This is a genomic window from Ascidiaceihabitans donghaensis (assembly GCF_900302465.1).
Taxonomy (GTDB): Bacteria; Pseudomonadota; Alphaproteobacteria; order Rhodobacterales; family Rhodobacteraceae; genus Ascidiaceihabitans; species Ascidiaceihabitans donghaensis.
This window is the reverse complement of sequence record NZ_OMOR01000001.1, coordinates 342,367-400,037: the sequence shown is the minus strand read 5'-3', so window position 1 is coordinate 400,037 and position 57,671 is coordinate 342,367. Positions and strand designations below refer to the sequence as shown.

Annotated in this window: 51 protein-coding genes (2 of these 51 only partly in view); 21 read left to right on the top strand and 30 right to left on the bottom strand. The window is 55.4% G+C overall.

Annotated elements, in window-relative coordinates; genetic code table 11:
- On the top strand, positions 1 to 1,430 hold the 3' portion of the coding sequence (locus ASD8599_RS01995; RefSeq protein ID WP_108826986.1) for a hypothetical protein. The gene continues 613 nt to the left of window position 1, outside the view; the window shows 1,430 of its 2,043 coding nt (coding positions 614-2,043); the start codon falls outside the window, past its left edge; it ends in the stop codon at positions 1,428 to 1,430.
- 75 nt (positions 1,431 to 1,505) lie between these two features.
- On the opposite strand, the gene pbpC is transcribed toward ASD8599_RS01995, so the two are convergent.
- Complete coding sequence (pbpC, locus tag ASD8599_RS01990; RefSeq protein WP_108826985.1) at positions 1,506 to 3,506, bottom strand: penicillin-binding protein 1C; 2,001 nt, start codon at positions 3,504 to 3,506, stop codon at positions 1,506 to 1,508.
- Positions 3,507 to 3,509: 3 nt separating this feature from the next.
- Positions 3,510 to 8,897 carry an alpha-2-macroglobulin family protein gene (locus ASD8599_RS01985; RefSeq protein WP_108826984.1) on the bottom strand — a complete coding sequence of 1,796 codons (5,388 nt, stop codon included), beginning with the start codon at positions 8,895 to 8,897 and terminating at the stop codon, positions 3,510 to 3,512.
- 140 nt (positions 8,898 to 9,037) lie between these two features.
- On the opposite strand from ASD8599_RS01985, the gene ASD8599_RS01980 reads away from it, so the two are divergent.
- Positions 9,038 to 11,269, top strand: a complete 2,232-nt coding sequence (locus ASD8599_RS01980) for a response regulator (protein WP_108826983.1) — start codon at positions 9,038 to 9,040, stop codon at positions 11,267 to 11,269.
- 3 nt (positions 11,270 to 11,272) lie between these two features.
- Here the strand turns inward: ASD8599_RS01980 and yaaA are convergent, their stop codons facing one another.
- From yaaA to ASD8599_RS01965, 3 genes are all read right to left on the bottom strand, one after another.
- The gene (gene yaaA / locus ASD8599_RS01975) at positions 11,273 to 12,043 is read right to left on the bottom strand and encodes a peroxide stress protein YaaA (RefSeq protein WP_108826982.1); all 771 of its coding nucleotides are present in this window, start codon (positions 12,041 to 12,043) and stop codon (positions 11,273 to 11,275) included.
- A gap of 32 nt (positions 12,044 to 12,075) precedes the next feature.
- The gene (gene recQ, locus ASD8599_RS01970) at positions 12,076 to 14,121 is read right to left on the bottom strand and encodes a DNA helicase RecQ (protein WP_108826981.1); all 2,046 of its coding nucleotides are present in this window, start codon (positions 14,119 to 14,121) and stop codon (positions 12,076 to 12,078) included.
- Between the two features lie 89 nt (positions 14,122 to 14,210).
- Positions 14,211 to 14,498: a YggT family protein gene (locus tag ASD8599_RS01965; protein WP_108829956.1), complete on the bottom strand. Its 288-nt coding sequence runs from the start codon at positions 14,496 to 14,498 to the stop codon at positions 14,211 to 14,213.
- Positions 14,499 to 14,619: 121 nt separating this feature from the next.
- On the opposite strand from ASD8599_RS01965, the gene ASD8599_RS01960 reads away from it, so the two are divergent.
- From ASD8599_RS01960 to ASD8599_RS01930, 7 genes are all read left to right on the top strand, one after another.
- Positions 14,620 to 15,174 carry a thioesterase family protein gene (locus tag ASD8599_RS01960; protein WP_108826980.1) on the top strand — a complete coding sequence of 185 codons (555 nt, stop codon included), beginning with the start codon at positions 14,620 to 14,622 and terminating at the stop codon, positions 15,172 to 15,174.
- A gap of 71 nt (positions 15,175 to 15,245) precedes the next feature.
- Positions 15,246 to 16,613: an MFS transporter gene (locus tag ASD8599_RS01955; RefSeq protein ID WP_108826979.1), complete on the top strand. Its 1,368-nt coding sequence runs from the start codon at positions 15,246 to 15,248 to the stop codon at positions 16,611 to 16,613.
- Positions 16,613 to 17,542, top strand: coding sequence for a penicillin-insensitive murein endopeptidase (gene mepA / locus ASD8599_RS01950; protein WP_108826978.1), 930 nt, complete (start codon positions 16,613 to 16,615; stop codon positions 17,540 to 17,542). Before ASD8599_RS01955 ends, mepA begins: the two co-directional genes overlap by 1 nt.
- A complete protein-coding gene (locus tag ASD8599_RS01945; RefSeq protein WP_108826977.1) occupies positions 17,515 to 18,333 on the top strand; it encodes an esterase-like activity of phytase family protein in 819 nt (272 codons plus the stop codon). The genes mepA and ASD8599_RS01945 overlap by 28 nt, the downstream gene beginning before the upstream one ends.
- Before the next feature lie 91 nt (positions 18,334 to 18,424).
- On the top strand, positions 18,425 to 19,060 hold the full coding sequence (locus tag ASD8599_RS01940; RefSeq protein WP_181364386.1) for a queuosine precursor transporter: 636 nt from the start codon (positions 18,425 to 18,427) through the stop codon (positions 19,058 to 19,060).
- A 311-nt stretch (positions 19,061 to 19,371) separates the two neighbouring features.
- A complete protein-coding gene (gene arfB / locus ASD8599_RS01935; RefSeq protein WP_108826975.1) occupies positions 19,372 to 19,794 on the top strand; it encodes an alternative ribosome rescue aminoacyl-tRNA hydrolase ArfB in 423 nt (140 codons plus the stop codon).
- 68 nt (positions 19,795 to 19,862) lie between these two features.
- Complete coding sequence (locus ASD8599_RS01930) at positions 19,863 to 20,750, top strand: DMT family transporter (protein WP_108826974.1); 888 nt, start codon at positions 19,863 to 19,865, stop codon at positions 20,748 to 20,750.
- Here ASD8599_RS01930 and pncB read toward each other — a convergent pair.
- Together pncB and ASD8599_RS01920 are read right to left on the bottom strand one after the other, a co-directional pair.
- Positions 20,747 to 22,039 carry a nicotinate phosphoribosyltransferase gene (gene pncB, locus ASD8599_RS01925; RefSeq protein WP_108826973.1) on the bottom strand — a complete coding sequence of 431 codons (1,293 nt, stop codon included), beginning with the start codon at positions 22,037 to 22,039 and terminating at the stop codon, positions 20,747 to 20,749. The genes ASD8599_RS01930 and pncB overlap by 4 nt on opposite strands.
- A gap of 31 nt (positions 22,040 to 22,070) precedes the next feature.
- Positions 22,071 to 22,529 (bottom strand): RrF2 family transcriptional regulator, encoded by a 459-nt coding sequence (locus tag ASD8599_RS01920; protein WP_108826972.1) that lies wholly within the window; start codon positions 22,527 to 22,529, stop codon positions 22,071 to 22,073.
- 80 nt (positions 22,530 to 22,609) lie between these two features.
- On the opposite strand from ASD8599_RS01920, the gene ASD8599_RS20210 reads away from it, so the two are divergent.
- Together ASD8599_RS20210 and ASD8599_RS01915 are read left to right on the top strand one after the other, a co-directional pair.
- Positions 22,610 to 22,771, top strand: a complete 162-nt coding sequence (locus ASD8599_RS20210; RefSeq protein ID WP_181364385.1) for a hypothetical protein — start codon at positions 22,610 to 22,612, stop codon at positions 22,769 to 22,771.
- Positions 22,771 to 23,166, top strand: coding sequence for a group III truncated hemoglobin (locus ASD8599_RS01915; protein WP_108826971.1), 396 nt, complete (start codon positions 22,771 to 22,773; stop codon positions 23,164 to 23,166). The genes ASD8599_RS20210 and ASD8599_RS01915 overlap by 1 nt, the downstream gene beginning before the upstream one ends.
- Here ASD8599_RS01915 and pncA read toward each other — a convergent pair.
- The gene (gene pncA / locus ASD8599_RS01910; protein WP_108826970.1) at positions 23,152 to 23,754 is read right to left on the bottom strand and encodes a bifunctional nicotinamidase/pyrazinamidase; all 603 of its coding nucleotides are present in this window, start codon (positions 23,752 to 23,754) and stop codon (positions 23,152 to 23,154) included. The genes ASD8599_RS01915 and pncA overlap by 15 nt on opposite strands.
- A 22-nt stretch (positions 23,755 to 23,776) precedes the next feature.
- Entirely contained in the window at positions 23,777 to 24,655 is an 879-nt protein-coding gene (locus ASD8599_RS01905) for an alpha/beta fold hydrolase (RefSeq protein WP_108826969.1), read from the bottom strand.
- Positions 24,656 to 24,705: 50 nt separating this feature from the next.
- Between ASD8599_RS01905 and trhO the strand changes: the two genes are divergently transcribed.
- Complete coding sequence (gene trhO / locus ASD8599_RS01900; protein WP_108826968.1) at positions 24,706 to 25,605, top strand: oxygen-dependent tRNA uridine(34) hydroxylase TrhO; 900 nt, start codon at positions 24,706 to 24,708, stop codon at positions 25,603 to 25,605.
- 56 nt (positions 25,606 to 25,661) lie between these two features.
- Here the strand turns inward: trhO and ASD8599_RS01895 are convergent, their stop codons facing one another.
- Positions 25,662 to 26,072 (bottom strand): hypothetical protein, encoded by a 411-nt coding sequence (locus ASD8599_RS01895; RefSeq protein WP_108826967.1) that lies wholly within the window; start codon positions 26,070 to 26,072, stop codon positions 25,662 to 25,664.
- Positions 26,069 to 26,416, bottom strand: coding sequence for a PadR family transcriptional regulator (locus ASD8599_RS01890; RefSeq protein WP_108826966.1), 348 nt, complete (start codon positions 26,414 to 26,416; stop codon positions 26,069 to 26,071). The genes ASD8599_RS01895 and ASD8599_RS01890 overlap by 4 nt, the downstream gene beginning before the upstream one ends.
- Before the next feature lie 236 nt (positions 26,417 to 26,652).
- Here ASD8599_RS01890 and ASD8599_RS01885 point away from each other — a divergent pair, with 236 nt between their 5' ends.
- From ASD8599_RS01885 to ASD8599_RS01865, 5 genes are all read left to right on the top strand, one after another.
- Positions 26,653 to 27,498, top strand: coding sequence for a flagellar motor protein MotB (locus ASD8599_RS01885; protein WP_108826965.1), 846 nt, complete (start codon positions 26,653 to 26,655; stop codon positions 27,496 to 27,498).
- 123 nt (positions 27,499 to 27,621) lie between these two features.
- Positions 27,622 to 28,932, top strand: a complete 1,311-nt coding sequence (locus tag ASD8599_RS01880; protein ID WP_108829955.1) for a flagellar hook protein FlgE — start codon at positions 27,622 to 27,624, stop codon at positions 28,930 to 28,932.
- A gap of 70 nt (positions 28,933 to 29,002) precedes the next feature.
- Positions 29,003 to 30,457: a flagellar hook-associated protein FlgK gene (gene flgK, locus ASD8599_RS01875; RefSeq protein WP_108826964.1), complete on the top strand. Its 1,455-nt coding sequence runs from the start codon at positions 29,003 to 29,005 to the stop codon at positions 30,455 to 30,457.
- 2 nt (positions 30,458 to 30,459) lie between these two features.
- On the top strand, positions 30,460 to 31,464 hold the full coding sequence (locus ASD8599_RS01870) for a flagellin (protein WP_108826963.1): 1,005 nt from the start codon (positions 30,460 to 30,462) through the stop codon (positions 31,462 to 31,464).
- Positions 31,461 to 32,564 carry a flagellar basal body P-ring protein FlgI gene (locus tag ASD8599_RS01865; RefSeq protein WP_108826962.1) on the top strand — a complete coding sequence of 368 codons (1,104 nt, stop codon included), beginning with the start codon at positions 31,461 to 31,463 and terminating at the stop codon, positions 32,562 to 32,564. Before ASD8599_RS01870 ends, ASD8599_RS01865 begins: the two co-directional genes overlap by 4 nt.
- Positions 32,565 to 32,797: 233 nt before the next feature.
- On the opposite strand, the gene ASD8599_RS01860 is transcribed toward ASD8599_RS01865, so the two are convergent.
- Positions 32,798 to 33,007 carry a hypothetical protein gene (locus tag ASD8599_RS01860; RefSeq protein ID WP_108826961.1) on the bottom strand — a complete coding sequence of 70 codons (210 nt, stop codon included), beginning with the start codon at positions 33,005 to 33,007 and terminating at the stop codon, positions 32,798 to 32,800.
- A gap of 303 nt (positions 33,008 to 33,310) precedes the next feature.
- On the opposite strand from ASD8599_RS01860, the gene ASD8599_RS01855 reads away from it, so the two are divergent.
- The 3 genes from ASD8599_RS01855 to ASD8599_RS01845 all read left to right on the top strand — a co-directional run bounded on the left by ASD8599_RS01855 (position 33,311) and on the right by ASD8599_RS01845 (position 37,683).
- On the top strand, positions 33,311 to 35,374 hold the full coding sequence (locus ASD8599_RS01855; RefSeq protein ID WP_108826960.1) for a phosphatase PAP2 family protein: 2,064 nt from the start codon (positions 33,311 to 33,313) through the stop codon (positions 35,372 to 35,374).
- 74 nt (positions 35,375 to 35,448) lie between these two features.
- The gene (locus tag ASD8599_RS01850) at positions 35,449 to 36,387 is read left to right on the top strand and encodes a hypothetical protein (RefSeq protein WP_108826959.1); all 939 of its coding nucleotides are present in this window, start codon (positions 35,449 to 35,451) and stop codon (positions 36,385 to 36,387) included.
- 138 nt (positions 36,388 to 36,525) lie between these two features.
- A complete protein-coding gene (locus ASD8599_RS01845) occupies positions 36,526 to 37,683 on the top strand; it encodes an alpha-D-ribose 1-methylphosphonate 5-triphosphate diphosphatase (RefSeq protein WP_108826958.1) in 1,158 nt (385 codons plus the stop codon).
- Here ASD8599_RS01845 and ASD8599_RS01840 read toward each other — a convergent pair.
- From ASD8599_RS01840 to glpD, 9 genes are all read right to left on the bottom strand, one after another.
- Positions 37,680 to 38,822 (bottom strand): iron-containing alcohol dehydrogenase, encoded by a 1,143-nt coding sequence (locus ASD8599_RS01840; RefSeq protein ID WP_181364384.1) that lies wholly within the window; start codon positions 38,820 to 38,822, stop codon positions 37,680 to 37,682. The two genes, ASD8599_RS01845 and ASD8599_RS01840, sit on opposite strands and share 4 nt — an antisense overlap.
- A 6-nt stretch (positions 38,823 to 38,828) precedes the next feature.
- Entirely contained in the window at positions 38,829 to 40,316 is a 1,488-nt protein-coding gene (glpK, locus tag ASD8599_RS01835; RefSeq protein ID WP_108826956.1) for a glycerol kinase GlpK, read from the bottom strand.
- Positions 40,317 to 40,463: 147 nt separating this feature from the next.
- On the bottom strand, positions 40,464 to 42,185 hold the full coding sequence (locus ASD8599_RS01830) for an ABC transporter substrate-binding protein (RefSeq protein WP_108826955.1): 1,722 nt from the start codon (positions 42,183 to 42,185) through the stop codon (positions 40,464 to 40,466).
- Between the two features lie 40 nt (positions 42,186 to 42,225).
- On the bottom strand, positions 42,226 to 42,498 hold the full coding sequence (locus ASD8599_RS01825; RefSeq protein ID WP_108826954.1) for a DUF2160 domain-containing protein: 273 nt from the start codon (positions 42,496 to 42,498) through the stop codon (positions 42,226 to 42,228).
- 15 nt (positions 42,499 to 42,513) lie between these two features.
- On the bottom strand, positions 42,514 to 43,377 hold the full coding sequence (locus tag ASD8599_RS01820; protein WP_245926113.1) for a carbohydrate ABC transporter permease: 864 nt from the start codon (positions 43,375 to 43,377) through the stop codon (positions 42,514 to 42,516).
- A 12-nt stretch (positions 43,378 to 43,389) separates the two neighbouring features.
- Positions 43,390 to 44,259 (bottom strand): carbohydrate ABC transporter permease, encoded by an 870-nt coding sequence (locus ASD8599_RS01815; RefSeq protein WP_108826953.1) that lies wholly within the window; start codon positions 44,257 to 44,259, stop codon positions 43,390 to 43,392.
- Positions 44,259 to 45,335: an ABC transporter ATP-binding protein gene (locus ASD8599_RS01810; protein ID WP_108826952.1), complete on the bottom strand. Its 1,077-nt coding sequence runs from the start codon at positions 45,333 to 45,335 to the stop codon at positions 44,259 to 44,261. The genes ASD8599_RS01815 and ASD8599_RS01810 overlap by 1 nt, the downstream gene beginning before the upstream one ends.
- Before the next feature lie 13 nt (positions 45,336 to 45,348).
- Positions 45,349 to 46,437, bottom strand: coding sequence for an ABC transporter ATP-binding protein (locus tag ASD8599_RS01805; RefSeq protein ID WP_108826951.1), 1,089 nt, complete (start codon positions 46,435 to 46,437; stop codon positions 45,349 to 45,351).
- A gap of 9 nt (positions 46,438 to 46,446) precedes the next feature.
- Complete coding sequence (glpD, locus tag ASD8599_RS01800; RefSeq protein WP_108826950.1) at positions 46,447 to 48,033, bottom strand: glycerol-3-phosphate dehydrogenase; 1,587 nt, start codon at positions 48,031 to 48,033, stop codon at positions 46,447 to 46,449.
- Positions 48,034 to 48,277: 244 nt separating this feature from the next.
- Between glpD and ASD8599_RS01795 the strand changes: the two genes are divergently transcribed.
- Positions 48,278 to 49,036, top strand: a complete 759-nt coding sequence (locus ASD8599_RS01795; RefSeq protein ID WP_108829953.1) for a DeoR/GlpR family DNA-binding transcription regulator — start codon at positions 48,278 to 48,280, stop codon at positions 49,034 to 49,036.
- A 20-nt stretch (positions 49,037 to 49,056) separates the two neighbouring features.
- Here ASD8599_RS01795 and ASD8599_RS01790 read toward each other — a convergent pair whose 3' ends face one another.
- The 9 genes from ASD8599_RS01790 to ASD8599_RS01750 all read right to left on the bottom strand — a co-directional run.
- Entirely contained in the window at positions 49,057 to 50,154 is a 1,098-nt protein-coding gene (locus ASD8599_RS01790) for a DUF1513 domain-containing protein (protein ID WP_108826949.1), read from the bottom strand.
- On the bottom strand, positions 50,154 to 51,170 hold the full coding sequence (locus tag ASD8599_RS01785) for an imelysin family protein (protein WP_108826948.1): 1,017 nt from the start codon (positions 51,168 to 51,170) through the stop codon (positions 50,154 to 50,156). The genes ASD8599_RS01790 and ASD8599_RS01785 overlap by 1 nt, the downstream gene beginning before the upstream one ends.
- The gene (locus ASD8599_RS01780; RefSeq protein ID WP_108826947.1) at positions 51,167 to 52,750 is read right to left on the bottom strand and encodes a di-heme oxidoreductase family protein; all 1,584 of its coding nucleotides are present in this window, start codon (positions 52,748 to 52,750) and stop codon (positions 51,167 to 51,169) included. Before ASD8599_RS01780 ends, ASD8599_RS01785 begins: the two co-directional genes overlap by 4 nt.
- A 33-nt stretch (positions 52,751 to 52,783) precedes the next feature.
- Complete coding sequence (locus tag ASD8599_RS01775) at positions 52,784 to 54,046, bottom strand: imelysin family protein (RefSeq protein ID WP_108826946.1); 1,263 nt, start codon at positions 54,044 to 54,046, stop codon at positions 52,784 to 52,786.
- Between the two features lie 197 nt (positions 54,047 to 54,243).
- Complete coding sequence (locus ASD8599_RS01770; protein WP_108826945.1) at positions 54,244 to 54,660, bottom strand: amidase family protein; 417 nt, start codon at positions 54,658 to 54,660, stop codon at positions 54,244 to 54,246.
- Complete coding sequence (locus tag ASD8599_RS01765) at positions 54,647 to 55,687, bottom strand: histone deacetylase family protein (RefSeq protein ID WP_108826944.1); 1,041 nt, start codon at positions 55,685 to 55,687, stop codon at positions 54,647 to 54,649. Before ASD8599_RS01765 ends, ASD8599_RS01770 begins: the two co-directional genes overlap by 14 nt.
- 69 nt (positions 55,688 to 55,756) lie before the next feature.
- Positions 55,757 to 56,785 (bottom strand): extracellular solute-binding protein, encoded by a 1,029-nt coding sequence (locus tag ASD8599_RS01760; protein WP_108826943.1) that lies wholly within the window; start codon positions 56,783 to 56,785, stop codon positions 55,757 to 55,759.
- A 19-nt stretch (positions 56,786 to 56,804) separates the two neighbouring features.
- Positions 56,805 to 57,611, bottom strand: coding sequence for an ABC transporter permease (locus ASD8599_RS01755; protein ID WP_108826942.1), 807 nt, complete (start codon positions 57,609 to 57,611; stop codon positions 56,805 to 56,807).
- Positions 57,608 to 57,671, bottom strand: partial view of an ABC transporter permease gene (locus ASD8599_RS01750; protein ID WP_108826941.1) — the final stretch only. Its footprint extends 863 nt past the window's final position; 64 of the gene's 927 nt are visible here — the last part of the coding sequence; the start codon falls outside the window, past its right edge — the gene reads right to left on this strand; its stop codon occupies positions 57,608 to 57,610. The genes ASD8599_RS01755 and ASD8599_RS01750 overlap by 4 nt, the downstream gene beginning before the upstream one ends.

The following is a 57,671-nucleotide window of genomic DNA, read 5'->3' as shown; positions in this document are numbered from 1 at the left end:
CACCTGGCGGCCAAACCAACGCACCGCTGAACATTTCAGTTGATGGTGCTCCACCCCAACGGTTCACCGTGCCCATCGGCGAAGACATCGACATTCCGCTAACTTTACCGCATGGCGGGCGCAACGTCATCCAATTCGTATCGCCTGCCGTGGACGGGGAACTGACCGACCGCAACAACACGGCCCTTATTCAAATGAACGGCGTGCGCGACAGGTTGCGCGTTCTGCTGGTCTCAGGCGAACCACATAACGGCGGGCGCACATGGCGCAATTTGTTGAAGTCAGACAGCTCTGTCGATCTGGTGCATTTCACCATTCTACGCCCCCCCAACAAACAAGACGGGGTGCCTGTGGATGAACTTAGCCTGATTGCCTTTCCCACACGCGAACTGTTTTTGGAAAAGATCGATGACTTTGATCTGATCATCTTCGACCGCTACAAACGGCGCGGCATTCTGCCCGCGATCTATTTGGAAAATGTCGTGAATTATGTGGAAAAGGGTGGTGCCGTTCTGGTTGCGGCCGGACCGGATTTTGCAAGCGCCCAAAGCATTTACCGGTCCCCTCTTAAGCGGATCATTCCAGCCGAACCCACTGCACGGGTGCTTGAGGAAAGCTACAGGCCGCTGGTGAATGATCTGGGCGAACGCCATCCTGTCACTGCAGATTTACCGGACGGCGGCGATTGGGGGCGTTGGCTGCGCCAGATTGATGTGAAACGCACCTCGGGATCGGTGGTGATGGAAGGGATCGACGAACGCCCGCTGTTGGTGTTGGACCGCGTGGGCGAAGGACGCGTGGCTTTGCTGGCATCTGATCACGCTTGGTTGTGGAACCGTGGCTACGAAGGGGGTGGACCACAGCTTGAACTGCTGCGCCGGCTTGCACATTGGATGATGAAAGAACCCGAACTGGAAGAAGAGGCCTTGACCGCAACGGCCACAGGACAAGCGATGCGGATCGAGCGGCGCACATTGGACGAAACGGTACCAGACGTGACCATTACAGCGCCAGATGGCACACAAACCAATCTGCCCCTGAACCAGACCGCACCCGGCAAGTTCGAGACAACCTTCGTCGGGCCAGACATCGGCCTTTACAGATTGATGAACGGCGAGGCATTCAGCGTTATTGGTCTTGGCCCTGCCGCCCCTCGCGAGTTTGAACAAACAATCGCAACCACAACTGTAATGGAACCGGTGACATCTGCCACAAATGGCGGCATCCTGCGCCTCGAAAACGGATTGCCATCCATACGTAACGTGCGCGAGGGCCGCCCTGCCGCAGGGCGCAACTGGATCGGCCTGACCCCGCGCAATGCCTTTGAAGTACGCGATGTGCGTCTTACACCGCTTATGCCGGGTTGGCTTGTTCTATTGCTGAGCTCCGTGTTGATTGTGGGTGCTTGGCTGCGTGAAGGGCGGCGTTGAACCATTCTTCTTTTCGCCAAAAATATCCCGGGGGAGTCCGCAGGACGGGGGCAGCGCCCCCCAACAAACCTTGCGCTAATCCAATCGTACTTCGACAGCCTGCGACGCGCCCGAAGCATCAACCACTGAAATGCGGCTGAAACCAGCACCAGGGTCGGGCAAAACAAAGTGACGCTGGCGCAGTCCCGTCATCGCGGGGTGATCATTCAAAAGAACAGTAAACGGCGCGTGACCGCCACGCAGTTTCAACGGAATACCGGCCCCTTTCGCCAACAGCGCACCATCAGGTGGAAAGGTCAAAGTCAAAGCATCACGCGCAACCTGATCATGACGCCGGCCAAAATATTGCAAAGGCTGTGGCAGGCGTGCCGTGGGCAAAATCAAAGCATCAGGCGGGGGCGGCGGCAAAGGGTCGAAACCGGCTTTCAAACGCCCAAAGGCTTCGAACATCACTGGGGCCGCAAGTGCACCACCAAATGCCCCCGGCACAGGCGTACCATCTGGCCGCCCCATCCACACACCCACAACATGTTGGCCATCATACCCGATGGCCCAGGCGTCCCGATGACCATAAGAGGTGCCTGTTTTATAGGCCAACCTACCTTTAGAGGCCCCCGGCGGTGGTGCCAACCCACCCAGAGTATTGCTGACATACCAAGCAGATCGCGGCGACATGATACGGCCTTCGGGGCGTTTTTCGCCCTCCTGATCTATCAAGCTGCGCGCCACGCCGCCCTGTGCGATACCTGCATAAAGCTGGACAAGGTCGCGCAAAGACAACCCCACGCCGCCCAGTGCAACAGCCAATCCCGGCGCCGCGTTTGCGGGCAATTGCGGCTCAGCTCCGCTGGCCCGCAAACCTGCCATCAATCTGCGGGGACCCATCGCTTGGGTCAGCATAACAGGCGCAATATTAAGCGACAGTTGCAGGGCGCGTCGCGCGGTAATTTCACCACGGAACACACCATCAAAATTCTGTGGCGCATAGCGACCAAAGGCGATCGGGGCATCATTGAAAATTGTTTCGGGATGCGCCAAACCTTGATCAAAAGCCAGCCCATAGATCAACGGTTTCAATGTCGACCCCGGTGACCGTTTTGCCCGCGTCATGTCCACAAATCCCAACGCCCCGCCCGCGTTTGAATATCGCGGTGCACCGGACGTCGCTAAAATTTCGCCCGTGTGGTGATCCGCAACAATGATCGCCACGGATACGCCAGCCGCCTGATCTCGCACAGCTGTGCGCGACAGCGCTTCGATCTTGCGCTGCAGGTCTGCATCCACCGTCACGTCATGGCGCAACGCCAACGGATCACGCCCGCGCAAATGATCCGCCAAATGGGGGGCCAAGCGAACAAAATCACGCTGGTGGCGCGGCAAATCCTGATCTTCGGCAGCAATCCCCATCCGCTCCAAAACGCGGTCGCGTGCGTACAGTGCCGCCTTTAAATGGCGGTCAGGTCGCCGCGCCTCTGGTGCCTGCGGCAGCGCCACCAGCAAAGCGGCTTCCGCTTGCGTCAGTCGCGCAGGTTCTTTTCCAAACCACGCCAAAGCCCCTGCGCGCACCCCTTCGACGGCGCCCCCGTAGGGCGCGTGCAGCAGGTACAATTCTAGTATCTGGTCCTTGGTCAGTCTTCGCTCCAAGGCCCAAGCAACACGCATCTGCCGCAGTTTGCCCGACCAACGCCCTGTGCCGGAATTTTCCAGCAAACGCGCCACTTGCATCGTAAGCGTCGATCCACCCGACACCACGCCACCGTTCCAAATGGCCTGTCCGGCGGCCCGCGCAACCGCCAAACCGTCGACACCGCTGTGATGCAAAAACCGTTTGTCCTCATAGGTCAAAAGCATCGCAATAAATGCAGGATCAACCCCAGAAACCGACACAGGCAGACGGTAACGTCCGTTTTCGACCGTAAACACACGCAGCAAAGCCCCGTCACGATCACGCACCTCAACCGACGTTTCAGCCAGCGTATCCGGCAACACTGTTCTATGAACCCATGTGTCCCAGCTGTCTCGCCCCAAGGCGACACAAAAGGCGACAATCGCCAGGAACCACAGCGTCTTTGCCATGGCTTACTTCACCACGCTTATGCGACCTGTTTGCGTCACCGCGCGGTATTCTGGCCGGTACATATCTTGCACCAAAGCCGCCGGATGGTGGTAGGTTCCCGGACTAACGGCGCGCACGATATAGGCCAGAACAAAAGGATCGCTACCTTGCTGATCCACTGCTGCCAAAAAGCGGTCACTGCGGAATTCAGCATGCTGGGTGCGGGCCGGTTTCAACCACTCCATCGTGCCAATATCCCCCGCACGGATCAAGTTCGGATTGTCGATTTCCAAACCCGCTGGCAGCGGATCATCCACAATCAACCGAGCCCCAACAGCTTCAAACGGCGATATCCGCAAGACAACCACACGGCGTTCGCCTGCCTTCATGTCACCCGACACAGGCACACCGTCCAAAGTGAAGTATTCTCGGCTGATCGCATATCCATATCCACCGGCAGACGGGGCGACATCCGGAACACCGAAAGTCGTCATGGTCACATCAATAGGCCGCCCGGACACATTGCGGATCACCCGCGCTGTGAGGTCGCTATCGGACATTTCCTCGACCACAGTGCCCCGTGCGGGCACGTCATCCACAGTCAAGGCGGGCACCGCAACACCGCGACTGAGCGCTTGTGCCGCCATAACCACTTGTGCGGCTTCCTGCGTGGACAACGTGCGGTTTGCGCTGCTGACACTTTGCGACAAGGCAACTTGGTTTACGGCTGTGCTGCCCACTTCGGCCGCCAGACGCAAAACACCAGCCGTGTCGCGAAGGTTGGTGCCAAAATCATCGCGCCATACCGGCTTGGATGCACGGGCTTTCAACAACAATGCACCAGCACGGCCAAACATCGCATCACTGCGTGTCTGATCCCCGTATTGCGCCAAAGCCGCGCCCAACTGTGCCGCAGCAAGTGGCGTGCCAAAAGCTGTTGCCTTGGCGTCCGCGTAGTAGCGCAAATCGCCCATGGCAGCTGCACCTTCGCGGGCCAACACGAACAATGCATAGGCAACGTCTTCGCCGCCTTCGTCAAAATCTGGTGCATAGTTCACACGGTTGCGCAAATTGTCCAAAGCCAGATCAAACGCCAGTTTCGGCACAACATATCCGGCCGCTTTTGCACGGCTGAGGAAATCGGTGACATACGCGTCCAACCAGAAGTAACCGGACCCCGCGCGCCACATTCCAAATGCGCCATTGCTGGATTGTCGTGTTAGAATTTGGGCTATCGCACCATCCACGCGGTCCTGCACATCATCCCGGCCCAATGGTCCGGCCAAATCTCCAGCCGCCAACAAGGGCAGCGCTCCGGACGTCAATTGTTCAGTGCACCCATAAGGGTAGCGGTCCAGCTGTCGCATCAGCCCGGGCACGTCAAACCGCGCCAAAGGACCCGCCGCCAAAGTCGCCCTTGCCGTGCCGGGCATCAACCCTGCAAACACATTGCCATCAAAGGTAAATGCTTCACCCACGCCCAGTGAAAAGCGGCGCGTCGTTGAGACTTCGGGGTCATTGGCCCGCACACCCAGTGTCAGCGTTTTGGTCAGCTGCACCCCATCTGGCGTTATCAACGTCAGGTCGATTGCATAATCGCCAATCAAAGTCGCTGTGACAGGCACCTCTAGTTCAACTGCGCTTTTGTCGGCCACGCGCAATTCGGCAGGCACCGCGCCAAGCAACAAACCATCACTGCTTACGTTCAACGCGACTTGGCCCGCAGCACCTTCTGCATGCACCACTTGCAACAACAGGCGACTGACATCACCGGGCGCCATGAACCGTGGCACGGAAGCCGTCATAACCATCGGATCGCGTGCCACAACGTCCTGTGTCGCAGCCCCCACACCCGTATCAGACCACGCCACAGCCATCATGCGGATCGTGCCGTTAAAGTCGGGACGCGGGACTGTGAATGTCGCAAAACCATCGCTGTCCACAGCAACAGGCCCGCTGAAGGCCGCCATAAGGTCTTCTGTCGGTGGCGGGCTTTCGCGTCGCATCCCGCCAACAGCGTCCCCGCCAGAGCGGACTTGCCCCATGGCCCCGTTCAAGCCATCGATCAGGCGGCCGTACACGTCGCGCATTTCCACGCCGAGACGCCGCTGGCCAAAGTAGTGGCCGTCTGGGTCCGGCGCATCAAAACCGGTCAGATTCAGAATGCCCAAATCGACCGAAGCCAGTGTCACATAAGCCGTTTCGCCCTGCGTGATCCCATCGACTTTAACGCGCACCTCGGATGTGCCGGCTTGGCCACTTAGGCCCTGACCTGCATCCACCGAAACGCTAAGCGCTTTTGCCCCCGGCGCGACCTTCGCATAGGCGACGCCCAAAGCACGCGCAGGGTTTTGACCCACTGCCACATCCATGGGCCGGATGACTGTAGCAGTCACGTAAGCACCAGCGCCCCAGCCTGCCGAAACTGTCAACGGCACCGTATTTTCACCCGCTTTGACATCGACCACACGACGTTCAATCACGCCCCCCGACATAACTGCAACCAATGCCGAGCCGTCATAACGTGGCACCAAGCGCAATGTGGCAGTGTCCCCCAGTTCGTAGCTTTCTGCATCCAGCGACATGTCCAAGCGGTCTGGTGTCGAAGCAGCGTCGCCCCCGCCGTACCATCCCGCGTAAAAATCGACGGAAGATGCCGTGTACGCCCCGCCTGACGTTTCCACGACAAGCTCGTATTCGCCCCATTCGGTAGGGGCTGCAACTGTCACCGGATCAGTGCCCAGCGTCACAGACCCAGAGGCAACCTCGGTGCGTTGTACAATCGGCTCCCAGTTCCAATCGCCGTAAAGCTGGTACCACTGGTACCGCGTGCGCACGCGGTTCATTGTCCATTTCGCGTCAACCGCCCCGCCAACAGATACAAGTTCAAACAAAGCGTCCGCGCCTTCGTTCAACACGTCCTCGAACAGCGGCTTTATGCCAATCACAGCACCTTGCACATCCAATGCGCGGACCATGCGCCGTTCAATCGGACGACCTGAGCCTTCGGTGACACGCACAGCCACCTGCGCTTCGTAAAGCGCATGTTCCGGATTGCCGTCAGGCAAGCGCAATTCCATCACCGCGCGGCCCAGATCATCCGTTCGGGAAGGCTCTAAGTAGCGTGTTTGGGTCGAAAGCTGCAAATCATGACGGCCAAACTGATAGCCGGGCCAAGCATCCAATCTGCGTAAGGCACGCAGGCGCACATCGCCTTCCACCGCCAGATTGCCGCCCGGTGCGCCAAACAAATACCGTGCATCTACAGTTAAAGGGGGGCGATCCCCAAGACGAATAGGGGCGTCGGGCAAAGACAGGCTTGCATCAATGCGTTCGGGCAGGAAATCTTCAACCAACACCGTTTGGCTGGCCAGAGCCGCAGCATCCAGATCAGATTTTAAAGACAATCGCCATGTTCCGCGTGGGGCTGTGCCCCCCACTGGCATCTCGAAGACATGCCCCCCCGCCATCGCATCTGCGCTAAGATGACGACTGTATTCCACACCGTCAGGGCGGGTCAGGATCGCAGTAAGCGGCATGCCAGCAATCGCTTTGACCTCGGCATCACGCAACAATGCAGTGGCAAAAATCGTGTCGCCGGGACGGTAGGCACCGCGATCCGTCGTCAAAAACACGTCCACCGGTGGGGCGGGCGGGCGCCCCGCCACACCGCGATCCGACAGATCAAATGCGGGATCCGTCAACGGTAAAAACCCGATGTCGTCGTCGCCCATTTGCGCAACAATCAATGCAGGAGCGGACGCGCCCGATCCACGGCTAAGACCTGGCGCAAAAGTCGCAAAGCCATCCGCGTCAGTGACCGCCTTGGCCAGCACTGCGTTTGCTTTGGAAATCAACGAAACCTCAACGCCTGCACGCGCTTGTGCATCGCTTAGCCCGCGCACCGATACCGTCAGACCGGTGTTGCCCTGCCAAGTTGTCAGCCCCAGATCAGACAGCACAAACCACTGCGTGGCCCCTGCCGCGTCGTTTTCATTTTGCCCAGGAACACGGGCTGTGAGGGTGTAGATGCCGGGGGGCATACTGCCCAACACATCGCCCATCGGCAAACGTGTGGTCATGTCGGCGTTCAGCGTATTCTGAACATCAGCTGTTCCGCTCCAGACGTCCTGTGCGATGCCTTCGCTAAAATTGCGTTCTTGCCAACTGGACAGCGGTTTGCCGAAGTATTTTTCCTGAATAGAGCGCAGCAGATTGCGATCACTGACGCGTCGCAATTGCAAGGTAACTTCGTTCAGGTTGACCGTCTCTACCGGCAAAGCCGCGTCAGCACCGCGTGGCAAAACATAGCTACGTCCCGGAAACCGGACTTGCGGGTCGCGGTCGCGCACGTAAAGCGCCAAATCCACATCGCGCACCAGTTTTTCGCCTTTTGCATCAGGCAAACCAGCACGGAACGTCACCTGATACCGCGATCCGAATTGCACGCCTTCGACACACAACCGGCGACCTTTGGCAGTAACGCCAACGTCCCCATCAATGCGGACATAATCACCATATGTGACACCCGATTTCGCCAATTCTTCGGAAAAGACCGCGCAAATCTGTGGCTCTGGACCGCGGTTTTCCACCGTGTGTTCGATGATGCGGAAACCGTATTTGTTGATTGCCTCGTCCAACGCGTTTGAAACTTCTTCGCGTGGCTGGATGTCGTACGCCAAGCGCAACGGCGCAATCATATCTTTGCCGCGGTTGTTGGCTTCATAGGCAAAGGCCAATTGTTGAAGCGCATTCACCTGCGCCCCGGCGCTTGCTGCACGCAAATAGGCGTTAACGGCCGCAGGGATCGCATCACGACGCCCCTGACGTTTTGTTTGGTTGGACCCATCGTTTAAACGTCGGCCAACATATGCGAATTGCGCCCACAAATCAGACGCATCTGTGAAAGCAACTGCTGCGCCGACCCTGCGATACGCCGATACCCGATCTGATCCGAAAACCGAACGTGCGGCAGACACCACCGCTTCGAGGCTTTGGCCATTTGTCGGAAAACGATCCCCCATGGACCGCGCAAGTGCTTCCGCCATTTTCAAATCCGACGGCCGAACAAACGATAGGTCCGTCAGACGGGCTGCGGCCAGACCTTTGGCTTGCGCTGTTGTTTTGATTTTTTCGGCTGACATCGCCCCGTCATAGGGCTGGCGGTCGGATACGTCGGATTTCGGAAAGCATGCGTTTGACCGGCTGTTGAACGTATAAGCGACACAGGCGCTGTCTGCCGAACACGCGCGGGCACATGCCTGTTGGGTCGTATCAAACAATGATGCACGGTCAGATCCGTAAAAATCTACATTCGGGGTCACAATGTAGCGTTCGTCGGGTAAAATATCTTGTGAAGAGGCCCCCGTTGCAAAGCTGAAAATCAAAATGATAGCCGACAAAAAACGCATAGCACCCTCCGGTAAATACTTGTGTGAAGGGTCGCACAGAGGAAACAGGATTTGCAACGATTCCTGCCTGCTGGTTAAGTCAATCTTCACCTCAACCAGCGAATGTACGCGCAAAGTATTGCGACAAAACGGAGCACCAGATGACTCTGGCCAACAAACTGGCAGAAGAACGACGCGGGCGATTGGCTGCGGAACGTTTGCTGGAATTGAAACAGGCCGAACTTTTTGCTGCAAACCGCAAATTGGGCAAACACGCGCAGGCGCTTAGCAATGAAATAGTAGAAACACGGGCCGAAGTCGCAACTGTTCGTGATGAAAACGAACGCGTTAAATCAGACCTGACCGTGGCCAATCAAAAGATCATGATCGCAGAACGGCGGTTATGGCATTCGGTTGAAACGATCACGGACGGTTTTGCCTTTTTCAACGCGGAAAATCTGATGGTCGCCGCCAACAAATCCTATTTGTCGATCTTTGACGGGTTGGAAAACATCAAGCCTGGCGTCAACTATATTACTATTCTACAAGCACTTACAGACGAAGGCATTGTCGATACCGGCGATCTGTCCGTCGATGCCTGGCGCGAAATGATGACCAATCGCTGGCACGACCCGGATCCAGAACCTGTCACCATCCGGTTGTGGAACGATCAATACATCAAACTGGTCGATAGACGTGGGCAAGGCGGCGACATTGTTTCTCTTGGGCTGAACATCACAGCCGCTGTTCTGAACGAAAATGACTTACATGAAGCGCGCGAAGTGGCAGAAGCCGCAAACCGTGCCAAATCAGCCTTCTTGGCCAACATGAGCCATGAAATCCGCACCCCCATGAATGGTGTCGTCGGCATGTCTGACCTTTTGGTCGAGACCGATTTAACCGAGGAACAGCAGCTGTACGTCGAAACCATCAAAAATTCAGGCGAGGCACTGCTGGTCATCATCAACGACGTTCTCGACTATTCGAAGATCGAAGCAGAACGTCTGGAACTGCACCCAGAGCCCTTTGATTTAGAACGCAGCATCCACGAAATCATCATGTTGCTTCAGCCTTTGGCGCGGGACAAAGGGCTGAACTTGCTTCTTGATTACGACTTGTTCTTACCGACCAGCTTCGTCGGTGATCCGGGACGCATTCGACAGGTTTTGACCAACTTGATGGGCAATGCGGTCAAATTCACGGCCTCCGGACATGTTTTGGTACGCGTCATTGGCGTTCCGAATCCTGAAACAGGCAACGCAGACGTCACGATCACCATTGAAGACACAGGTATCGGCATTGCAAATGATATGGTCGGGCATATTTTTGGTGAATTCAATCAGGTCGAAAACGAACGCAACCGGAAGTTCGACGGAACCGGGTTAGGGTTGGCGATTTCACAGCGTTTGATCAAGCTGATGGGCGGCGACATCTGGGTGACCAGCGAAGAAAACGTAGGGTCGTGTTTCGGGGTGCGTCTTACGATGGACACCACGGACGACCAGACGCAAATGGCGCCTTTGATCCCCAACGGGCTGCATCATGTGATGGTGGTTGATGACATCGCCGCAAACCGTACGATTTTGGAAAAACAACTAGAACTGTTGGGCCTTACCGTCACAAGCTGCACGAATGGCAAAAATGCATTGTCCCAGCTGGACAGCACAGTGGATTTGATCCTGACCGACCACAACATGCCTGAAATGGACGGTATGGAGTTGGCTGAAGCCATTCGCTCACGCGGCGACGACACCCCGATTATCTTACTCAGCTCGGACCCCGGGTTTGCCGAAAAGGAACCCGCCCGCAAGCATTTGCACGCTTTGATGCAAAAGCCGGTGCCACGTAAGCAACTGTTCGCAAAGCTGGAATCGCTTGGTGCAGATCACAGCATAGAGGTCATACCCCCTGTAGCGGAACAAACGGCGGATGCCACACCTATCGGTTGGTCAGAGGAACTGGCCACGCCCCATGACACCCGAAAAATGCGCATTTTGGCCGCGGAAGACAACAAGACCAACAGGTTGGTGTTTCAAAAGATGGTCAAAGAACTGGACATCGAGTTGATGTTCGCAAGCGACGGGCTTCAGGCCGTTAAAATGTTTGAAAGCTTCGAGCCGGACCTGATCTTCATGGACATCTCGATGCCAAAAATGGACGGCAAAGAAGCAACCGGCGCCATCCGAAAACTTGAACAAACCACGGGCGGTCACGTGCCGATCGTTGCGCTAACCGCGCACGCCATGGACGGCGACGACCAAGGAATACTGCAAGCCGGTTTGGATCACTATCTGACCAAACCATTGCGCAAGCCGGAAATCATGGAACGGATTGAAGCCTGCGCACCCGCGCATGTCACGCCACCCATGCAACATCAGGCTCAGGCAAGCTAAGGCCTAGGTTGGGTAAGGGCGGACAAAAACCGGTTTATCTTCTGTGGAAAGATCAGGTTGATAGGCATAGCCACCCGTTTCAAATCCCAAAATATCGTCGGGATGCGTCAGACGGTTCTGCACAACAAAGCGCGCCATTGCCCCGCGTGCCTTTTTGGCAAAGAAGCTCACAATCTTGGGACCTTGGCCTTTGTCTTCCATGAAGGCCGGTGTAATCACCCGCAGTTTCAGGGACTTCATCGCAACAGCTCCGAAATACTCTTGGCTTGCGCAATTGATCAAGGTTTCTGTCCCAACAGACGCACCTTGCATGTTCAAAGCCTTTGACAGATCGTCACCCCAATATTCATACAGATTAGTACCACGGCGTGTTTTTAGACGGCTGCCCATTTCCAGACGATAGGGCTGAATGGCATCCAGTGGCCGCAATACGCCGTAGAGCCCCGACAAAATACGCAGATGCTCTTGGGCCCATGCCATTTCGTCAGAATCCAACGTCTGCGCTTCAAGCCCTTGGTACGTATCACCAGCAAAAGCCAAGGCGGCCGGACGGGTCACATCCACGCTTGGTGCATCTTCAAACGCCTTAAACCGGTCGCGGTTCAATTTCGCCAAATCATCGCTGAGATGCATCAAGTCCTTCAACTTGCCCAACGTCAAATTACGTGCAGTTTTGGTCAGTCTGATCGCGTCATCCTGAAAATCAGGTGCCGTCATGGCCACATCACGTTCTTCCCAATCCAGCCTTTTGGCCGGAGAAATGACTACCAACATGTACGTGTCCTTTTGTTTGCTTGTTGCATGATCTAGCCCGCGTCCCGCAATACGTCCAGAAATGCCGGCCCAAATCTTTGTGAGCGTTTGTCGCCCAACAACCGCTCTAACCCTTGAACATCACCTGGCCGCATTTGCGCGACTTTGGCCAATTGCGACGCAGAACAGCTCAGGGGTTTATCGATCCCATCAGCACCGCGGGCCAATTGCGACTGCACCTCCAGCAATCTGTCATACACATCGCCCGCATCGCGGCCCGCCAGTTTACGCCGGGTGGGATGCATCATTTCCGCTTCACCGTTGATCACTTCCAGAAATGCGGCACCGTAGCTTTCAAGTTTCTTGGCACCGACACCGCCGATCCGCGCCATATCATCCAGAGTTTTGGGGCGTGTCTCGGCCATCTCTATCAGGGTACGATCGTTGAAAATAATGTAGGCGGGCACTTTGTTGGTTTCTGCAAAACCACGACGCTTGGCTTTTAGCGCACTCAGCAGCGGCGCATCTTCTTCAGACACCATTTCCTTGGCCGCCGGACGACGGTTCTTGCCTGCGGATTTGATGGTATCCCGGCGTAACGAAATTTTTGCCTCGTCTCGTAAAATTGGCAACGCTGCATCCGTCATGCGAAGCGCACCGTGTCGTTCAGGATCAGGGCGCACCAAATCATGACCCATCATCTGGCGAAACACAGCCTGCCACTGGCGCTTGTCATATTCTTTGCCCACACCATAGGTCGGCAAGCTACTATGCCCACGCTGGCGGATTTTATCCGTTTCGTTGCCCAGCAAAATGTCGATCAGATGCCCCGCACCAAACCATTCATCGGTGCGTAACATCGCCGACAAGGCCTTGCGTACTGCCGTTGTCCCATCGAAGACATCCACAGGTGCATCACATAAATCACACGAGCCGCAGGTGACGTCCGTTTCATCAAAATACTTCAACAGCGTTTTGCGGCGACATTCCAACGCTTCGGCCAGCCCCAGCAGTGCATTCAAACGCGCATGATCCGCGGCGCGGCGTTCAGGTGGTGCAAGCCCTTCATCGATCTGGGTGCGGCGCAATCGAATATCTTCGGGGCCAAACAAAGTCAGCGTTTCTGCCGGCGCCCCATCGCGTCCGGCGCGACCGATTTCCTGATAATACGCTTCGATTGATTTCGGCAAATCCGCATGTGCAACCCAGCGGATATCCGGCTTGTCGACGCCCATTCCAAAAGCGACAGTAGCCACAACAATCAAGCCGTCTTCTTGCTGAAACCGCCGCTCTGCGATCCGTCGGTCATCGGCTTCCATACCACCGTGATAATGCATCGCTGCATGCCCGGCGTCGCGCAGCGCCCCTGCGATACCTTCGGTTTTCGCACGGGTGCCACAATAAACGATGCCAGATTGCCCTTTTCGCGCCGCGGCAAAATCCAAAATCTGACGACGCGGGCTGTCTTTTGAAGCGAACGCCAAGTGGATATTGGGCCGATCAAATCCACGCAAGAACGCACGCGGTGCCGTTCCATCGAACAGCTTTTGCACGATTTCGACTTGGGTTTCGGCGTCTGCCGTCGCTGTGAATGCCGCCAAGGGAACGTCCAAAGCACGCCGCAATTCGCCAATGCGCAGGTAATCAGGGCGAAAATCATGCCCCCATTGGCTCACGCAATGCGCCTCATCCACCGCGATCAAGGACACCCCCACCCGCCGCAACATGTCGCGGGTCCCAGACGAGGCAAGCCTTTCTGGCGCCATGTACAACAACTTCAGGTCGCCACGTTCCAAACCGTCCCAGACCGCATCAGTTTCTTCTTCGGTGTTGCCAGAGGTCAAAGCCCCCGCGCAAACGCCCGCTTCCTGCAACGCCCGCACCTGATCGCGCATCAAAGCGATCAGCGGCGAAATCACCACAGTCACCCCAGACCGCATCAAAGCAGGTAATTGAAAACAAAGGGATTTACCACCACCCGTCGGCATGATGGCCAACACGTTTTCGCCGTCCGTTACGGCCTCAACAATCTCTTGTTGGCCAGCGCGGAAGGCATCAAAGCCAAAAACGTCAGAAAGCAGCGTGGCAGCGCTGGTCATCGGGCGGATCCTGTTGGGTTGTCTGCTCTTTTAATGCAGACTCCCACACTACGATTTGGTGAACAAGGCCTAACGTAGGCCCGCGCGACCTAACGCAGCCCGAACAAAACCGGCAGCACAGACGAACGCAACAAAATCACCGCAAGCAAAGCCACAAGCGGGGCCAGATCAAGCCCACCTGTTGCCGGTAGGAAGCTGCGAATACGCGCATACATCGGTTCAAGCAGGCGCGAAATGCCATACCAGATTTGCGAAACGATTGGCTGATGCAGGTTCAGCACCTGAAAGTTGATCAACCAGCTCATGATCACATGCGCGATGATGATAAAATAGGCGACACCCAAAACCAATTGCAGTGCATCGTAAATAATGATCATCCATGATCCTCCGATTTCCACCAAACAGTTAGGCGTCCCTACATAAAACGGCAACCCTGCCGCAAGGTTAATGCTTGACCTGCGCGCCAACGCCTCCATTTCAAACGACAAAGGAGCCCGCATGTTTCCCTTCATCCGCTTTTTCAAAGACATCCTGATGGCGCGCCGCCTGCCGCCTTTGGAAAATTTCAATGACACGCATGTCTCGCACCACATTTGCTGGCCATGGGACTTGGACATGTTTGCAGAAATGAACAATGGTCGAGTGCTAACGATCTCGGATCTGGGACGCTTCGCGCTGGCGCAACGTGGCGGGTTGATTGCATTGCTGTTCAAGAAAAAATGGGCGCTGGCCATGGCCGGGGCAACTGTGCGTTACCGCAAACGCATCACTATTTTTCAAAAGTTCACCACCCACAGCCGCGCAGTGTGCTGGGATGACCGTTTCATTTACCTTGAACACGCGATGTTTTTCCCCGATGGAACGTGCGCCAACCACATCCTGTACCGCGCTGCCGTTTTGGAAAACCGCAAGGCCATTGACCCTGCCCGCGTCGCCGAAGGCTTGGGGCGCGATCCCGTTAGCCCACCCTTTCCCGACTGGATCAAAGCCTGGGTAGATGCCGACGCCCAGCGCCCCTGGCCCCCAATGCAAGACCCCGCGCAAGACAGTTAATTCTTGCGCCAAAGCCCCGCGCCTGTTCTTAATCCGTTAACAAAAAACGACGGACAGATCGGGGACAGGGCATGGCAGAGATTTCACAACGCAAGCGCATTTGGGGTTGGTACTTCTTCGACTGGGCCAGCCAGCCCTATAACACATTGATTTTGACGTTCATCTTCGGGCCCTATTTCGCCCAAGTGGCCAGCCAGAACCTTGTTGGCACGGGCCTTGAAAAAGACGCGGCAGACGCGCTGGCCCAAGCGTACTGGGGATACGGGCTAACAGCCACGGGCATCATGATCGCCATTCTTGCGCCTGTTCTTGGATCGGTTTCTGACAATTCCGGCCGGAAAATGCCGTGGATCTGGCTGTTTTCCGTCATGTACTTTGTTGGCGCAATGGGATTGTGGCTCGCCGCGCCCGACAATTTCTCGGTGGTGACCACTCTGATTTTCTTCGGAATCGGACTGATCGGTATGGAGTTCACGACAATTTTCACAAACTCCTACCTACCCACCCTTGGGGACAAAGACGACCTTGGGCGCATTTCCGGATCGGGATGGGCCTTTGGCTACGTTGGCGGGGTTGTCTCGTTACTGGTCATGCTGGGACTGTTTCAAGCCACCGACACCGGCAACACCATGTTGGGATTGAAACCCTTGTTCGGGCTGGACCCTGCAACAAAAGCGGACACCCGCATCGTTGGCCCCATGACGGCCATCTGGTTTGCGGTCTTTATGATCCCGTTCTTCATGTACATGCGCGACGAACCCGTGGTTGGCAAAGCGGCCTATTCGATCAAAGACAGCTTGGCAGAGCTGTTTACCACTATCAAATCATTGCCCTCACGCCCGTCTTTGTTCGCATATCTGGGGTCATCCATGTTCTATCGCGACGCATTGAACGGGCTATACACTTTTGGCGGCATTTACGCTTTGGGCGTTTTGGACTGGTCGATCACCCAAGTCGGGGTCTTTGGCATTCTGGGCGCAGTCAGCGGGGCGGTATTTTGCTGGGTTGCAGGTTACATTGACAAATCCATGGGTCCAAAACCTGTGATTGTGGGCAGCGTTTTGGTGCTGATGGCGGCAGCGATGCTTATCATTTCTTTGACCCCGACGTCTGTTCTTTGGCTGAATGTCGGTGAAGGGTCGCCCCTGCCCAACATCGCGTTTTATGTGGCTGGTGCGATGATCGGTGCAGGTGGCGGCGTTGTTCAATCCGCATCCCGCAACATGCTGACACGTCAGGCCAAACCAGAGCGCATCACAGAAGCCTTTGGCCTTTACGCGCTCTCGGGCAAAGCCACGTCTTTCATGGCGCCTTTCCTGATTGCGGTGACCAGCCAAATCACGGGCTCCCAAAGGTTGGGCGTGACACCGCTGGTTGTGCTTTTCATCATTGGCCTGATCCTGTTACTCTGGGTGAAACCGGACGGAGAACATGAGTAATGATTAAGATCCGCAGTACCTTTGCCATGGTGGCAGCCTTTGTTCTTGTCGCCTGCGCTGGCAGTTCCGACACCAACATCGACGGCACCCCTGTGAAAGAACCAACCGCCGCCGAATTGCGCGGCTTGGCAAAGTCTGCCTTTGGCGCGAAACGCAGCGCTTCGGCACAGCGTCCAGCCGCTTTTGGCAGCTACGCAAAGGGCTGTGCGGCAGGGTCCGTACAACTGGCGGAAACCGGCCCCACATGGCAGGCGATGCGCCTGTCACGCAACCGCAACTGGGGGCACCCCGAACTTGTGGACATGGTGCAAAAGCTGTCGCGCAAAGCGGCGGCGCAACCCGGATGGAACGGGCTTTATGTGGGTGATCTGAGCCAGCCGCGCGGGGGGCCGATGTTAACAGGCCACCGCAGCCACCAGATTGGATTGGACGCGGACATCTGGATGCTGCCCGCCAAAAACCTGAACCTAAGCACAACGGATCGCGAAAATATCTCAAGCATTTCCACGCGTCGCGCCAAAGGGGCCTATACCAATTCCAATTGGTCGCCCGCGCATCACGAAATCATCAAAGCCGCCGCCAAAGACAAACGCACCGCCCGCATTTTTGTCTTCCCCGGCGCAAAGGTGAAAATGTGCAACGACGAAAAAGGCGACCGGTCGTGGCTGAATAAAGTGCGCCCGTGGTACGGTCACCACTACCATTTCCATGTGCGCCTGAAATGCCCCAAAGGTGCACGCGGCTGCGTCGATCAAGCAGCCCCACCCAAAGGGGACGGCTGCGCGGATGCACGCCAATGGGTCAAAGACATCTTGAACCCGCCCCCCCCAAAACCACGAGATCCAAACGCAAAGCCGCCCAAACCGCGTCGTGAATTGCGCGTGGCAGACCTTCCGGGCTCATGTTCCGCAGTCTTGGCGTCGGATTAGCGCTGTTTGCGTCCTCTTTGGGGGCGCAAACGCTGGACTTTATGTCTGCGACGTCCATCGATGGAACCGCCAAAACGTTAGGCGGGCTATCGGCGATTGAAACCGGCGATGGGGTTCATGCCTTAGCTGTTTCCGATCGTGGTTTCTTCTTTGATCTGCATCTGATGCGCGATGCCGCTGGTGTGATTGTAGAAGTTCAGGCAAGCCCCGCCAACATCGCCCCGACGCAGCAGGACACCGAAGGGCTGGCGATGACACCGTCCGAAACCTACGTGTCTTTTGAAGGGCCTGCACGCATCCGCACATTGGACGGGATGTCCCTGCGCAGGCATTCGGATTTTCGCAAAATGCCATCCAATCGCGCCCTTGAGGCCTTGGCCATCGATGCGGATGGGCGCCTTTACACGCTACAAGAACGCACCGGTACAAGTGACGCGCCTTTCCCGCTGTATGTGTTTGATCAAGGCCGATGGACCAAGACCGATGTTATTCCGAAACGCGGACCGTTTGTGCCTGTCGGGGCTGATTTCGGGCCAGACGGCTTTCTGTATTTGTTAGAACGTCATTTCACCCCAATCGGGTTTCGCAGCCAAATACGGCGTTTCGATTTGGCAAAGCCAGACTTGGGCGAAAAGCTGTTGCTGACCACCTTTGCACTGCAACACGACAATCTGGAAGGGATCACGGTCTGGACAGACCCCGATGGTCACATCCGGCTGACACTGGTGTCGGACGACAACTTCCAACCGCTACAACGCAATCAGGTCGTAGAATACCGTCTTACGGAATGACGCTTGCATCGCAGCGCGTGCGGGCCTAAAGACCGCCCGTCCGCATGGTGCGGGCCGAGTTCTCCGCTACCTTGATAAAACGGGATACATTATGACACGTCTTTCCAGCCTTCTTCCGGGCATCTTCGCCATGGCGGCCATTGTGGTTGCCTCCAACATCCTTGTTCAATTTCTGATCCTTGACGGCCTGCTTACGTGGGGCGCGTTCACCTACCCGTTGGCATTTCTTGTCACCGATGTGATGAATCGCATCTACGGGGTCGCTGCTGCACGCCGCGTCGTGTTTGCAGGTTTTGTGACAGGGATCATCTGTTCGCTGATCGGCAGCCAGATCATGCTGGAATACGGCCCCGCCGTGCCATTGCGTATCGCTGTTGCGTCAGGGGTTGGGTTCCTTTTGGCGCAAATGACCGATGTCAGCATCTTCAACCGCCTGCGCACCGGCGCGTGGTGGCGCGCACCTTTGGCATCGACCATCGTGGGATCGGCGCTGGACACTGCCTTGTTTTTCACCATCGCCTTTTCGGCTTCTGTCACGATCTTTGGCGCCAATGCAGACGGCGCAATCAACTGGGCGTGGGAAGCTGTGCCCTTCATGATGTCCGGCCCCGAAGCCCCCTTGTGGGTGACGCTCGCCTTTGCCGATTGGCTGGTGAAGCTGGGCGTGGCCTTGTTGGCACTGGTTCCGTTCCGCATTCTGACGGCACGCCTGACAGCGGCCCGTTAAAGCGGCAGCGGTTTGGGTCCGATCCTTTAGCCAAGACAGTTTTTTGTAGAAATGTCTTGGCAGATTTGAAAACCTGTGCGACGATTCAGGTGTCTTAAACAAATGTAAAGGAGGTGATCTAGTGTCGAGAAAGATATTGGAGCGAGGTGTCGGAACAGCTTGGGAGGTCGCCCGTTAAGGCAGCCCATGACGGTGTGAACCGTCCAAGTGGATCCATCCGGTCTAACCGAGATCCCTCCTGAAACTTTCGAAAGGGCCGCCTACCTTGGGCGGCCCTTTTTCGTCGGGCCCCAGTTGTTTATAGAAATGTTATGATCCGCATCAACGAAGACATCACCATTCAGGACTGGGAGCTTACGGAAAGCTTTGTGCGTTCGTCCGGACCAGGCGGGCAAAATGTGAACAAAGTATCTACAGCGGTAGAGCTGCGCTTTGAAGCGGCCACCAGCCCGTCCCTGCCACCGCCCGTAAAAACACGATTGAAACGCCTTGCTGGCAGACGTTGGACCCTAGAGGGTGCATTGATCATTTACTGTGAAGAAACCAGATCCCAAGCGCGCAACCGCGATCTGGCCCGCGACCGCCTTGCCGATCTTATTCGCAAGGCTTTGGTCGCCCCCAAACGGCGCATTGCCACACGTCCAACGCTTGGTTCAAAGAAGCGACGTCTAAAGGCCAAGAAGGTGCGCGGCGAGGTCAAATCGATGCGCGGCAAAGTTGATCCCGACAGCTAGATCCAAATAGGCACAAACACCTGCGAGCCCCCCTTAAAATCAAACCCCGCACCCTATGAAAGCCAACCATGCGCCCCACTGACCGCACCGGCCTTGCCATTGTCCTGAGCCTTATTGCGCTGACATTATTTGATGCGATGGGGTTGATTATCAAACACCTGTCTTCGAACTATTCCGCGGCAGAACTTTCAGCGTGGCGCAACCTATTCGGGTTGGTGCCGTCCTTCCTTGCGTTGTGGACATCCGCTGCATGGCGTTCCTCTGGGCGCGTCTGGAAAATCCGGCAATGGAAGCTGGCATTGATGCGCGGTGTGATCGTGACCGGGGCGCAGCTTTGCTTCTATCTGTCTTTGGGATTAATGGCCTTTGCCACAGCCTCGACGATTACCTACGCCAACGCGTTGTTCATGACAGCGCTTTCCGTGCCTGTGCTGGCTGAAAAAGTCGGTTGGGTCCGCTGGAGCGCTGTAATGATCGGTTTTGCCGGTGTGATTTTGGTCATGCAACCCGGCAGCGATGCATTTTCCGTCACGGCCCTTTTGCCATTGGCCGCCGCAGCCTTGTATGCGCTGGTCGCGATTACAGCGCGGTTGTTCGATGATGATGTCCCCAATCCGCTGGTCAGTGTCTATTCGACCATTGCCTCTACGGTTGGTGCGTTTTTCCTTGCACTTTGGTGGGGCGGTTTCACACCCATCGCATCCTTTGCAGACATGGGTTGGATCATTGCGATGGGCGCTTTTGGTGGCACAGCTGTGCTGTTTCTGGTCGCGAGTTACCGCATGACCGAACCCAGCAACCTCGCACCATTCAGCTACTTTGGCATTCCCTTGGCCTTCGTGTTGGGATGGCTGTTCTTCGACGAAGCCCCTTGGGACACCCTGTTTCCGGGTGCCATCCTGATCGCATTGGGTGGGCTGTTGATCGTCTGGCGTGAACGACGAAACCGGCCTTAAACAACAACCTCTTGCGCCACCTGATCCCCTACACCAAATACACGTTTGTAACGCGCGATTTCCTCTGCGGGGCCCATGGCCTTCTTGGGGTTGTCCGACAGCTTGACCGTGGCCTTTCCGTTGGCTTGCACCGCTTTGCACACCAGCGAAAATGGCGCCAATGCATCGTCAGGGACCAAGCCGCGAAAGTCGTTTGTCAGCAGCGTGCCCCAGCCGAAACTGGTGGCGACACGGCCTGAAAACTGTGCGTGCAGCTCTTTGATCTTTTCAACATCCAAGCCATCGGAGAAGATGATGCGCTTGGTTTTCGGGTCTTCACCACGTGCGTTCCACCACTTCAATGCAACCTCAGCCGCTGTGGCTGGATCGCCGGAATCTATGCGAATGCCCGTCCAACCCGCCAACCAGTCCGGCGCGTTGTCCAAAAACCCTTGCGTGCCGTAGGTGTCAGGCAAAATAATGCGCAAGTTGCCTTCGTGTTCATCATGCCAATCCGACAACACGTCATAAGGTGCTTGGAACAACGCAGTATCGTCTTTGGCCAAAGCGGCATACACCATCGGCAGTTCATGCGCGTTTGTGCCAATCGCTTCTACTTCGCGGTTCATGGCGATTTTGCAATTTGATGTGCCTGTAAAACTTGTTCCAAGCCCCTCTTGCATCGCTTGCACACACCAGTCCTGCCACAGATACGAATGACGGCGACGGGTGCCAAAATCCGCAATAGACAAGTCAGGGACGTCGCGCAGGGCTTCAATCTTTTCCCAAACGCGCGTCATGCCACGCGCATAGAGCACCTGCAGTTCGAACTTGCCCATCTGGTCCAGAACAGCACGGCTGCGCAGCTCCATCAAAATGGCCAACGCCGGAATTTCCCACAACATGACTTCATGCCATTTACCCTCAAACGTCAGCTCGTACTGATCGCCGACGCGTTCAAGGTGGTAGGGCGGCAGGCGCAGGCCTTCAAACCATTCCATAAAGTCGGGGCGAAACATCTGCCGCTTGCCATAAAACGTGTTGCCCCGCAGCCATGTGCTTTCGCCGCGGCTTAAGGACAACGACCGCACATGATCCAATTGCTCACGCAATTCACCTTCGTCGATCAAATCAGCCAGCGGGATATGCTTGGAGCGGTTGATCAGACTGAAAGTGACAGTCGTATCCGGTTTGTTGCGGAAAATACTTTGACACATCAAAAGCTTATAAAAATCCGTGTCGATCAAAGACCGCACAATCGGGTCTATCTTCCACTTATGATTCCAGACGCGGCTTGCGATATCGACCATGGATGGTCCTCCCTGACTTGGGTGATTTAGATCAGTCTGGTCGCGCAGGGGCAAGGGGGTCTTGTGGGGTCAATAGCGCAGCCAAAGCGCTGTGTTGCTGGGTCACATCAGCCAAGGAATAGGCGTCTAGGGCGGCAAAGAATGCGTCTTGGGCCTGCTGCAATGGGGTGCGCAAACCGCAAGCCGGAACGATGCAACAAGATGACCCGGACCCGAAGCATTCCACCACAGGATCATCCGACTTCAAGCTTCGCACGACGTCGCCTATGTTGATCTGATCGGCGGACCGCGACAGCAACAAGCCCCCGCTGCGTCCACGTTCCGACGTCACAAATCCACCGCGCACAAGAGCCGTCGCGACTTTGGACAGGTGATGCTCTGACAGGTCGTAAATCTTGGCGATGGCAGACGTCGGCAAGCGCTCTGGCGCACGCACGGCGAGGATCACAAGCACCCTCAGGGCATAGTCGGTGAACTTATCTAGCTGCATGCGACATATTTAGCATTTGATTTGCGGAATAAAAGGAAATAGTTATTACGCATCTAAAATACGCATTAAAGGAATCACACATGTCTGTTTCTGATCTTATCCTGTGGCCCGGAACCAAAATCTGTGAAGCATTGGGTGTTGAACCAACATCCGACCAAGGTCTGATCCGTTCCATGTTCAACATGCTGGTTTACCTGATCGTCATATTATTTGTGATGTGGGCCGTGATGGCCGCGTCGTGATGCGCCGGTTCGACGTGACAGAGAACGACATCGCCCGTGTTGTTGATCGATTCTACACGCGCGTGCGTGCCGACCCCACGCTAGGCCCGATCTTTGCAACCCATGTCACCGATTGGGACCCCCACGAGGCCAAAATCACGCGATTCTGGGCCAACGCAATTCTGGGGTCCGGCGTCTATTCAGGAAACCCCATGCGCGTGCATATGGATGCAGGTAACGTGATGGCAACGCATTTTCCAACGTGGTTGGCTTTGTTTGATGTGGTTTTGAACGAAGAACTGCCTGCAGACATCTCCGCGCAATGGAGCGCGCTGGCCCACCGTATTGGGCGCGGTCTAAGCATGGGATTGGAACAGTTCGGCCACAACGGCCCGCCCAAACTAGGCGTCGCTTAAGGTCACCCCAGCCGCCGTCATCCCATCTATCGCCGCCTGTAACGATCCATTCAGGTCAATGGCGCGGCACAGGTCGAGACGCACCTCAACCTCAAACCCCAGTTTCGCCGCATCCACCGCTGAGAAGTTCACGCAAAAGTCTGTCGCCAATCCCACCATCACCAGCTTTTCAAAGCCACGGGTGCGCAGATACCCTTCCAGCCCCGTCGGCGTCGTTTGATCGTTTTCAAAGAACGCCGAGTAACTGTCGATGGCAGGATTGTAACCTTTTCGAATGATCATATCCGCCTTGTCGCGGTGCAGCCCCATGTGGAACTGCGCGCCGGGGCTGGCTTGAATACAGTGATCCGGCCACAGAACCTGCGGCCCATAAGGCATCTCAACCACGTCATAAGGCCCCTGCCCTTCATGGGACGACGCAAACGACGAATGCCCGGCCGGATGCCAATCCTGCGTTAAGACAACAGCGCCCGCGTCGCCCATCAGCGCGTTGATTCCATCCACAATCTCATCGCCCCCCGCAACAGCCAGCGCACCACCGGGGCAAAAATCGTTCTGAACATCGATCACAATCAAAGCACGGGACATCGAGATCTCCTTTGTTCTCTCTCTACTGCGCGGCGATCCAATCGGCAATCATTGGAAACACCGTTTGCGCGGCGGCGCGGGATTTGAAAATTCGCGGGTGTGTGAAATCCTCACCATGTCCCGTTGCTGTCCCACAAACTTCAAACTGCGCGCCCAAGGCCGCTGCAATCGGCTGACACGCATGAGGTGGTGCAATGTCATGATCGGCAGCCCCAGCCAAAACAAGACTTGGCACCTTTTGGCCACGCACCATAGCCAAAACATCGCGCCTGTCCCGATCAAAAATGCACCCGGCTTTGGTCCAAGACACCCAATTCGACTTGAGCGTTCCGGCTTCGCTACACGGCCCGATTGGCAAAAAACGCTTTGGCCAATACCCGATGCGCCGCCCCAAGCGCTCCATCCCTGCAACGCTGACGCGGCTGCGCCAATCAGGGTTCCGCCATGTGGCTTGGGCCGCAATTATCGTCATCGACCGCAACATCTGTGCGACGTCAGGTTTCAACGCCAAGGCCAACAAAACCGCCAACCCACCACCCGAATGCGCCACAAAATGCACAGAACCGCCGTGCAAAGCCTGCACATGGGCGAAGGCCGTGCACAGTTCATCCATAGCCAAGTCGGTGTAATCAAAACGCTGCACATGCCCCCAGCCAATATCGCGGGCGCGCCATTCGATCACATAGGTCGGGCGCAGCTGCCCGAAAAAATGCGCGATAGGCACACACGTCGACGCATCCGAAAAAGTGCCATGCGTGATAAGCACGGGAACGCCGGCCTCAACCGAACCTCGCACCCGCAGCAAGCGTCCCGGACCGCTCCAACCTTCAACATCTTCGTAAAACGCATCATCCATTTCCAAACCGTGACGTGCGCACCACGGTGCGTCAAAGGTTCCCACACGTCACTGCCCCCTTGCGAGCACGTACGCACAAGCGTATCTCCGCGCCCATGTACACAATCGCTGCCCTATACCACTTCACCCGTTTTGATGACCCCGATGGCTTGCGTCCGGCGCTTAAGGCGCTGTGTCTGGACCAGAATGTGAAAGGCACGTTGCTGCTGGCAGGCGAAGGGATCAACGGCACCATCGCAGGCCCGCGTTCCGGCATCGATGCGGTGCTGGCGCACATTCGTGCTTTGCCGGGATGTGAAGGGCTGGAATGGAAAGAAAGCTTTGCCGACACAGCCCCTTTCGGCAAAATCAAAGTCCGCCTGAAACGTGAAATTGTGACGATGGGGCAACCCGACGTGGACCCGCGGGCGAAGGTCGGCAATTACGTGGCGCCCGAAGACTGGAATGCTTTGATCCAGTCAGACGACGTGGCTGTGATCGACACCCGCAACGATTACGAAGTGGCCATCGGCACATTTGAAGGCGCAATTGACCCCGAAACTACCAGCTTTGGCGAGTTTCCAGCATGGTGGGAGGCCAACAAAGAGCGCTTCCACAACAAGAAGATCGCCATGTTTTGCACGGGCGGCATCCGCTGCGAAAAATCCACCAACTACCTGTTGGGTCAAGGGGTCGAAGATGTCTACCACCTGAAGGGCGGCATCCTGAAATACCTTGAAGAGGTGCCAGAAGCCGAAAGCACTTGGGACGGCGATTGCTTTGTCTTCGACAACCGGGTGTCGGTTGGGCATGGATTAAAAGTCGGGCCGCACCAGCTGTGCCACGCCTGCCGCAAACCTTTGTTCCCCGAGGACTTAAAGCGGTCAGAGTTTGTTGTTGGTGTGAGCTGCCATCAGTGCATCAACGTGACATCAGAGGCCGACAAGAACCGTTTCCGCGAACGCCAAAAACAGATCGAATTGGCCCGCAAACGCGGCAGCGAACACCTAGGTTAGGTGCGCCACAGGCGACACCTTACGGATGCCAGCCAGTAAGGCAGGATTTAACCCGCCTAGCCCTGCGACTGACCAAAAATTTTTCGAAAAAGACCTCTGGCGCGCCGACACACCAAGCTGGACATCAGAACAACCGCTTCATACGCGAACCAAGCGGTTCGCTGACCCTTTGTGCGTTCAAGAAGGTCGCCAAAAGCGACTTCTGTGTCCTCCTTCGAGCACATTTGCATCATAATGAACTCTGTTCGCGATACATCTAATCGTCTCGCATTTGCATTTACCATCGTGATGAGAAGACCAAGCCCTAGCAACGTGAAAATCAGCACATCAAACACGGAAAGAGAACCGCTTTCGGGTTTACGGACATAAAGCGCCGCTTCCGTCAGAATGAAGAAATAGAACACGATGAAAGACAGTTTTTCATGTGACTCATACTTACGCATCCGCGCTGGCAATCTCAGTCTCATATCGCGCCTCCTTCGCTTACTTCATCTAATGGCGAAACAACCCCTTGCGCCATGCGCCCAATCACCGACACCGCATGCTGTACGGCGATCTGCCCTTCGGCCTTCACCTCATACATCCGCTTGCGCCGCCCGCCCCGCACAGCCGTCGCCTCGCCCATATGACTGCCAACAAGGCCGCGGTCTTCCAGACGCTCCAACGCGGAATGCAACGCGCCTAAGGAAAGACGCTCGCCTGTGTGTTCTTCCAGCTTCTGGCCAATGCGCGGCCCATATGCGTCCGCACCGCAGCGCAGGATAGCCAGTAAGACCTTTAATTCTCTGTCAGATAGTTTTACGTGTTGCATAATATCTCCTGATATTCAGAAGATAGGACATGCAACTGTAGAAATCAATATCTTCTGAATTTCAGATGTAACTTCCTAATATGGCTTGGCGCACCTTTAGACATCCGAACTTAGTTGTCGTGTTGTTTCTTAAGGCGGTCACAAATCTGCAACAAGATCATGACAATTCTAATTGTTAAGAGCCGCGTAAGACCTGCCTGCTACACCTGCACTTGGGTGAAAATGAGGTGGTGGAAATGACTGCGCAAGCAAATGTCGCACCCATCATCATAAAGAAGAAAAAAGTTATCAAAGGCGGCGGGCACCATGGTGGGGCCTGGAAAGTCGCTTATGCGGATTTTGTGACCGCGATGATGGCGTTCTTTATGTTGATGTGGCTGTTAAACGCAACGACGGAAAAACAACGCAAGGGAATCGCGGATTACTTTTCGCCGACGATTCCAATCAACCGTATTTCTGGCGGCGGCGACGGCGCCTTTGGCGGACGCAGCGTGTTTTCCGAAGAAACCTTGCCGCAAAATGGTACAGGGGCAACCGCCCAGCGCCCAACGGAACAGGGCCAAGCCCGCGGAGACTCCGGCATGTCCGAAGAAGGTGGTGCAGCCAATGCCGATGCGGAGAATCAGGCATTTGAAACAATGGAAGCCTTGCTATTGGGGCATGGCGGTGAAAGCGCCGTGATGGAAAACGCTCTGAAACACATAACAACACGCGTCACAGATGAAGGGCTGATTATTGAGCTATTCGCCCGAGAAGACAGTTTATTGTTTGAACCGGGCACAGACCAACCCACGTCACTGTTGCGCAGTCTTGCTGTATTGATTGTGGACATGGCCAAAACTGTAACGAATGAAGTGGCTGTTGGCGGCCACGTACCGGCAAAACCCATCGTCGTCGCTGAAAACCGCGTGTGGGACATGTCGGCCCAACAGGCCACGGCAATGCGACTACTTCTTGAAGATGTCGGCATGAAAGCTAACCGGATTCAGCGTGTCACGGGCCACGCAGATCGGGAACCTGTCTCTCGTGATCCAATGGCGTTGCGGAACAACCGTTTGGAAATAGTAATGCTGCGCGAATGACCTTTGCGCAGTCTCAAACAAAAAGCGGAATAAATAGAACGCATTTTAAATGTTAGCTCCGCGTTAAATCGCATGGCCTATCAGTTGCTTCAATTCAGAGTGGTGCAGCAGAAAGGCGTTTCCATGACAATTTCCTCTTCTCTCAATGCAGGTGTGGCCGGGCTTCAATCAAATGCGACGCGGCTTGCGTCGATTTCAGACAACATCGCAAATTCGTCAACTTACGGATACAAACGGGTCGCAACAGATTTCCAGTCCATGGTTATTTCGTCCGCTGGTGGCACGTATTCCGCTGGCGGTGTTCGAGCAACCGCACACAGATTGATTGATGAACGCGGGCCTTTGGTGTCCACTTCCAACGCTACAGATTTGGCTGTTCGTGGACGGGGCATGTTGCCAGTCGCTCAAGCCTCCGAAGTCGAGGTTGGCAACGGTTCAAATCAGATGTTTCTGACGACAACCGGATCTTTCCGGACTGATGCAGAAGGGTATTTGCGGTCGCAATCCGGCCTGGTTTTATTGGGATGGCCAGCACTGCCCGATGGGTCCGTTCCACTTTACCCAAGAGATACAGCAGATGGTTTGGAACCCATCCAAATCAACGTCAACCAGTTCTCGGGTGAACCAACAACGCGCATTCAATTGGGCATCAATCTACCCGCCACGGAAACCGAACCAGGCGCAGTCGGCGACATTCGGGAAACCTCTGTCGAATACTTTGACAATCTTGGCACATCGGAAAACATCGCAGTTACATTTACCCCAACTGTACCTTCGGGCACTGCATCGTCCAACGAATGGACAATGACTTTGACTGATTCCGCGCAGCCTGGCGTCACAATCGGGGAATACACGTTGACCTTCGACGACACGCGCACATCAGGGGGCACATTGGCCTCGGTGGCGACCGTTGGGGGCGTAGGTGGCACATATGACCCCGCCACAGGCAGCTTCATCGTGAACGTCGAAGGCGGTCCAATGGAAATCAACATCGGACAAATTGGCGAAAGCGACGGGTTAACGCAGGTGTCTGATGACTTCGCGCCGGTATCGATCATCAAAGACGGATCACCTGTCGGCAATATGACCAGTGTTGAGGTGGATGCGAATGGGTACGTCCACGCATTCTTCGATACTGGGATCACCCGAACGATCTATCAGGTGCCATTGGTTGACTTGCCCAACCCCAACGGAATGGTCGCGCTCGACAATCAAACATATTTGCCCTCACCAGAAAGCGGGTCGTATTTTCTTTGGGACGCAGGTGATGGCCCGACAGGCGATGTGGTTTCCTTTGCAAGGGAAGAATCCGCAACAGACGTTGCAGGTGAATTGACAGCAATGATCCAAACACAACGGGCCTATTCTTCAAATGCCAAAGTCATCCAAACAGTGGATGAAATGCTGCAAGAAACAACGAACATCAAACGATAAACGGTGCGGGCATCACGCCCGCTCCCTTCACATTCTCAGCTGACTGGTCAGCACAAATTGAGGGAAATCCATGACAATCAGTGGCGCTTTAAACAATGCGATGTCGGGCTTGCGTGCAACGGGGCGTGCAGCCGAAGTCGTGTCGTCGAACCTGTCAAACGCACTGACACCGGGATATGCAAAACGCATGCTGGAATTGTCTCCGTCGATCATGGGAGGCAACGGTGGTGTGCGCATTGATGGAATCGTGCGCAATGTCGATCCCGTGTTACTGGCGGATCGACAATTGGCCAGCGCGACTTTTGGCAATCGGAGCGCCACTGCGGGCTTTCTTGATCAGCTGGAAACGATGCTGGGTACGCCCGATGACCCGAATTCGTTGTCCGCAAGGGTCGCGGATTTGGGAAACAGTCTTATCACTGCATCAAGCCGCCCTGATGCCCCTGAACGCCTTGGTGCTGCCCTCAACAGTGCCCGTGATCTGGCAACCAAAATCAACGTAGCCGCGAGTGAAATTCAGGACGCCCGCACGCAAGCAGACCGATCCATAGACGCACAGGTCAGACGTCTGAACGATGCACTTCAAGAGCTTGAAGATCTCAACGGTATGATCACGTCAACCTTTTCTCAAGGTGGAGATGCTGCAGCCTTACATGACGTCCGCCAAAAACTTGTTGATGAAGTTAGCGAAATGGTCCCTGTACGCACCGTTCAACGCCAATACGGATCCATCGCACTTTACACCACAGGGGGCTCCGTTCTGTTAGACGGATCCGCCGCAGAGGTTGGCTTTGATCCCGTCAACATTGTGACCCCCTACATGTCCGAAGCGGCAGGTTCGCTTTCAGGTCTAACGGTCAACGATAACCCCGTCCAAACAGGATCGGAACGTGGGTCACTCCGCGGCGGGACATTGGGAGCTCAATTTGCAATTCGTGACGAACTTGCGCCTCAAGCACAGGAAAAGTTGGACGCCGTCGCAAGGGACTTGATTGAACGGTTTCAAGATCCAGCCGTGGACCCGACGCTTGGGGTCGGTATGGCAGGTCTTTTCACAGATGGCGGCACAGCCTTTGACCCTTTGGATGAAGTTGGCCTGTCCGACCGGATATCTTTAAATGCCCTGGTAGACCCCAAACAGGGGGGCGAAACATGGAGACTTAGGGATGGGATCGGGGCTGCAGCGCCTGGAAACGTAGGCGATGCACGCCTGCTTCAGTCTTTAGGTGACGCACTGGAGACAACAAGGGTCCCGGGATCCGGCGGGTTCGGAACTGGCAGCTATGACGCGAACGACTTAACTGCCTCCATGATGTCGACATTGGCGGCCGATCGTAAAAATTCGGACCAGCAACTCAGCTTCGCGTCCACACAATTGCAAGAGCTGACGCAGCTTGAATTGGCTGATGGTGTTGACAGCGACGAGGAGCTGCGCCGCTTGATTTTAATTGAACAAGCATATGCAGCAAATGCCCGAATTATCGAAACAGTCGACGACATGATGCAAACAATTCTGAGGATCTGAAGATGAATAGTGTTTCCATCGGCGATCTCGCCCATTCATATCTTTTGCAGCGACGAGGAAGCGGCCTAAGGGCTGAAATGTCCAAATTGAATCAAGAACTGGCCAGCGGTCAAATCGCGGACATAAAAAGCATACTAGCCGGGAATTTCAGCTACTTAAGCGACATCGAAACCAGTATGTCGCACCTGAATGCCTATAAAACTTCCTCTGCAGAAGCCACACAATTCACCAGTGCGATGCAAAGCGCTTTAGACGTGGTGCAAACACAAAGCACCGATCTGGGAACCAATATTCTGTCTGTTGTTGCAGGCGGTATCGACGCTGTATCCAGACAAGTCACGGTAGAAGCCCGTGAACAGTTGGGCGCTATAGTGAACACGCTGAACACTGATCTTGCGGGACGTAGTATTTTTTCAGGCACCGCGTCAAATCAGGCACCTCTTGCCTCATCCACCGATATTTTGAACTCCGTCAGAAGTGTTATGGCAGGTCAAATTGGACCAACTGATAAACTCGCAGCAGTCGACGCATGGTTTGCCGACCCCGCCGGTTTTGATGCCGTGATTTATCAAGGTTCTAGTGACGCAATGGCACCATTTCGCCTCTCAGAGCATGAGGATTTGTCATTGGATGTACGTGCGAATGATGAGGCAATTAAAGACGTCATACGAAACGTGGCGGTCGCGGCCCTGGCAGACGACGCGGCTTTGGGGATTGATTTCACCGAACGTGCGGCCTTGTTGAACGATGCTGGCGTCGGGTTGATGACAAATGCCGCCGATGTGACAGCGTTGCGCGCGAATATCGGCTTTATCGAAGAGCGCATCGATGACATCGCAACACGCAATTCAATAGAAAGCACGAGTTTGGAATACGCCAAAGGCGCTTTGTTAAGCGTAGATCCCTATGAGACAGCCACACGCCTGGAGGAAGTCCAATTTCAATTACAAAGTCTATATACTGTCACCGTTCGGTCATCGGAATTAACTTTGGTCAATTTCCTATGATCCGCTTCATCATGGCAATTGTGGTATGGATGGCACTGGCCTTCAGTGTGACTGCGGGACCAGTACGCATCAAAGACCTGGTTGAATTCGACGGCGTACGCGGCAACGACCTTGTCGGGTACGGCTTGGTGGTCGGATTGAACGGCTCCGGTGACGGTTTGCGAAACTCTCCTTTCACCGAAGAGATAATGTCCAATATTTTGGAACGCTTGGGGGTAAACGTCGCAGGCGAACAGTTCAGACCAAAGAACGTTGCCGCAGTTTTGGTGACTGCAAGCCTTCCACCCTTTGCCCGAACCGGAGGGCAGGTGGATGTTACCGTCTCTGCGATTGGTGATGCCAAAAGCCTGTTGGGGGGAACCTTAATCATGACACCGCTCAATGCGGCGGACGGGGCGATCTATGCTGTGGCCCAAGGCACGATTATTGCGGGCGGCGCAGTTGCGGAAGGCGACGGCGCCAAGGTTACACAGGGTGTGCCAACAGCTGGTGTCATTCCTTCCGGAGCGCGCGTCGAGCGTGAGATCGACTTTAACTTATCGGATTTGGAAGACGTGCGTCTTGCACTGCGTGATGCGGACTTTACGACAGCTGCACGCATCGAAGAAGCAATTAACAAAAACTTCGGGCGTCGTGTTGCACTGATGTTGGACTCTGGCACTGTTTCACTCAACATTGAAGGCACGCGTATGATTTCAGTCGCGCACGCGTTGGGACGTATTGAAAACATTTCAGTTGAGCCGGAACGCAAGGCCCGCGTTATCGTCGATCAACGTTCGGGCACGATCGTTATGGGCGAAGATGTTCGCATATCGCGAGTTGCTGTGTCCCAAGGCAATCTTGTTTTACGTATTCAAGAGGCCCCTTTGGTGGTTCAACCCAACCCATTTGCGCAGGGTGAGACCGTTGTTATTCCACGTACGGATGCAGCCATCGAAGAAGAGCCCGGCATTGGTTTAGCAGAAATACCGTCAGGTGCGTCTTTGTCGGAAGTCATAGGTGGTCTCAACGCTTTGGGCGTATCTCCCAGAGATATGATCGATATTCTAAAAAGCATAAAAGCCGCAGGTGCATTACACGCAGAATTCATCGTGCGTTAACGGCAGCGGGGAGCGTAGCTTCTGTTCCGATGGACATGACCCAGTGTCACCCCGACACATCCGACTCTTTGCCTCTGAAGCGGTATACGAATTAGAAAGCCAGCATAGATTTGCAGGGCCAACTCACCCGGTTCATTGACTTGCTAAGGTCGATACCTTTGGCCCACCAGATTCATGTTTATGATCCACGGCTCAAACAGTGTATCTCCGTCGCGGTTTTCCTAATACACAAGTCACGGATGTTTTTCGGCCATAGGTTTTGCTGGCATGATCAGCAGCTTTACGGGCCTAAGCATTTCGCCGAAAAGCTCAATCACCGCTTCAAATTTCCAAGCAATACATAGAGCAACACCGCCGTGGGCGAACGTGGACACATGAACAGCCAACTCGCAAGATCTCAGACGTGCCAAGTCGTTTTTCAGAGGTTGCCGTTCCAATTTCATCTTAGATTTTCAAGCTCGAACAAATCGTTAACCCTTTGCTAACGATTGATTGACGCGCCGCTCACGGGTGGCGCGACACGCTGTGCTTACTTCCGAAGCGGCGTGACGATCATTTATACCAGTTGCATTTTAACCAGTACATCATTTGAACAATTTTTTGCGTTCAAATGATCCTTTTCCTTCCCGCAGCTGATGATCTGAGCGTTCTCTTCATTCTCCCCAAGTCGCCACGCGCGGCGCAGATTTTACTGTGCCCAAGCGCGTGGCGGCGTTGATCAAGCAATTTTTCAAGAGGATTTCATAATGACCTATCATGAACCCAATCGCCACAAAGCGGCCAAACACACCCGAAACAAAGCAACCAAATTGTCGACAAGCATGCCCCATCCCGTGCATCGCCCCAACAATGACCCCAAAGAACCGTTCCTGTTCAATTTCACCAAAGGCTTGTCTCATGGTGAAAACGGATTGCTGAAAAACGAACAGGATTATCGTGACTTTGCGAAAGGCACCCAAACACATGATCCCAACGTTTTTGCCGCCGTCAGCCCGCACCGCGGGCCTTTTTTAACCGTTGATCCAAACGCACATGCAGCGCTGGACTGCGAAGCGGATCGGTCGCCTTATCGTCAGTGGGAAAGCCCCACGGCCGGGCATGCCTTTGTCTTTGAGGGCCCCGACCCTGGCGCCATGACAATGCCCCCCGCCCCGGAAGCGGGATCAGCAGAATTCGCGGCGGAGATTGCGGAGGTTTACCAAATGGCACTGGGCCGCGAATGGGGCGTTGCGTCATTAATGAGCACTGAACTGGTGGGTGCGTTAACCACCTTGGGTGGCAAAAAATTGTCTGCTGCCGCAGCCAAACGGATCACCTCATGCAATGCCAAGGCCAAAGACGCTGCAGACACACTTAGCCACCTACGCTGGTTTAAAGGCCGCGACGCGCTCAACGATACTGCGGACGCCGCCCAACGCGACCGGCGCCGGTTTGGTAAAAAACAGACACCATCCAATATATTTCGCGGTGAAGGCGAAGACAGCTGGCACACTCCATTCTTGTCGCAATTGATGTTTATGGGATCAGGCGGATGCACACGAGACCTGAAAAAGCGCGCATCAGGCACCATCGCCTATGGCGCACAAAGCATCGACCAAAAGGTCCGCGTGGCGAAACCTGAAACCGATTACATGATGAAATGGGCCGATTATATCGACGTGCAGAACGGGGCCAATGTCCGCCCCCTTGCGTCGGAATTTATCCCTGGGGCACGACGTAGAATGTCAAGCTTACGCGACATGGCCACATATGTGCACGATGATCAACTGTATCAGGCATATCTGAATGCAGCGTTGATTTTACTGGATGAAAAGTTTGCTTTTGATTCCGGCATCCCATTTCATGGCGCGTCTGCCAATGCCTTATCACGCAATAACCGCGAACCGTTTGCCTTGTTTGGTGGCCCGCATCTGTTGACGTTGGTCACCGAAGTGTCGAGCCGTGCGTTAAAAGCGGTACGCTTGCAAAAGTTTACGGTGCACCGCCGTTTGCGCCCGGAAGCAGCCGCTGCCCTGTTTCACACCGTTTTCACGGAATACCACCCGCACCGCGATTTGCCCGGAACATCGCCTTATGACGCAACCGGGACATCCGCTGAATGCTTGGCCCGCCACCAAATGGCCAGCCTGATCGCGCCTTACACCCATCCATATGCAAGTGATGGCACATCGCAAGGGTCAGACCCTGCGCTGGACAAAATCCTGACCGAAGTGCGCCTGCACAACGAGAAAAACTGTGGGGATACAACGTGGCTGCTGCCGATGGCTTTCCCGGAAGGGTCACCCATGCATCCCGCATATGGCGCGGGGCATGCGACAGTCGCCGGGGCGTGTGTGACTTTGTTAAAAGCCTTTTTCAACATGTCCGATCACAAGAACCCAAAGTCACCAGCGTATCTGGTGAAGCCCAAGGACCAAGCCCTGGTTCCGGATTGCGCTGCGTCCCCCGAAGACGTCACGATTGATGCTTTGGCGCTGCCCATGGAAAAAGGTCTGACCCTGGAAGGCGAGCTGAACAAGCTGATTTGGAACATCTCGAATGCGCGTAACATCGGTGGGGTGCATTTCTACACCGACTATATTGAATCGGCACTTCTGGGCGAAGCGATCACCATCGGCATTCTACGCGAACAAATGATGGCATATCATGCGGAAGAAAACGTGGAAATGACAGTGCCGCTGCTGGTGGAACGCAGATTGCCAGACGCGTTGCTGACAGGCGCGGACCCCAGTGCAATGGGCAAAGTCAAAGCTGTCAAAATCCGCAGCGATGGGACGCTCACAGCGGCTGACCCAACACCGGGCCGGTAAAATACACCAAAAGGAAGGCTGGCTATATTTGAGCCGGCCTTTCTGGTTTCTCTGATCTTTTCCGGAGCTGTTTTATGTCCATTCCCCCAATCGTCGACATCACAATAGGTCTTGTGCTGGTTTATTTGGTTCTAAGCCTACTCAGCACCAGCATAAACGAAGCCATCGCAGGTTTTTTGCGGTTGCGCGGCAAAGTGCTGTTTCACGAAATAAACAAGATCCTTGATGACGCCCAAGTGCGGGACGGCTTTTGGGCCTCTGGTCTGATGCGGTCCTTCAGCAGGCAAAGCACAGCGCAACACATCAGCGCCAAAACCGCGCCCAGTTATGTCGAAGCACATTTGTTTTCCAAAGCCCTTGTGTCGACACTTGCAAAAACCGGCGATGCCAAGGGTCAAAAACCATCTGAGCTATTGCAAGGCTTGGGCAAAGGCACCGGCTTGGAAGATGTCCTGAAACAAATCGCTTTGGACGCAGACAACACATTGGAACTTTTTCACAGCGGCATCGAAGTGTGGTTCGATGCCGTCATGGATCGTGCATCGGGCGTCTATAAAAGGCATCTGACCGTGGTGTCCGGTTTGTCTGCGGCCATAATCGTGGTCATGGCAGACGCAGACACATTGGAGATCAGCAAATCCATCTGGCAAGATGATGCCCTACGGCAAGCCGTTGTCGAAAAGGCGCAAGCGGTTTTATCCAACGCAACTGTTTCCGAAACCGGCGCTGTTCCGACCGTCGATGCAACAGCATTAAGTAACACCTTCTCCACCTTGATGCCGCATCCCTTGGGGTGGTCGGGCAACGGGTGCATTACGACGGCTTGTTTGGGCGATTACGATCTTCAAGACTGGCTGGCCAAGGCATTTGGCTGGATCTTAAGCACATTGGCTGTGATGCTGGGCGCCCCGTTCTGGTTTGACCGTTTGCAGCAACTTGTGCCTTTGCGCACAAGCGGTCCTTTGCGTGGCGCCCCAACTCATCAGAATGCCAGCCCTCATGGTACGCCTTAGAACCCGCAGCCACCATCAAACGTCAGCGTCACAGGCTCACCTGCAAACCGTTTGTTAAAAGGAATTGCAAATGGTGGCCTCATGCGGAATACATTGTCTAGTTGTATAGAGTTCGCATCCCGACAATAAGGTGGCCGCATGACCACAACACAGACCGACATCGTCTTTGCCAATGCCCGTTTGATATTACCCACAGACGTAATTGTTGGAGGGCTTCGTGTCCAAAACGGGCAAATCGTGGATATTCATCAAGGCACCCATGTCCCACCCTTTGCAATTGATTGCGAAGGGCGGTTCTTAGCGCCCGGCCTGATCGAACTTCACACCGATAACCTTGAACGGCACATGCAGCCCCGCCCCAAAGTCAATTGGCCGCACAAGGCCGCGATTTTGGGGCATGATCGAGAGATGGCAGGCTGCGGAGTTACGACCGTTTTTGATGCAATTCGCGTGGGATCCATCGTGTCAGACAGCGGCAAAAAGCGCTACGGACGCTACGCCCGTTCCATGGCCGACGACCTGTTGGCCATGCGCGACGACAATGTCTTGCGGATCAGTCATCACATCCATTTGCGTGCCGAACTCTGTTCTGAAACACTCGCGGAAGAGCTGGAGGAATTCGGCCTAGACGACCACATCGGTATCGTGTCCTTGATGGATCACACACCTGGTCAGCGGCAATTCCGCGATCTCAAGAAATTCGAAGACTACGTGTGCGGGAAAAACGGGCTGTCCCGCGACAACTTCGGCGACTACATCGACTTTCTTTACGGATTACAGGCAAAACTTGGCACCAAACATGAAGATGCAGCCATTGCCGCGGCAGCACGTTATGGCGCGACCCTTGCCAGCCACGACGACACCACCGCAGATCAAGTGACGCACAGCCATGCCAACGGGGTGACGCTGGCAGAATTCCCCACAAGCATCGAGGCGGCCAAAGCCAGCAAAGACGCACAAATGGCCACAATCATGGGCGCCCCGAACTTGGTGCGCGGTGGGTCACATTCCGGGAACGTCGCGGCACTGGAGCTGGCAGAATTGGGCCATTTGGACATTCTGTCATCCGACTACATTCCAGCCGCTTTGCTGCAAGGCGCGCTGCAACTGGCAGAGCTTTGGGACGATATGGCCGCGGGGTTGGCTACAGTCACTGGCAATCCCGCAAAGGGCTGCGGCCTGTCCGACAGGGGATCACTGGCTTTAAACACACGCGCAGATCTTGTGATGTTTGATGTCTATGGCGGGCTGCCCTTGATCCATGGCGTTTGGTGCCGGGGCCTTCGGGTCGCCTAAAGCGCTGCTTCCAGAATTTGCGCAAGATCAGCAGGACCTAAAGGCACCGCGTTCTTTTTGCTGGACGATGCTTGCACACCGGCTTGCGCCAAAGCAGGAATGTCATTGGCCATCACCCCCCAATGCGCCAAACGCGGCAAACCCTGTATTTGCACCCATTGCTCAAACCCCGACAACGGGTCACTTACATCAACAGGCGCAAAGACCTGCGCAATCGCGTCAATGCAAAACCTGATCCGACCTTGTATGTCTGTACTGGCCTCTTCCGATGCCAGATTGGCCCGCAACGTTGGCGCCAAAAGCCTGCCACACAGCGCCCCGTGTGGCGCTTGATACGCCCCACCCAGAACAGATGCCAAACCATGCGCAACGCCCAACCCCCCATTCGCCAAGGCCAACCCGCTGGACAAGCTGCTCCAGGCAAGGCGTGTCCACGCATCTTCATCAGGCGCCTCCATCACCTGACGCACAGCCGCGATGCTTGCGCCAACGGCTGGCGTCGTCAAAGCGCACGAAAACGGGGTCGCTGCAGACGACGTATGCGCCTCAATGTTCTGAACAACCGCATCCAAACCTGAAAATAACGCGACCTTGCGCGGGGCCGATAGCATGAGGGACGGGTCCACAATCGCAATGTCAGGCTGCAAAGCGGGGCCGCGCAAACTGACCTTGGCGGTGGTTTGCGCAGATCCAAGAACCGCATTTGATGTCACTTCGGCGCCGGTGCCTGCAGTTGTGGGCAATACGATCAGGGTTATGGCGCGTCCATGCGCATGAAACTGTCCAAAATCCGCGTCCGATAATGCGCGCCCGCGGTCAAGCGCCAAGGTCAACGCCTTTCCGGTATCAATCGCCGACCCGCCGCCGCACACAACGACACAGTCTACTGGCTGTGACCCCAGTTGGCCCAGCGCATCATTGACCGTTTCAACTGTCGGCTCAACCCGGCATGTCACGATATCAACAGTAAACTCACCGGTATCCAGGATAGCACGCAACGGTGCAGATGCCCCGTCAGAGGCACCTTTGACAACCACAACACGGGCTGCGTTTTGCGGTAGAAAGTCCAGAATATCCCGATGGGTCCCGACCCCGAAATGCACTTTTGTGGGACAGGCGAAGGAAAACGGTGCAGACATCATCGATCAATACTCAAGCGTGCACGCCACAGCCCGCCGCCAGTCCGCGTATTTTTGGTCGCGTATGTCATCTGCCATATTGGCTGTGAACTGGCGGTCCAGCGCCCATTGTTGTGCAAATTCTTGTTGGCCGGGCATGATCCCCGCTTTCATCCCCGCCAACCAGGCCACCCCCAGCGCTGTCGTTTCCAAGACCTGCGGACGATCCACAGGCGCGTCGATGATGTCGGCCAGAAACTGCATGGCCCAGTCAGAGGCGCTCATGCCCCCGTCCACGCGCAAAACCGCAGTGGCCCCTTCGGTGGACCAATCCGCACGCATCGCATCCAGCAAATCACGCGTCTGATAACCGACGCTTTCCAACGCCGCTTTGGCCAATTCATTTGGGCCTGAATTTCGCGTTAGCCCATATATGGCCCCCCGACATTCCGGGTTCCAATAGGGCGCCCCCAGCCCTGTAAACGCAGGCACAAGCACGACTGATTGCGTGTCATCAGCACCCTCAGCCAAGCCTTGCGTTTCAGATGCATCACGGATCATTTTCAACCCGTCGCGCAGCCATTGCACCACAGCCCCCGCCACAAAAATCGACCCTTCCAACGCATAAGTGGGTTTGCCGTCCAATTGATATGCGATGGTCGTCAGCAAACGATTGTTGGATTTCACAGGCGTATCGCCGGTGTTCAAAAGCGCAAAACATCCGGTGCCATATGTAGACTTCATCATGCCCGGTTCAAAACAGGCCTGCCCGATGGTCGCGGCCTGTTGGTCACCCGCCACACCGCAAATCGGGATGGGGCGACCAAACAGATCGGCGCGGCTTTCGCCAAAATCGGCGGCGCTGTCTTTGACCTGCGGCAACATGGACATGGGAATGTCGAACAGATCGCAGATCGTCTCGCTCCAACGCCCTTTACGGATGTCATACAGCATGGTCCGGGCGGCATTGGTGGCGTCTGTCACGTGGGACGCGCCCCCCGTCAGCTTCCAGATCAGATAGGTGTCGACGGTGCCAAACAGCAAATCGCCGTTCTGGGCCTTGGCACGTGCGCCTTCAACGTTGTCCAAAATCCATTTCAGTTTGGTACCGGAGAAATACGGGTCCAGCAGCAATCCTGTGCGATCCGCAAACATGTCACCGTGCCCTGCCGCGGACAATTCTTTGCAAAAGTCAGCGGTGCGGCGGTCTTGCCAGACAATCGCGTTGTGCAACGGTTGACCGGTGTTGCGGTCCCACACAATGGTGGTTTCGCGTTGGTTGGTGATGCCGATGGACACAATGTTTTCAGCGCCAATGTTGGCGCGTTCAATGACGGCGCGGCAGGTGCCTGCTGTCGTGCTCCATAGGTCGTTTGGATCATGCTCGACCCAGCCAGATTGCGGGAAAATCTGCGGGAATTCTTCTTGGGCAGTGGCAATAACATTCAAACTTTGATCAAAGATGATCGCCCGCGTGGATGTGGTGCCTTGATCAATTGCCAGTACATATTTCATCGCAAAGTTCCGTTTGGTCGCAAAAAAGGAGGCAGCCGTGGGGCCACCTCCGAAGGTGTGCCATATCACTGGCCATCAGGGAAGATCGTGGTCGTTGGGGTGCGGGGCGCATGTAGATCACGCCCCGCACATCAGTTCATAGTGACGTTATTGCCAGGATTTGATCAGCTCGTCATAAGCAACTGTTTTTGGCTCTTCGTCCTCGTTCTCAAGCTTGGCGTAAGGTGCGCCCGGCTGTGAGAACCAGTGCTCGGCGCTCATTTCCTCGTTCAGCTTTGGACCAAGATCACCTTGGACGCCTGCACGCTCAAGACGCGACAGAACTTTTTCCTGATCGGCACACAGCTGATCAAGTGCTTCCTGAGGGGTCTTTGCACCGGACATCGCGTCGCCGATGTTCTGCCACCACAGCTGCGCCAGCTTTGGATAATCAGGCACGTTTGTACCCGTTGGCGACCACTGGATGCGCGCAGGAGAGCGGTAGAATTCCACCAAACCACCCAAACGTGGCGCGCGTTCTGTGAAGTGCTCGGACGCAATGGTGCTTTCACGAATGAAGGTCAGACCCACATCAGACTTTTTCAAGTCAACTGTTTTGGACACAACAAACTGCGCATAAAGCCAAGCGGCTTGGGCGCGATCCACGGGTGTGGATTCCATCAAAGTCCAGGAACCGGCGTCTTGGTAGCCGATTTTCTGGCCCTCTTTCCAGTATACGCCGTGCGGGGATGGTGCCATCCGCCACTTAGGCGTGCCGTCTTCATTCATCACAGGCAAACCGGGTTTCACAGTGTCCGCCGTGAAGGCTGTGTACCAGAACATTTGCTGGGCAATGTTGCCTTGCGCCGGGATTGGACCCGCTTCGCCAAATGTCATGCCCGCAGCGGCCGGTGGCGTATACTTGTCGAGCCATTCAATCGCTTTGGTCACAGCATAAACCGCCGCAGGGGCGTTTGTGGCCCCGCCACGTGCGACACAGGATCCGGTAGGTTGTGAATTTTCGTTCACACGAATGCCCCACTCGTCGACTGGCAGACCGTTTGGTTCGCCCGCGTCACCCATACCAGCCATGGACATCCACGCGTCGGTGTAACGCCAACCCAAAGACGGGTCCTTCTTGCCGTAGTCCATGTTGCCAAAGACTTCGCCTTCAACGTCGAGGTGGCTCAGGTCGCGGCCCGTGAAGAATTCCGCGATGTCTTCGTAAGCAGACCAGTTGACCGGAACGCCCAGATCATAGCCGTATTTCGCTTGGAAGTCGGCTTTGTTTTTGTCGTCGTTGAACCAGTCATAGCGGAACCAATACAGGTTCGCGAACTGCTGTGTGGGCAGCTGGTACAGCTTGCCATCGGGGCCTGTCGTGAATGACGTACCGATAAAGTCCGCGATATCCAGCGTGGGCAACGTCACGGATGCGCCTTCGCCTGCCATCCAGTCTGTCAGGTTGCGCACTTGCTTGTAACGCCAGTGTGTACCGATCAGATCAGAGTCGTTGATATAGGCGTCATAGATGTTTTCGCCCGACTGCATTTGCGTTTGCAGCTTTTCCACAACATCGCCTTCGCCGATCAAGTCATGCGTGACCTTGATACCAGTGATGGCTTCGAACGCTGGCGCCAGCACTTCGCTTTCGTACTGGTGTGTCGCGATGGTTTCAGACACCACCTTGATTTCCATGTCTTTGTAAGGTGCGGCAGCATCCACAAAGAACTGCATTTCGGCTTCTTGGTCTGCCCGCGATAACGTGGACAGTTCACCGATTTCTGCGTCAAGGAACGACTTTGCGGCATCCATGTCGGCAAAAGCCGCACCGCTTGTCATTCCAAGCCCCAGCGTCAGTGCTGTGCTTGATTTCAAGATAAACTTCATAATTCCCTCCCTATTGGAATTGGTCGTTTGGTTGGCCCAACTACACCCAGCGAAACACCGCCGCCGCGTAAACAAGGCATACAAGCAGCGCAAAAGGTTGGTTTGCGCCAATCACGCCCAGCCATGCCAAATTGATAAAGGCAGAGCCAAGCAGTGTGATGAAAAGACGATCGCCACGCGTCGTCTCGATCCGTAAAACACCCTTGCGGGGCGTTTCAGGGTATTTGATCGCCAGCACCGTGAAGACGGTCAAAATGCAAGCGATGATGATGAAGAAAATCGCGGTGGGCCATGTCCATGCCATCCAAGCCATTGTCTGATCCCTTTCCTATACCCGGCCCAGGGCAAAGCCCTTGGCGATGTAGTTTCGTACGAAGTAAATCACCAATGCGCCGGGCACGACGGTCAGTACGCCTGCTGCGGCCAAGACGCCCCAGTCGATGCCAGACGCCCCTTGGGTTCGCGTCATGATGGCCGCGATGGGTTTGGCATCTACGGTTGTCAGGGTCCGCGACAGCAGCAATTCGACCCATGAGAACATGAAACAGAAAAACGCAGCGACCCCGATGCCCGACGAAATCAAGGGCATGAAGATCTTCACAAAGAAGCGCCCGAACGAATAGCCGTCGATGTAGGCTGTCTCGTCGATTTCCTTGGGCACGCCACGCATAAAGCCCTCAAGAATCCACACCGCCAGCGGCACGTTGAACAAACAGTGCGCCAGAGCCACCGCGATATGCGTATCGAACAAGCCCACCGACGAATACAGCTGAAAGAACGGTAAGGCGAAAACAGCAGGCGGCGCCATGCGGTTGGTCAGCAGCCAGAAAAACAGCTGATTGTCGCCCATGAACCGGTAGCGGCTGAACGCATAGGCCGCGGGCAGTGCCACTGTCAGGCTGATCGCGGTGTTCATCAAAACGTAGATCAACGAATTGACGTAGCCCATGTACCACGACGGGTCCGTCAGGATCGTCGCGTAATTTGCAAAGGTCAGATCATTGGGAAACAGGCTGAAGGTGTTCAGGATTTCCGTATTTGTCTTCAGGCTCATGTTTAGCAGCCAATAGATCGGCAACAGCATGAACGTCAGATAGATCGTCATCACAACGGCGCTTTTGTTCACCTTGAAGCGCGGCTCTTTCTTGGGTTTGACATAGGCGTCCAAGCCGCCGGAAAGATCATAATTCATATGTGCCATGCGCTAGCCGTCCTTTTTGTCCATGTTGGTCATGACGGTGTAGAACACCCATGAAATCAACAAGATAACGAGATAATACATGATGGAAAACGCGGCCGCTGGCCCCAGATCAAACTGGCCCAAAGCCATCTTGACCAGATCAATCGACAGCAGGGTCGTGGCATTGCCCGGACCCCCACCTGTGACCACGAAAGGTTCGGTGTAGATCATGAAACTGTCCATGAAGCGCAAAAGAATGGCGATCATCAAGACCCCTGCCATCTTGGGCAGCTCGATGTAGCGAAAGATGGCCCAGCGGCTGGCCTGATCAATCTTGGCAGCCTGATAATAGGCATCGGGGATGGATTTCAGCCCCGCAAAAGCCAGCAACGCCACCAGCGATGTCCAATGCCACACATCCATCACGATGATCGTGGCCCATGCCGCAAAGGTGTTTTGCGTGTAGTTGTAGGAAATGCCCAGCGTGTCCAACGTATAGCCCAAAAGGCCAATATCGACGCGCCCGAAAATCTGCCAGATGGTGCCAACCACGTTCCACGGGATCAGCAGCGGCAAGGACATCAACACCAGACACAGGCTGGACCAAAAGCCACTTTTGGGCATGTTGAGGGCGACAAAAATGCCCAGAGGAATCTGGATGGTCAGGATGATCGCCGAGAACATCAACTGACGGCCCAATGCATCCCACATGCGCTCGGACTGCAACATCTCGGAAAACCACTCAAGCCCCACCCAGAAAAAGACGTTCTGCCCAAAGGTGTCCTGCACCGAATAATTGACGACCGTCATCAGCGGAATGACGGCGGAAAAGGCGACCAGCAAAAGGACTGGAAGGATCAGGAACCACGCCTTTTGGTTAACTGTTTTTTCCATCAGGCGGCCTTTCCGGTTTGAAGCCAATCATCGACGTAAACGTTCACTTGCGCCGGATCGAAGACCACTTTGGTCATGTCGGGCGAGATTGACGTGCTTTCACCCGCAACAATGTTGATTTCTGTGCCAAACAGGTCGGCACGCACGATCTTGTGGCGGCCCACGTCCTCGACGCGGCGGATGCTGACAGGCAGACCCGGCCCGTCCGTCAATGTCACAAATTCAGGGCGTACCCCGATTTCGACTTTGCCGCTTAACGCGTCATACCCACGGTTCAGGTCCAGCGACGCACCATGCACGGACGCAGTTTTTCCCGTAATCTCAGCGGGAATGACATTCATCCCCGGCGACCCGATGAAGTATCCCACAAAAGTATGCTGTGGCTTTTCAAACAATTCCTGCGGCGTGCCGATCTGCACAACCCGCCCGTCGTACATGACCACAACCTTGTCTGCGAAGGTCAACGCTTCTGTTTGGTCGTGGGTCACATAGATCATGGTGTGTCCGAATTCGTGGTGCAGCGATTTCAACTGCGTGCGCAATTCCCACTTCATATGCGGGTCGATTACCGTCAGTGGTTCGTCAAACAACAAGGCGTTCACGTCTTCGCGCACCATGCCCCGCCCCAGCGATATTTTTTGCTTGGCGTCTGCCGTCAGACCGCGGGCGCGCTTGTTCAGCTCAGCCTCCATCCCGATCATTTGGCCGATTTGCTGCACACGGTCCTGAATGTACTGCGCACTGGCCCCGCGGTTTTTCAGCGGAAACGCCAGATTGTCGCGCACAGTCATCGTGTCGTAGACCACCGGAAACTGGAAAACCTGCGCAATATTGCGGTCCGCGGTTGAGGCCTGTGTGACATCCTTGTCATCAAACAGAATGCGGCCTTGCGACGGGTGCAACAGCCCGGAAATGATGTTCAGCAGCGTTGATTTACCACAGCCCGACGACCCAAGCAGCGCATAGGCTTCGCCGTCCGCCCAGTCGTGGTTCAACTCTTTCAGGGCAAAGTCGTCCTCGCCCTTGGGGTTTGGATAGTAGGAATGTGCCAGATTTTGCAGCGTGATTTTTGCCATGTGTCTGTCCCCCTCAGGCCGCAAGCGCGTAGGATGCGGGGGCGACCAGATCGCCATTTTCGCTAAAGATGTAGATGTGGCTTGGGTCCAGATAGACCGGCAACGCTGCACCCAATGGTAAATCATGCACGCCATGCACCAAACCAACCCACTTTTCGCCATGATGATCGAGATGCACAAAAGTCTCGGACCCCGTCAGCTCTGTCACAATCAGATGTGTGTCGAATTCAAGCGCACCGCTGCTTTGAGCCGACAATTCAACGTGGTTGGGCCGGAAGCCTGCTGTATATGTCCCATCATGAAGCGTGGCCATTGATCCGGTGGCCGCCACAGTCTGACCCGCGCCAAACGAAATTTCAGATCCGGATTTCGTAACTGTCAAAAAATTCATCGGCGGGTCACTGAAAACCCGCGCGGTCGTCGCGTTTACCGGTCGGCGATAGACCGTTGGTGTCAGGTCAAACTGCGTCACGCGTCCTTCCCACAGGGCAGCCGTATGCCCCCCAAGCAAAAGCGCTTCTTCGGGTTCCGTTGTTGCATAAACAAAGATTGAACCCGCTTCTTCGAAGATCTTGGGGATTTCGACGCGCAGCTCTTCGCGCAATTTGTAATCCAGATTGGCCAGCGGTTCGTCCAGCAAAACCAACCCTGCGTCCTTGACCAAAGCGCGTGCCAAGGCACAGCGTTGTTGTTGCCCGCCCGACAGCTCCAACGGCTTGCGTTGCAACATCGGAGACAGCTGCATCAAGTCGGCAGCTTTGTGGACTGCTGCATCAATTTCGCTGCGTGATTTGCCCATCAGCCGCAACGGTGATGCGATATTTTCATAGACGGTCATCGAAGGGTAATTGATGAATTGCTGGTAGACCATCGCGACCTTGCGATCCTGCACGCGCATACCTGTGACGTCCTCGCCCTGCCAAAACACCTGACCCTCGGTTGGCACATCAAGGCCCGCCATCAGACGCATAAGGGACGTCTTGCCAGAAGAAGTTGGCCCCAAAAGGACGTTCATCGTCCCTTTGTTCAGCGTCAAATGGGTCGGGTGGATATGTGTTGCCCCGTTCACCACTTTGGATACGCCTTTAAGTTCCAGCGTCATGTCGTCCCCCTATTCAGCCGCAGCGTTTTGTAACGCCGTCAGCTGTCCTTTTATCCATGCGTCCAACGTAGAAATTTGTGCCGCAGTCATGCGCAACCCAAGTTTGCTACGTCGCCACACCACATCATCAGCGGCGCGGACATATTCGTTTTCAATCAACCACTGGACCTCAGCTTGATACAAATCAGCCCCGAAACCCGTACCTAAATCTTTTAGCGTGGCGGCATCGCCCAACATATCTTTGGCTTCGGTGCCGTAGGCCTTAACCAATCGGGCAGCCCAAGCATCAGTCAGAAAAGGGAAGCTGCCCTTGGTTTGCCGTATCAATGCGTCCACACCGTCCACCGGAAAATCACCGCCGGGCAAAGGCACGCGGGCGGTCCATGGTTTGGCATCGACAGGTAGCACTTCTTGAATTTTCTCAAGCGCACTTTCTGCCAGACAGCGATAGGTCGTGATCTTGCCGCCAAAGACGTTCAACGCAGGCGCACCGCGCCCTTCGTCCAGCTTCAAAACATAGTCGCGGGTCGCAGCCGATGCGCTGCTTGCACCGTCGTCATACAAGGGACGCACACCCGAATATGTCCAAACCACATCGGCTGCGCTGATCGGCGCCTGAAGGTATTCGTTGATGAAGTTAATCAGATAATCCTGTTCTTCGGGCGTACATTCCGGCGTCACAGACGCATCCGGATGGTCATTGTCCGTGGTGCCAATAACGGTGAAATCGTTTTCGTAAGGAATTGCAAAAATGATGCGACCGTCAGTGCCTTGGAAGAAGTAGCACTTGTCATGGTCAAACAGCTTTTTCGTGACAATATGGCTGCCGCGCACCAACCGCACACCGGCTTGCGAGTTGCTTTTCAACGTGCCGCGCAGCACATCACCAACCCAAGGGCCAGCCGCATTCACAACCATCGCGGCCGTAACGGTGGAAGTGACGCCAGTGGCGCTGTCTTCCAAAACAACTGACCAAACACCGTCTTCGACATCTGCGCCAATGACCTTGGTGCGTGTCCGGACATCGGCGCCGCGTATCTCTGCGTCTCTGGCGTTCAACACGACAAGGCGCGAATCTTCGACCCAGCAGTCGGAATATTCGTACGCTTTCTCAAAGTGGTCCTTCAGACCGTTCCCTTCCGGAGCATCACGCAAATCAAGATTTGTGGTGCCGGGCAGAATTTCACGGCCGCCAAGATTATCGTATAAAAACAGGCCCAGCCGGATCAGCCAAGCAGGGCGGCGACCTTTCATCCATGGCATCACGGCCCCGAGCAGTTTTGAGGTGGGCGTGGACATGTCGAAGCGCATGCTTTCGTGGTAGGGCAGCACAAAGCGCATCGGCCAGGAAATATGGGGCATTGCCCGCAAAAGATTTTCGCGTTCAATCAAGGCTTCACGCACAAGACGGAATTCAAAATATTCCAGATATCGCAAGCCGCCGTGAAAAAGTTTTGTCGAAGAGGCAGACGTGGCTGATCCCAGATCGTTCATCTCGGCAAGGCAAACACGCAAACCGCGACCCGTGGCGTCACGCGCAATGCCACAGCCGTTGATGCCGCCGCCAATAATCAGCAGATCGAAATCCGGTTCCATTGAAGCCCTCCCGACACGCAGCCCTCCCGCCGCGATAACGCAAAGGTGACAAGGAACGCATGAAAAAGGAAGCAAAAAATGTTCGTTTATGATCGTTTTTCAGTTACCCATTGAATTCATTATACTATTTTCGTTGGCACACGAAAACAAATCGAACATTTTCGAACACGAACCTACGCAAAGATTCGTGACACGGATAATTTTCGCGCTAAAATGACCCCAAACGAACATTGGAGGTTCATTGGTGGTGTTAACCATACGCAAGCCGGAAATTCTGACAATTGCCCGCCGCGAGGGCAAAGTGACCGTGGACGGGCTTGTGGATTACTTCGGCGTTACCCCCCAAACCATCCGCCGCGATTTGACTGAAATGGCAGATGCCGGGCAGCTTGAACGCGTCCATGGTGGTGCGATCCTGCCATCCACAACTGTAAACATCGCCTACAATGAACGCCGCCAGTTAAACCAGGCGTCCAAAGTCGACATTGCCCGCGCCTGCGCCCGCCACATCCCCAACGATTGCTCAATCTTTTTGAACATCGGCACGACCACCGAAGCCGTCGCCGTTGAGCTGTTGAACCATCAGGGCCTACTTGTGTTCACCAACAACATCAACATCGCCCACACCCTGTCGAGCAGCCCAGACATCGAAGTCGCAGTCACCGGCGGCCAAATGCGCAAATCCGACGGGGCCCTGACCGGTGATTTCGCCCGAACAACCATTGAACAGTTCCGGTTTGACTATGCGGTCATTGGCTGTTCGGCCTTGCGCGCAGATGGCGATATTCTGGACTTTGACCTGCAAGAGGTCGGCATCAGTAAGGCCATCATCCAACAAAGCGACAAGGTGTTCTTGGCTGCTGACCATTCCAAATTCGAACGAAAAGCGCCTGCGCGCGTGGCATCCATGGGCGATATGGCAGCGATTTTCACCGACAAGCCATTGCCCGAGACCTGCAAACAGCTTTGCGATGCCTCTGACACGCGTATTGTCTACGCCTGAACCTTAGCTCGAACCAAAGCCTACACAGACGCGTCCACAACGGGCACCAAATGGTTGTCCCACTGTAAATTCGTGTGGCGCGTTGTGTATGGGGTGCGATCGTCAATGTGTTTTATACTCCCCTGACCCGACGACATGGCGAACCCATGCCCCATCGCCGCGACCCCGCAGACATCCGGTTCGGCAATGTTGTGGGAAAACCGTGACGCCTTGGTGTCATACACCTGCATCACGCCCCCTCTGGGTGACGTCACAGCGATACGTGCGCCGTCATTTGAAAAGGCAACACTGCCAACATACCCTTGCATCCGGCGTACGTCATCGGACGGTGCATCCAATATCCGCAAGCCTTTGACCGGGTGGTGCACACCGACAAGTGCAGGCGCAACGTCACCCCCTTGCCATTGCATCCCAAAGGCCACAGACCCATCCGACGCCACAGCAAGATGTCGGATCGAGTTTTTACGCCATGCCTCGCCCAGCGCCACGTCCTGAACCACGCGACCATTTTCGATGTAAGTCAGTGAAGGTTGCATCGTGGCAATGTTCAATTTGGTACGTCCACTGTCGGGATGCGTATCAATACCACCATTTGCCACGACCAGACGTTCGGTGCCGGGCAGACGTTTGATGTCGTGTGGGCCGACACCCCCGCTGGCCCATTCATCAACGCGTTTGTACCCCTGCCGCGTATCCCAGACACCGATACGACCCTCGCCTGCCTCGTAATTGTTTTCGGTCGTGAACAACAAAGACCCATCCGCCGAGAATGCGCCGTGCCCATAGAAATGGCGCCCCGCAGGCGCTGACAGCACTGCCCGTTCTATTCCCTGCGCACAATCGATCACGATCGCAAAAGTGCCAGGGCGGCGGGCAAAGGCCACGGCTTCGGGGCGAGTGGGGTGTGCGGCTGCCGCGTGACCGCGATCCGGCAGGGGCAGCGCAAACCGCACCTGTAAATCAGCTGAGATGCCGCATAAGACATAAGACCCGTCAGGCTTGGCCGCTGCGGCTAAAAAACTCGGCGACCCAGCATCGGCCCACGACGGTTTGGGCATAAAACCAGTGGCCAAAAGCCCTGCCAAGAACTGTCGCCGACCTGCAAACGCATCAACCATCAGTCACCATCCAGCGCATTGAAACCTGCCGCCACCCCCAAAGTCGGGCCCAATTCATCGCGCACGGTCGCGCGGATAGCGTCAACGGATTGTTGCAAAACTTCGACTTTCAAACGCGACTGCGGATCAGCCACAGATGCAAAGCCAGGGTCATTCAACGCCTCTAACTGGGACAAGGCCGTCTGAAACCGTGCGTCCAGCCGGGCCGCCAGTTCCGCGTCACCACCTGCCAGACGTGCTGCAAGATCACGCAGTGCGGTTAGGCTAAGCATCACATGCTGCGCCGACCTGCCAGAGCGATGCGCTTCGGCCCGTTTGGGGCGCGGGCGATCGAAAGACCCCAAAGGACGTCCAAGCCTTGTGTCTGATGTAAATTGCAGTCCCGTGGACAGCGCCTTGAACAGTTCCTGCAACACTTCGGCGGTACTGCGGTATGTTCCATCGGCTGAGGGTTGACGCAGTTCTTGCGCAAAACCGGACTGCCAATCGGCGTAGATGTTTTGCGTTGTTGCGGCGATGTCCGCGCTTACGGTTTGAACCAACGCGCAATGATACTGCGCATCGCCCGCACGGCGTATCGCATCATCAAACAGCAAGAATTCCATTGCATAGAACCCACGGGCGGCAATGGAAACTTCGCTGTAATTTGCAACGGATGCCACAACCGGATCCTGCGCTGCAATCAGGCTGTACAAGGCACGCGGCGTCGCCCCACGGCTGTCCGGCCAGAACGCCAGTGCAAAGGCGCGATCATCAACCTCTGTCGGGCCAAACCGTAAATGACTGACAGACACCCACGCGTCGAAAGCAGCGCCATAGGCCACCTTCAGGTCTTGCGATGTCGGATCACAGTTGTCCGCAGCCGTGTTCGTCAGACTTTGCGCCGTAACTGCAAGCTGTTCAAATCCGGGCAGAATATGATCGTCCAAAATGTTTTCAACGGCATCACTTTGCGCATCAGCCTGCGCCAACGCAGGCAAAAGCAGCAGTGCAAAACCTAGGTAGGTTGGTCTCATAAGCTCTCCAGAAAAGCGATAAGGGCCGCACGGTCTGCAATCGACATATCCACAACAGCATCGCGCTGCGTTTGCGCCTCACCACCGTGCCACAAAACCGCTTCCAGCAGCGATCTCGCACGACCGTCGTGCAAAAAATAGCTGTGGCCGCTGACTTGCTGCGTCAACCCGATCCCCCACAACGGCGGTGTGCGCCATTCACGGCCGGTGGCGCGGGCTTCGGGGCGATTGTCGGCCAGATCCGGCCCCATGTCATGCAGCAACATGTCGGTGTAGGGCCAGATCAACTGGAAACTTTGTTCGGGTTGGTCGCGCAAGCGGTGCGTCACAAAGCTGGGTGTATGACACGCAGCACACCCCGTTGCATGGAACACTTGTTTGCCGCGCAGAACGTCTACGCCCCCCACATCACGACGGGCAGGCACCCCAAGATTGCGGCTGTAAAAGCTGACAAGTTCAAGGCCTTCAGCGTCAATTTCAGTGCCTCTGTTGTCGCCATCGCCATGTACGGCAGTTTGGCAAGCAGTCTGTGCATCGGTGCATTCCCCTGCGCCTGCCGGAAACAGGGGCGATGAAATCCCGATGTCCCCCGCAAAGGCCGCTGCTGATTGTTCTTTGACTGTCGGGCTGCCCGCCTTCAAGCCAAACCGCCCCAACATTGGTCGGTCAAATTCAACAGACCACACGACATTTGGTCGGCCCGATATACCGTCGCCGTCGGCGTCGTCCGGGTCCGCTTGTGCAAGAATGTCCGCAGCCGGTATCGCCTCAAGCAGACCAAGTCCGATCATCTGCGGGGCCACACGCGGACTTAGCATTGCATCCCGGTGCAACGGACCATAGCCAAGATCAGCAGCCTTGTATTCAGGATGGCGCAGCGACGCAGTTGCCCCCCCGGCCAACGCAATCGCCCGTTCCGTGTACTGTACATCCAAACGGTATTCTGACGCGTGGCCTTGCACAGCAAAATCCTGCAATTGCGAGCCATAGGTCGGATCAGGTGCGGTGGCGATGTAGCCTGCGATCTCAGCTGCTTTCACGGTGTCGATTGCGGTGGCCGAGGCGGGGATAGACACCCTTAGAAATATCGAAATCGCGTTGTCGTCGTCTTGTTCAGGCGGATGACCGCGCCCGTCTTTGATGTGGCACCGCTGACAGGACCGCGCGTTATATAGCGGTCCCAAGCCGTCAGAGGCCAACGTGGAGGCCGGCGCAGACACCCAAAGCTTGCGGAACAGACCATTGCCGACCTTGAAATTCAACTCGTCTTCAAAGGTGATGTTGCCCGATGGGCGCGAAAACGCATCTGCCGAATTGGCCACACGCACGGTGGCAGCACCTGCAGACTTTTCTTCAAAGCGGTGCGGCACGGAAAAATCTGTAGGCATTGCGGTGACATCGGAAATGCGCTTGGCTTCTTGCGGCGTGCGCGGAACCACGTCCAGATGCGGATCACCAAGCGTCCAAACAGGCGGTGCTGCGGGTTTGTCTGCATAAGCACCCGCGCCCACAACCACACAAGACAGCCCCCACGCAAAACTGCGCAGGGTCAAATGCAAAGGAAGTGCAAATTTTAACATGATCTTTCGTGCCTTGCTGTCAGGCCAAATGCGTTATTGGAACACAGCTTCGGGATCATCCAAACTGTCGGAGCCCTCAAAAGCGATCTGATCAAGGCCCAGTGCCGTGACCACCCTTTCGATGCTGCGCGTTTGATCAATCAATCCGTTCACACCGCCCATCACCAACGCGTCGCCTGCCGTATTGCCACGTTCCAACATCTGGTCGTAGGCAAATCCAGCTTCAGCCGCCGTTTTTATGCGTCCCAAGGACATCATCGTGGTCGACAATTTTCCTTGCATTTCGGCATCAAGCGCGGGGTCTGCAGCCAGAACCAGATCCGCCAGGGATGGACCTGACACCAATGTGCCATCAACGCGGACGTATTCGCCCACATATACGTTCTGCACGCCCAACCCGTCATAATAGTGGTCATTGTGGGTGTTGTCGGCAAAACAGGAATGTTCTTCTTCGGGGTCATTCAGCATCAGGCCAAGACGCATGCGTTCGCCTGCTTGCTCACCATACGACAGTGACCCCATGCCCGTCAAAATCGCGGCCAAACCGGCGTCGACATTCGCAGTCAGGTCGGCACGCGCCGCACCCGCATCTGCCCATTGCGCTGCCATCCATTCCAGATCGGACACCAACAGCTGTGCGGCAGCCACCAGATAATCCGCGCGGCGGTCGCAGTTGTCGTGGGTGCATGCGTCGCCCTTTGCGTAATCTGTCCAAGGACGGTTGCCAGCACCGGCGCCATGCCCATTCAAGTCCTGACCCCACAGCATAAATTCAATCGCGTGGTAACCGGTTGCGACATTGGCCTCGATCCCGTCAGCCTCATGCAGTGTTTCAGCCAGCAAAGCTGGTGTGATGTCGCTGGCATCGATTGTCTTGCCCGACAAAGAAAACTTCGGGTTGGCCACAACATTCAGTGCAGCAAGTTCATTTTCGTCAGATGGCCCGCCATAGGACGCGTCTACGTAGTCGATCAAACCTTCATCCAGCGGCCATGCGTTCACCTTGCCTTCCCAATCATCCACGATTGGATTGCCAAAACGATACACTTCGGTCTGCTGATAAGGCACCCGCGCCGACAGCCACGCTGACTTGGCGGCTTGCAACGCCTCAGCTGACGGGTTTGCCACCAATGCGTTTACCGCGTCTTGTAAGGTCTGCGCGGTCATAAGACTGTCCGCGTATTTGGCCGCGGCAATATCGGCGTATGTTTGCAGAACTTCGGTTTTATCAGTTGCAAACGCGGGGGTGGCCAATGCCAAACACAGCACGGAAGTTGACAGATAAACGGGTTTCATGGTGCGTCCTAACGATAAGAAAAATGCAAGCGGAAGCCATGGCACTTGAGCTAGGTGGCCGCGAATTGGGTCTGCGCCAATACCTGAGTAATTTCATAAGACATGTCAACCCGACTTTTTTAGTAAAGAATTTTGGTGCCTGTCAATTTTCACCTACCAAGCCCTTGAACCCGGTGCGTCGGCCAACTTTTATGCACTTAAAGACCACGCTGCATGCCAGCATTTGCCATGGGTGGCATGTTTGTCAGCCCAATCAGGATCGCCCCAGCACGGCGCAGTTGCGCGATGGCAAAAGCATCGTCCGTTGCGACCAATTCGGCAAAGGCGGGGGAGCCTGCGGCAACCGTCATGCCCTTGGCCTTAAAGCTGTTTTTTGCGGTGTAAGGGATGCCATCAAGCGGGCCGCTCACCTGGCCGTTTCTGCGACGTGCATCGGCGGCCTTTGCATCGCAGAGCGCATCAGGATTCATGACCGGAACGGCATTCAAACAAGGACCATCGCGGTCATATTTTGCAATGCGATCCAAATAGGTCGTGACCAAGTCCACGCATGTCGCAGCGCCCGTTTCCAAGGCATGGCGCAAATCAGCAATTGAGGCTTCAACGACCTCCATTTGCCTGCTCGAACCCTTGCAAGACATTCACTGTGTTTATGCCGATCTCTTCAATGTCATAGCCGCCTTCCATGACAAACAATGTCGGCAGCCCAAGGCCCGCGATGTCGGCCCCGTATGTGCTGAAATCCTCTGATTGCAGTTTGAAAAAGCTGATCGGGTCGGTTTCAAATGTATCCACCCCAAGCGAGACAATCAGAGCATCGGGGGCGTAATCTTTGATGTGTACCAGCGCTTTGGCCAAAGCTGCCCGCCACGTTGCAAAATCGGTGTTCGGAGGCAAAGGATAGTTGATCGTAAAGCTCTCGCCCTTGCCGGTTCCCGTTTCATCGGCGTGACCCAGAAAATGCGGAAAGGCGTCCATCGGGTCGCCATGCAACGAGACAAACAACACATCATCGCGGGCGTCAAAGATGTCCTGTGTTCCGTTGCCGTGATGAAAATCCACGTCCAGAACAGCGATGCGTTTAGCGCCTTTGTCCAGCAGATGCTGCGCCGCGACGGCTGCATTGTTCACAAAGCAGTAGCCGCCATACATATCGATGGCGGCGTGATGCCCCGGCGGACGGCACAGGGCAAAGGCCGCAGGTGCGCCCGCAGAAACACGTTCCGCACCCGTCAGCGCCACCTGCGCCGCGGCGTATGCGGCTTCCCATGTGCCATCTGAAATGGTTGTTTCACAGGCCAGCGCGTAATAGCCCAAACGCCCTTCGATGTGATTTGGAATGTGGGTCGACATACGCCGCGCCGGCCAAACGGTGGGCATTGCTTCGCCTTTGAAGCCTTCGGCCTGCCAATCGGTCCAAGCGGTTAGCAAAAAATCGATGAACCCTTTGTCGTGAATGGCCAAGATCGGGTCCATGCCAAAGTCGTCGGGCTCAGATACCGGGCCAAGGTTCACGGCGCGGACCCGGTCGATGATGTATTCCGCACGCGACGGGCGCTCGAACGGTTCGACCAGTTCGCCGCCAAACAGCTCGGTCTTTGAATTTCGAAGCCTGTGCTTTTCGCTGAAAATCGTTTCCATGTCGCCTGTCTCCCATAACAAAACGGCGACCCCACACGAGAGGTCGCCGTGATTGTACCCGACTGTCGGTCAGTTTTTCAGGTTGGTCCAGATTTGGTCGTAAACCGCTTGGGTTTCTTGATCGCACACTTCGATAAACGCACCAGCGCCAGCCGTGGCAGGCGGATTTGCTTCTGGCAATGTGGCCAATGCCGGATCAAGGAATTCCTCCGCGCCCGACACGCCCAAGCCATACCGCGCATAGTTGGACACAGCCGAGATGTTTTCAGGCTCAAGCAGGAAATCCATGAACTTTACCGCGTTTTCACGGTTTGGGGCGTCGTTCAGAAGAACAACATTGTCCATCCACACGACATAGCCTTGTGTCGGGAAGGCGTATTTGATCGTGTCGCGTTCTGCGCGTGCCTTAGCGCTGAAACCGTCATAGATCATGCCAACGGATGCGTCACCGGACACAAGCACTTCGCGCGCTGTATCTGAATTAAACGACGCCCAGTTCGCTTTCGCGCCTTGCAGCATATCGTTCAACGCGCTCAGTTGGGCCCGGTCTGACGAACATTGCGGAATACCCATATGCAGCGAGGCAAGCGCCATGACTTCGCCTTGACTGTCTAGCATGTTGATCTTGCCTGCCAGTTCGGCTGGTGGGTTGAACAGCAAGTCGGTTGTGTTGATGTCACCATCATAGGCGGCCGTATCGACGGCAAAGGACGTGGAGCCCCACTGATAGGGAATGGAATGTGTGCGGCCCGGATCAAACGACGGATCTGCCCATTCAGCTGCGATGTTGCCTTTGTTGGACAGCTCGCCGTCTGCAATCGTATCCAGCAACCCTTCGCCCGCCATGATCGCCACCATGTAATCGCCCGGCACGGCGACGTCATAAGTGCCCATGCCGCCGGCTTTCAGCGAGGCAAGCATCGCCTCGTTGGAATCGTAGGTGTCCATTGTCACGTTGATGCCGGTTTCAGCTGTGAATTTTTCCAGCAGTTCCGCTGGCATGTATTCAAACCAGTGATAGATCACCAGATCACCGTCAGCTGCGGCGGCATTTGCCATCAGCGCTAAGGCCATAGCGGATGTTGTTAGGTATTTCATGTGTTTAGCTCCCTTGTTGTCATTTTGTATTGTCTGTTTTTGATACGAAGTATGATATCGTCACCATCACGATTGAGAGGCCCAGCAGCATCGTCGAGATAGCCATGATGTTGGGTTTCAAACCCTGTTTCACCGACCCGAAAATCGCCGTCGGCAAGGTCTCAATCCCGGCACCTTTGACAAAATTGGTGATGATGAAATCGTCGAGGCTGACAATGAACGCCAGCAAAAACCCCGAGATAATGCCGGGCATCATCAAAGGTAAAAGAATGCGCCGGAAAGCTTGTGCGCGCGTCGCATAAAGGTCCATCGCAGCATGTTCATAGGTGTCCTCAATCCCCTGCATCCGCGCTTGAATGGGCAGATAGGCAAAGGGGATGCAAAACGCGATATGCGCCACAAGGATCGTCATATAGCCGCGTGTGAAACCCACGGAATTGAAGAAAATCAACGTCGCCACAGCCAGCACGATTTCAGGCACCATGATCGGCAACGTGATCAATCCCAGCGAGGGCGTGCGCAATTTGTATTTGCCACCCCGTACAATCGCAGTCGCCGCAGCGGTCGCGATGGCGGTGGCCGCCGTGGCCGCGATGATCGCAATCGAGAACGAATTTATCGCCGCTTTCTGGAATTTGGCGCTTTCCGGCCCAACAAACACATCGACATACCAGCGCAGCGACAGCCCTTCCCAGACCGTGATCGAGGCAGAGGCGTTAAAAGAATAGATCGTCACCACAGCCAGCGGCGCATAAAGGATGACAAGGCACAGCACCGTCATCGCTTTGAAGCCCGCGTAGGTTTTGACATCTGTGTTGTCGCTCATGCCTGCCCCCCTGCCTGGCGTTGCTGACGGGCAAAGAGCAACAGGACAACCATTACCATT

Coding starts and splice junctions, on each gene's coding strand:
- pbpC (WP_108826985.1), bottom strand. CDS start 3,506: ATGGCAAAGACGCTGTGGTTCCTGGCGATTGTCGCCTTTTGTGTCGCC.
- ASD8599_RS01985 (WP_108826984.1), bottom strand. CDS start 8,897: ATGCGTTTTTTGTCGGCTATCATTTTGATTTTCAGCTTTGCAACGGGG.
- ASD8599_RS01980 (WP_108826983.1), top strand. CDS start 9,038: ATGACTCTGGCCAACAAACTGGCAGAAGAACGACGCGGGCGATTGGCT.
- yaaA (WP_108826982.1), bottom strand. CDS start 12,043: ATGTTGGTAGTCATTTCTCCGGCCAAAAGGCTGGATTGGGAAGAACGT.
- recQ (WP_108826981.1), bottom strand. CDS start 14,121: ATGACCAGCGCTGCCACGCTGCTTTCTGACGTTTTTGGCTTTGATGCC.
- ASD8599_RS01965 (WP_108829956.1), bottom strand. CDS start 14,498: ATGATCATTATTTACGATGCACTGCAATTGGTTTTGGGTGTCGCCTAT.
- ASD8599_RS01960 (WP_108826980.1), top strand. CDS start 14,620: ATGTTTCCCTTCATCCGCTTTTTCAAAGACATCCTGATGGCGCGCCGC.
- ASD8599_RS01955 (WP_108826979.1), top strand. CDS start 15,246: ATGGCAGAGATTTCACAACGCAAGCGCATTTGGGGTTGGTACTTCTTC.
- mepA (WP_108826978.1), top strand. CDS start 16,613: ATGATTAAGATCCGCAGTACCTTTGCCATGGTGGCAGCCTTTGTTCTT.
- ASD8599_RS01945 (WP_108826977.1), top strand. CDS start 17,515: ATGTTCCGCAGTCTTGGCGTCGGATTAGCGCTGTTTGCGTCCTCTTTG.
- ASD8599_RS01940 (WP_181364386.1), top strand. CDS start 18,425: ATGACACGTCTTTCCAGCCTTCTTCCGGGCATCTTCGCCATGGCGGCC.
- arfB (WP_108826975.1), top strand. CDS start 19,372: ATGATCCGCATCAACGAAGACATCACCATTCAGGACTGGGAGCTTACG.
- ASD8599_RS01930 (WP_108826974.1), top strand. CDS start 19,863: ATGCGCCCCACTGACCGCACCGGCCTTGCCATTGTCCTGAGCCTTATT.
- pncB (WP_108826973.1), bottom strand. CDS start 22,039: ATGGTCGATATCGCAAGCCGCGTCTGGAATCATAAGTGGAAGATAGAC.
- ASD8599_RS01920 (WP_108826972.1), bottom strand. CDS start 22,529: ATGCAGCTAGATAAGTTCACCGACTATGCCCTGAGGGTGCTTGTGATC.
- ASD8599_RS20210 (WP_181364385.1), top strand. CDS start 22,610: ATGTCTGTTTCTGATCTTATCCTGTGGCCCGGAACCAAAATCTGTGAA.
- ASD8599_RS01915 (WP_108826971.1), top strand. CDS start 22,771: ATGCGCCGGTTCGACGTGACAGAGAACGACATCGCCCGTGTTGTTGAT.
- pncA (WP_108826970.1), bottom strand. CDS start 23,754: ATGTCCCGTGCTTTGATTGTGATCGATGTTCAGAACGATTTTTGCCCC.
- trhO (WP_108826968.1), top strand. CDS start 24,706: ATGTACACAATCGCTGCCCTATACCACTTCACCCGTTTTGATGACCCC.
- ASD8599_RS01895 (WP_108826967.1), bottom strand. CDS start 26,072: ATGAGACTGAGATTGCCAGCGCGGATGCGTAAGTATGAGTCACATGAA.
- ASD8599_RS01890 (WP_108826966.1), bottom strand. CDS start 26,416: ATGCAACACGTAAAACTATCTGACAGAGAATTAAAGGTCTTACTGGCT.
- ASD8599_RS01885 (WP_108826965.1), top strand. CDS start 26,653: ATGACTGCGCAAGCAAATGTCGCACCCATCATCATAAAGAAGAAAAAA.
- ASD8599_RS01880 (WP_108829955.1), top strand. CDS start 27,622: ATGACAATTTCCTCTTCTCTCAATGCAGGTGTGGCCGGGCTTCAATCA.
- flgK (WP_108826964.1), top strand. CDS start 29,003: ATGACAATCAGTGGCGCTTTAAACAATGCGATGTCGGGCTTGCGTGCA.
- ASD8599_RS01870 (WP_108826963.1), top strand. CDS start 30,460: ATGAATAGTGTTTCCATCGGCGATCTCGCCCATTCATATCTTTTGCAG.
- ASD8599_RS01865 (WP_108826962.1), top strand. CDS start 31,461: ATGATCCGCTTCATCATGGCAATTGTGGTATGGATGGCACTGGCCTTC.
- ASD8599_RS01860 (WP_108826961.1), bottom strand. CDS start 33,007: ATGAAATTGGAACGGCAACCTCTGAAAAACGACTTGGCACGTCTGAGA.
- ASD8599_RS01855 (WP_108826960.1), top strand. CDS start 33,311: ATGACCTATCATGAACCCAATCGCCACAAAGCGGCCAAACACACCCGA.
- ASD8599_RS01850 (WP_108826959.1), top strand. CDS start 35,449: ATGTCCATTCCCCCAATCGTCGACATCACAATAGGTCTTGTGCTGGTT.
- ASD8599_RS01845 (WP_108826958.1), top strand. CDS start 36,526: ATGACCACAACACAGACCGACATCGTCTTTGCCAATGCCCGTTTGATA.
- ASD8599_RS01840 (WP_181364384.1), bottom strand. CDS start 38,822: ATGTCTGCACCGTTTTCCTTCGCCTGTCCCACAAAAGTGCATTTCGGG.
- glpK (WP_108826956.1), bottom strand. CDS start 40,316: ATGAAATATGTACTGGCAATTGATCAAGGCACCACATCCACGCGGGCG.
- ASD8599_RS01830 (WP_108826955.1), bottom strand. CDS start 42,185: ATGAAGTTTATCTTGAAATCAAGCACAGCACTGACGCTGGGGCTTGGA.
- ASD8599_RS01825 (WP_108826954.1), bottom strand. CDS start 42,498: ATGGCTTGGATGGCATGGACATGGCCCACCGCGATTTTCTTCATCATC.
- ASD8599_RS01820 (WP_245926113.1), bottom strand. CDS start 43,377: ATGAATTATGATCTTTCCGGCGGCTTGGACGCCTATGTCAAACCCAAG.
- ASD8599_RS01815 (WP_108826953.1), bottom strand. CDS start 44,259: ATGGAAAAAACAGTTAACCAAAAGGCGTGGTTCCTGATCCTTCCAGTC.
- ASD8599_RS01810 (WP_108826952.1), bottom strand. CDS start 45,335: ATGGCAAAAATCACGCTGCAAAATCTGGCACATTCCTACTATCCAAAC.
- ASD8599_RS01805 (WP_108826951.1), bottom strand. CDS start 46,437: ATGACGCTGGAACTTAAAGGCGTATCCAAAGTGGTGAACGGGGCAACA.
- glpD (WP_108826950.1), bottom strand. CDS start 48,033: ATGGAACCGGATTTCGATCTGCTGATTATTGGCGGCGGCATCAACGGC.
- ASD8599_RS01790 (WP_108826949.1), bottom strand. CDS start 50,154: ATGGTTGATGCGTTTGCAGGTCGGCGACAGTTCTTGGCAGGGCTTTTG.
- ASD8599_RS01785 (WP_108826948.1), bottom strand. CDS start 51,170: ATGAGACCAACCTACCTAGGTTTTGCACTGCTGCTTTTGCCTGCGTTG.
- ASD8599_RS01780 (WP_108826947.1), bottom strand. CDS start 52,750: ATGTTAAAATTTGCACTTCCTTTGCATTTGACCCTGCGCAGTTTTGCG.
- ASD8599_RS01775 (WP_108826946.1), bottom strand. CDS start 54,046: ATGAAACCCGTTTATCTGTCAACTTCCGTGCTGTGTTTGGCATTGGCC.
- ASD8599_RS01770 (WP_108826945.1), bottom strand. CDS start 54,660: ATGGAGGTCGTTGAAGCCTCAATTGCTGATTTGCGCCATGCCTTGGAA.
- ASD8599_RS01765 (WP_108826944.1), bottom strand. CDS start 55,687: ATGGAAACGATTTTCAGCGAAAAGCACAGGCTTCGAAATTCAAAGACC.
- ASD8599_RS01760 (WP_108826943.1), bottom strand. CDS start 56,785: ATGAAATACCTAACAACATCCGCTATGGCCTTAGCGCTGATGGCAAAT.
- ASD8599_RS01755 (WP_108826942.1), bottom strand. CDS start 57,611: ATGAGCGACAACACAGATGTCAAAACCTACGCGGGCTTCAAAGCGATG.